Below are 57,671 nucleotides of genomic sequence, written 5' to 3'. Positions count from 1 at the left end.
CATGAAAAATTGCAGGAGTTGTCCGCAACCTTCAGCCATCAGGGAACCGGCCATCACCTGATCATCCTTGAAGTGGCAGGGGAAATACCAGTGTTCAGGATCCAGTTCCTTGTCTGCGATCACCAATCCAAGTCCCCAGGCGCCGCCATGGGGTTCAATGGAAACAATCTGTTCGATCATCAGCATTTTTTCAGCGGCAAACCGCAACGATGGATTGTTCCCCTGCTGTTGATAATTGCCACCAAAACAGGCAAGCAGGTCACCATGAATGATTTGTAGCAGTTCATCCTTGTTGAAGGATGTTTTGGGGCATTGGATCAACGGTTCAAAATATTGTTTTTGAATCCGGCTTTTTTCATCCAGTTCTTTTTGGGTCAGAATCACGCCTTTGCCCCGTTCCAGTTCCTGATCATCGAAAAATCCAGCACATCCGCCATCCATTTTCAGCACCAGTCTGTTTTCCACGAAACACTCATAACTGAAGAAAAACAGCAGGTTTCCACCATTCCGGGCAAAAGAATTGATTTTAATGTCATATCGCAGGGTTTCGCCATCTTTGGGCAATTCATCAGTAAAAGTCAGGGTGCAGTCCAGCAGACGATAAACCCGTTCGCCCTTGCACTCAAAGTCGATGCCAAGATAGCTGATCAGCAACAGGTCGCACTGGCCCGACTCCACGCAAACTGCCCAGGGAATCTGATGATCAATGGAGTACCAAGCATCGTGGGGAATGTCATATTCGGTTGTCAATGAAGATGGTTCAAACACATGGGGTTTGGCATCCAGTTTGGTCACACGGGTTACCAGCAGATAATCAGTGGTAGGCAGTCGGACTCGGCGGTGGTAGGAATCAATGATGTCAAATTCCGGACCAAACACATTCCCGATCCTGCCTTCAGCAAATTCCACCAGATCTTCCTGATCCCAGATCACGTCTGTTCTGGTGAGTTTTTCTCTTGTTGGTGCGGGTGCCTGTTGGAAAATTTTTTGCGCAGGAACTGACGGGACCGGAGTCACCGGCAATATCGCAGCATGTGGAACATGATACGTAATAGCTGAACCTGTCTGATGCAGAGTCTGATAAACAGCCTGAAGTTTGATCATTTCTGCCAGTTGCAGCATTCCCAGTTGTCGGGTTTCCAGAAATGCGGTGTGCATCGAACTTACTGTGGATAAATTGCTTTCGTAGACACTGGAATGTTCATGAACATGAGCGGAATTCACAGTTTCTGCCGGGCGTTGAACCGTGGATACTGAACGAATTGCTGTTACAGAAGGAACAGGTGCATTAGGCATGGTTACCGATGGGGTCACAGGTTTTGAAATTTGAGATTGAACAGAAATCGGTTTGGACGCAGGCGCCGGAGACGGAATCGGTTTCTGACGTGTCATTTCGGGTTTGGGTGTGGCATTTGCTGTTTGAAGAACACTCGCAGGTGTTGCTGTCTGGTCCGACTTTACGGTTGTAATGGCGACAGGAGGAACCTCTTTCGGTTTTTTGCCAAACAATGCCAGATTGGCGTCGTTAAAAACTACTGACTGCATCAACCTTCCCCCCAAAGGGATCTGTCGGATCAATGATTTTTGATTGGCCACAGCTTGAGGTTCCGGATACAGTCTGGACAGATCCATCGGCACTCGATGGCTGAACAGTCGTGCCAGCAGACGCACAATACTGACAGCCTCCTTCACTCCCCGGCGATCAATTTCTATCGCCAGATGTTCCTGGTCTTTCAGCGTTTCGCCAATCCATTTGGTGCAACTTCCCCGTGGACCAAGTTCAATGAAAATGCGGGCACCATCCTGCCATGTCTGTTGCACAAGACGAGGGAAGTCCACTTGCGTGCAATACAAATCAGCGATGTTTTGGGCAATGGCCCCGGTGGTGAGTGAAAGGGGTTTGAAGCCGACAGCGGAATAACAGGCTACATCCGGAGTGTGAACGACAGCGCAGTCGTGCAGAGTTCTCAACGCTTCATGATCCGCATTCACCAGTTCACAATGCATCACATCACTCATTGGCACCAGCATCGCGTCACAGCCCAGTTTCTGTATAACCCGGGCACAGGCCTTGTCTTCTCCTGCAATCACGATTTCTTCAGCGGTGTTGATGATGATCGGAAACACTTTCGGTTCATCTTTCAAGGCGTCCCTGACCCGTTCAATCCGGGTTTTCAGGGTATAGCATTTCCAGAATGAATGATCATTTCCGGGATAATCGTTTGGTGAAATACCCCACGCTTCACGCACGGTGTCCATTGGTCCGGCCAATCGTGTCTGAAATACGGGCGAGGTCTTGAGCGTCTGACTCATCTGATCGGTCCGTCCCCAAACCCCGAAAGCATACATCATGGTCACTTCGCCCATGCTGTAACCCAAGGTCATGTCAGGCTTCACCTTAAAAATTTCACGGATAATGTCGGTATACATCACGGCATAGGTGATGCCGCTTTCAAACATCATGATGGCTTCATCCACCATGGCCATGGAATACTGCTTGAGTTCAGCATCGCTCATACGGGCAATGGTTCGCGGGTTCAACCAGCGTTCGCCAACCATCTGCCTGAGTTGGGTGGTGTGCGAGGAAACCTGATCATGCAGTTCAGGAAACAATTGAAAAATATCTTTCCCAACTCCCGGATAAGAATTGAAGCCGCCGGGAAAGACAAACGCGACTTTGCCCGTGTTTCCCAAGGGCTTGAAAGTGACGGTGCTGCCTTTCAGTGAAGTCCAGCTTTTCCGTTTGCTGGCGGTTTCATCCAGTGCGCCGATCATCATTTCAATTTCCCGGATCAATTCTTCGCGGCTTTCCCCCACCACGGCCGCGGCAAATGCTGCTGTAGGAGTTTGCTGTGAAATAAGAAATCGTTCCCAGGCGATTTCCGGGACAGGTTTTTCAGAGGCCAGTTCCTGCCGCAGAGTTTGTAACGCCTGTTTCAAATGTCCGGCATCTTCAGCGCACAAGGGCAACAGGGTCACGGCGCATGATTCCAGGTAACGTCCGGCATGAGCTACGGATTTTGGACCTTCCGACAGTACCAGATGGGAACAGGTTCCATCGAGACCAAGGCCACTGATGGCGGCAAACCGGGTTTCATCCTCGTTATCCACAAACCATGTTTTGGACTCTACCGGGACATAAAATGGACCATTCTGCCACAATTCCGGCTTTTTGGGTGCGTTCCATCCCGGTGTTTGGGGAATGAAACGATGATGCAGACACAAGGCGGTTTTGATCAAACTGGCAATTCCTGATGCCGCGAAAGTATGCCCAATGCTGGATTTCACACTGCCGACAGCGCAGTTCAGAGTCGGTTGTGATTCATAGGCTTTCAGCAAACCTTGAATTTCATGATGATTCTCTTCGCCAAAGCCACTGGCATACAGTTCAAGATATTCAATATTTCCGGATTTCACTCCGGCATCATGCATTGCCATTTGAGCCGCTTTGAGGACAGAGTCCGCGGTTTGGCCATGACTCACACCAATGGAGCGGATTTCAGCATAAATCCTGTCGTTATTTTTTCTGGCCGCGTCCGCACGTTTCAGCACCACGGCGCCCGCGCCCTCGCCGACACTCCAGCCACTGGATTGCCGGTCAAAACTCATGGTCACACTGCCCTGATTCACGGGTGAAATCCGGTTGCGTATCAGCACGTTTTCAATGCTTCCCGCCAGATCCACAGCACCAACCACCGCGGCGTCAATTTCACCGAGATCCAGTAGCATCTGTGCGACTTCCAGTGCTTTGAATACTGAATTTTCTTCTGCGGAAATCGTGAAAGACGGACCCGTGAAATCCCAGCGTGAGGAAATGCGGGAGGCCATGATATTGCCGATAAAACTGGTGTATTGGTTGATCTGGGCGGTGTCGTGGATGCTGTCCTTGGACAGACCAAGAAGTTGTTGTTTCTGTTCTTCAGACAAACCGGGATAGTTTTTTAATGTTCGAGGAATCTGATCATCCAGGTTCACCCGTCCCCGGAATTGATGCAATTCCAGTTCAGTGCCCATGGCAATCAGCACAGCCACATTCCCACCTTCCTTCATCCCTGCGTTTTTAAGGGCTTCATCCGCCACATGGATCATCAGCAATTGCTGGGGAATGAGTGGATCATTGGCCACAGGCGGAATTTTATGACGTAAAAAATCAATTCCAAATTCGTCAATATATGCGCCAATCGGGGGTTTTCCTTCTGGCAGTCCATACGATTTCAGGAGATCCCCCAACTGGTCGATCCCTTTCCAGCGTTTTTCTGGAAGGTTAATGAAATGCTGAATGCCGTCATACAATGTTTTGTGAAAGGCCGCCAGCCCATGGCATGAACCAAAGAATGCCTCCATGCCGATAATTGCCATCGGTGCGAGCGGCTTGCGTTCACGAACCGGGAGCGGATCTGACAACAGGAGTTGTCTTGAATTGCCTGAGGATTCTTCTGTTTCCTGTTCAAAAATCAGGTGTGCGTTGCATCCGCCAAAACCAAACACACTCACCCCGGCATGTTTGATCGAATCCTTTTCCTTGCCAGGCCATGCGATCGGTTGAGTCGGAATATTTTTGGAAGGAATGACCTGATTGGGTGAACTCAAGGGATCAGTCAAGTTGATGGTGGGGGGAATTTCCCCGGCAGACATGCTCAGAATCACCTTCAACATGCCGGGCATTCCCGCGGCTGTCAGCAAATGTCCCAGATTGGATTTGACGGAGCCAATGAGCGGCGAAACTCCATAGCGTCCGAAAAAAGTATCCATGGAAGCCATTTCCACCTTGTCACCCAGAGGGGTTCCAGTGGCGTGGCATTCCACATAATCAATCACTGTAGGCTCCACTTTGGCGTCGGCATACGCCCGTTCAAAGGCCAGAATCTGCCCCCGGGGATTCGGGCTCAGCACAAACTGTCCCTTGCCATCGTTGGAAACACCTTCTCCGAGAATGGTGGCATAGATCCGGTCGCCATCTTTCAAGGCATCGTTGTAGCGTTTTAGCACCAGCATTCCCGCACCTTCTCCGGCAAACAATCCCTGGGAGTTTTTATCAAGAGGGCGACTCTGGTGATTTTGTGGATAAGCCTGAAAAATTGAAAAACCCATATTGACAAAAAACGGATCCGCGGCACTGACTGCGCCAGCCAGCATCATATCCGCCTTGTGTGTGAGCAGATAATCACAGGCCAGTTTGACGGAATACAACGACGAAGCACAGGCGGCATCCAGTCCAAAATTGATGCCTCCCAAATCCAGTGCCTGAGCCGCGACAGCGGCGGGATAGCCTGAAATCATGGCATTGTAGGGGGAAACCGGGCTTTCCGGCAGGTAGCGTTCCAGTTTGAAATTCTGGTCATTCAACAATTGTTTGAGGTGATGTTCCAACGCGGAATGATAAATGGGAAAAAACAGGTGATTGGACCATTTGGTTGGAAAGGACAGGTTGGCCAGAATGATTCCTGTTTTGGCCAGTTCGGTTCGTTTTCCCAGATATCCGCTGTCTTTCAATGCTTCTCTGGACACATACAACGACCATTTGAACACATCATCCAGTGCGGCAATTTGCTCAGAGGGCAGATTCAAATCTTCATAATCCAGACTGAAATCATTGATATATCCACCCTTGAGACAGTAATATCGGTCGGGAACACTTTTTTTGTCATTATAAAAAACTGTCGGATCCGTTCCCATCTGTCTTTCTGTGGCAACCGTCCGGGAATCCTTCTGTCCAATCAGATTGCTCCAGAATTCCTCAGGAGTTTTCGCTTCAGGAAACAGATTTGACAAACCAATCACTGCGATTTTTTCCATATTTTTTATCCTTATTTGAAACAGAATAGTGCCGTTATGCGGGGCTGAATTGTTAAAAAGGTTTTATAAATATTTTAAGCATTCTACCCCAAAAATCATCTCCTCACAGAAAACACAGGATTCGCCTTTGATCATTATGCGACAAAATCAAGAAGACTCAATAACTCATGGTGAGCAAATGACCGATTGGCTTGTTCCAACAATAAGTGGTTTGTTTCGGAAGATAGATATTCTTCTCCACAATTATCACAAACTTGAGCAGGTACATTTTGAAACACCAGAATGGTATTGTCTCTTTTCAATGTCACATGAATTTTATCAGGTTCGGTCTGTCCATGATGGCAAATTGCGCATTTCATAAAATCCTTTTCGTAAAAGAAATATCCCATTTGACAGGATCAGGCTCATAAACAGTTATAATCACAAGTATTTTTGCTATATGATTCATTCCAACTACCACATGCAACCTTCTTCCTTTTGGGGTTACAGCATTCATAAGAACACTTGGAAATGGAAAATCAGACAGATATTCTTCAATGACGTCACCATTCAGTAACGATGATTCCACATCCTCAACAGTAACATTCCGTTGAGCCATTCGTTGAGTTGAATGCACCCGATATTCAATTTGATATTCATGCAACTGAAATTGAAGATACTGTGTTAATTTTCCAAGCATATCAAAACCCTAGTTCTTACTTCCTGCCGGCACAAACAATCGATTCAACTGTTTACTCAGAGTCACTTCCGCATTGATGACACGTGTGTAGATCAGTCCGTTTTCATCATGGACGGTGATGTCCGCGACCAGATTGGACGCTGAATGCTTGCGGATGTCCAGTGACACATAAAAGGTCGCGCCTGCCGGGACAGACAGGTAGTGTTCACCGATACCTGCCCGTGAAGGCAGACTGGCCGCATCATAAAAATGTCTGGCCCAGATCAGCATGGCCTGAAATTGTACATCAGCGGAAAATGGATCAAAGGTTCTGACCGGAAACTGTCCCTGAACCGCTTCATTCACGGCGACCGCTTTGCAACGCATGGTCAGTTTTTCAGCCTGAAGGTTCAAAACCTCTTCTATCGACTGAAACAGCGGTCCATGAAACAGGGTGCCGTTTTGATAAAAAATATTGCCATCAACAGGTTCACGCCGGGTTAGATCCAACGACTGGTACACGGCTCGTTCAGGCATGACTCGCACCAGTTTGATTTTTGCGCCGTAATTAACTCTGTTGTTCCCTTTGGAATCCAGACTCTGAATTTTCACTTCAAAATCTATCTCATCGGGCGTTTTCAGCGTTTCCCGCAAATCAACAAAATATTCATCAGCCAGGGTTTCATCAAACACCACACCTTTGAACATGGTGTAATCATCACAGCGAAAAAACGTGAATCCGGGATAGATCTGTTCACAGGCATCAGCCATCCACGCAATCACTGAAACGGTGGGCAACACCTGATTCCCCCCAATCACATGATCTTTGGTGAACGCGTTGGCTTCTACCCGGAGTTTTCTGGAAAAATGCCATGAACGCAGTTCCGGATAACGCACTTCGCCTTCGCTCTGCATGGAACTACCGACAATGATCTGAACTGGAGCATTGGCGGAAGTCAGGCATTGTGCGAACAGTTGCGAACCATGATCCAGCGGAATGATGTATACCTGTTTCTGGGTAAACATTCGCTTGAGTTCGGGAGTGACCATGCCCCCATCCCATGGTCCCCAGTTGAAGGTAATCACATGGCATTTCGGATATTGTTGCTTCATGCGCCATGCGGTTTTATTCAAAATTTCATTGGCCACAGAATAATCCACCTGTCCCGGATTTCCATAAAAACCTGCCGCGGAAGAAAACATGACCAGATGCTGAAGTTGATTGGGTTCAACAAGACTCAGAAGTGCTTTCAGTCCATCAATTTTAGTTGAATAAACCGCTTCGAAATCTTTGATCGTTTTCTTTTCCAGCCATTTGTCGGCGAGAACTCCCGCACCATGAATGAGACCTGTGATCGCACCACATTTTTTGACGATGGGGTCAATTTTCTGTTTCAGATCTACGGCGTTTGTCACATCCCCGCTGATGTATTCCGCCTGACCGCCTGCCTGCTGAATGCGAGTCAAGGCCATTCTGATTTCCCTGCCGGACAACACGGGTGACAGATGTTGCTGAATTTTTGCGGGAGTCGGTTTGTCCCCTGTGGATTTAAGATGTTCCATCACTCTCCGTTTGAGTTCGGTGACATCGTCACAGCCTTTGGCCCATTCCGGTTCATTGGCGGAATAGTTGGAACGTCCGATTAAAATCAGTTTGCACTTGCTGTTCTGTGCCAGTTGAATCGCGCATTCTGCGGTGACGCCTTTAGCGCCGCCACTCACCAGAAATACCGAAGACGCAGTAACAAGCCCAGGGGTTGGTTCCAACTGAATTTCTGAGACAACTTCATCCAGAATGGTGGCTCTTCCTTTCGACGTATAGCCGGTTTCCATCAGCCTCAAATCAGGATCATGCATTTCGGCCATGATAAAAGACGCGGCTTGCTGAACTGAAAGCTCCGGGTGCAAATCCACTGTGCGACAGAAAACATCAGGCCACTCTCGCATGGCTGTTTTGGAAATACCGGCAATTCCACCCTCAATGATGGATGTGTGAGGTCCGGCAAGTCCCAAACGTCCATCCAGTCTGACCACCGTCATGAAAAAATTTCTGGAGGTGCTTCGGGTATGGTTCAGATCGTCTTTGATGTGCTTTGCCAGAAGAAATACGTGCAACAGCAACGCTCTGGAGGTATCTGAAAATTCAATGGTGGCAACAGATTTTTGAATGGGGTTAAGATGAATCATCCCCTGGATCGTGCCCGTTTTTGCCCGGATCAACTGTAGGGTATTGATGATAGCGGTTTCACCCGTTTCAGACATGACCACCTGTGGAATTTCCCGTGGAATGACAACTGGTGAGGCAACTATGGATTCCGGGAAAATCAGCACGCAAACATCCCAGCCCTGTTCCTGAAGGAGTCGGGCCAGTTCGGCAGTCAACGGGGTGCCATCATGAGTGAGCAGACAGGTCTGCCCTTCTCCAGTGAAGGGCAGATAGTCCGGATTGGGGATGTTTTGAAGTCTAGCGACCCTGCAGGGTACCAGATTGGTCAGGGCTTTTTTTTTTACCGGAGCTTCGTGAGAAGGTCCTGCGGAACTTGTTTGCTGTTTCATGTATTCCACAATTTGACCAAGGGTTCGCAGTTCTGCCAGGCTTTCCTGATTGAATTCCGGAAGACCGGGGAGACGATCCTGCACAGTCCCGAGAATTTCCACACGTTTGATGGAGTCAATGCCGAGATCGGCTTCCATATCCATTCCGAGTTCCAGCATTTCTACGGGATAGCCCGTTTTTGCGCTCACAACCTTGAGCATGGTCTGGGTGATTTGTTCCACATTCAGTCCAGTTCCGACTGTTTGTGCCGGGACTGTGGTCGCCGGGGCGGAGGGCACCGGAGTTGACGGAACCGCTGGTGCTTGAACAGGAGCAGGTGCGGCACTTCCAAGGCTGGATTTCATTTTGTCAACAATTTGACCCAAAGTTCGTAACTCCGTCATTTCTTCGGGGTTGATCTGTGGCAAGCCCGGCAATTGATCCTGCACGGTTCCAAGGATTTCCACCCGTTTGATGGAGTCAATGCCGAGATCGGCTTCCATGTCCATACCGAGTTCCAGCATTTCTACAGGATAGCCCGTTTTTGCGCTCACGACCTTGAGCATGATGTCTGTCACCTGATTCAGGTTGACTGCCCCCGTGGTTGATGCCGGGGATGCAGGGATACTTGCGGTTCGGGCAACTGGAGCCGCTACCGAAACGGAGCTTCCACCGGCAGGAATAAAGGATTTCATTTTATCCACAATCTGACCCAGCGTGCGTAATTCAGCCAGTTCCTCCGGATTGATCTGTGGCAATTGAGGAAATTGATCCTGGACAGTGCCAAGGATTTCCACCCGCTTGATAGAGTCGATACCCAGATCGGCTTCCATATCCATCCCGAGTTCCAGCATTTCAGTGGGATATCCAGTTTTCTGGCTTACTACAGAAAGCATGGTTTTTGTCAGTTGCTCTGCATCCACACCGGGTTTTGATGGTGCGGCAGGTGCTGGCGCTACCACTGGTTTTATCGGCGTTGGAGGTTGCTGCACTCTTTGAGCGGACTGGGGAATTGCTGCTTTGGGTGCTGGTGCTGGTGCCTGTACTGGTTTGGGCGCTGTGACCACTGGTGCCGGCGATGCCACTGGAGGAACAGGCGCAGGTCTTGAGGGGACTGGTGTTCGAACTGGAATCTGTGGCTGTGCCGCAGCTCGTTGTTCCAGACGCGGTGCTGGTGTGGAAACAAGGGTTGTCCCGGATTGTGGCATGCCAATGCTGTGGGCTACGGCGTTGTATTGTTCTCTCATCAGTTCCAGAGCGCTTCGTGAATGATCGGCCTGGGTGTGCAGGTATTGCTCATGAACCCGCAGGGTTTCTCCCTGATGATTATGAAACATATCCATGCCATGTTCCATGTTTGAAATCACCTGCATATCAGCGTTGTTCTGCACAAGCGTTGTCTGAAGTTTCATCAGTTCCAGGAAAGTTCTGGAATATTCCCGTGGGCTTTCCAGATACTTTTCATGCACTCTCAAGGTTTCCGATTGCAACGTATAGAAGTGAGACAGACTGTGCTCAATGCTGTCAATGACTCTTTCCAGTTGAGGACTGCCGTTGGAAACAGTCTGGGGTGATGATAACTCGGAAGAGGATGTATGTTTCATAGCCGGTTGACTCCCTGATGGAATGGATACGGATGGTGACGAAATAACCTGGGTTGAAGGCTTCGCAACTACAGCTTGCGGTGGTTGAACCGGTGCGGCGACCGGAGCTTTGACCACAGGACTTGAGGGGGTTTTTATAACCTGGGGCGTGGCTTCTGTGGTACCGGCGGTTTGCTGGATTTTTCCCAATCCCTGCAATCGATAACCATCCTTCAACGCGTCTTCAAAGGCTTTGGACGTCGCGGGACTGACATAGTTGTTTCCTGACAATTTCACACTGACCGGACTTGTCTTTTTGGGTGGTTCCAGCGTGGGTTGGAAGGGGTCAAAATCATGCAGTGGGAAACCAGCCACACTCAACTGGACAACGGCTTCACGCAGTTGGCTGTCACTGTCTTTTTTGGGATTTGGATTGAGGGCAATCGCCAGAAAATCCTTACCCTTGAGAATGGTTTCCACCAGTTTGGTCAATACGTTTTTAGGGCCGATTTCCACAAAAATGGTCCCGCCATCCTGATAAATATTTTCGATTTCATTCTGAAATCTGACAGAGTGCAGAATATGCTCCTGGAGTTGTTTCTGAATGGTTTTCGGCGTTTTGGGATAGGCCTGGCCGGTTGCGTTGGAATAAACAGGAATGACTGGAGCCTTGAAGGTCACTTTGTCGATGGCGTCGGCAAACGGTTTCTGTGCGTGTCCCACCAACGGCGTATGGAAGGCCGCGGAAACCGGAAGCAGCACTGCGGACAAGCCTTGTTTTTTCAAAGCTTTCTGAGCTTCGATGACCTCTTGTTTGGGACCGGCAATCACGTTTTGTTTTTGTGAGTTGAAATTGGCGATTTTGATATTGGGAAAATCATTGATCACAGCCTGAATCGCTTCGGTCGAACCCATGACAGCCGCCATGGTGCCCGCGTCAAAATTCGGATCCTCCGGAGCGGCCATCGCTTTTCCACGAGCCCGGGCCAGCGCAAAATAATCAGGATCATTGAGCACACCCGCCGCCCACAGCGCGGTGAGTTCACCAAAACTGTGACCAGCGGTAAAATCAGCCTTGAAGCCACATTTTTCCAGAATTTTGAATAAGCCTACACTGAAGGTCCCGATGGAAGGCTGGGCATGTTGGGTCAATTGCAGAATATCCTGATTGACAGCAGTCTCTTCTGAACTGAAAACAGGAATCGGAAATACTCTTTTGGACAACGGCTCAGCGCCATCTTTGACAAACAAGGCGTCAATCTGTTCATAGGCTTTCTGAATATCAGGGAATGAGTTAGCCAGTTCACGTCCCATATTGAGATACTGGGAACCTTGTCCGGGAAAAAGCGCAACCACTTTGCCGGATGTTTTAAGTCCCTGTTTGCGGAAATGTATGCCGGAAGACTCCCATGCGTCCTGATCCGGTTTTTCACTCAACAGCCGAAGAGCGTCTTCCAGATTGCTGATGGCGTCTTCACGTTTGTCACACACAAAACCCAACCGCACATCATTCGTGGGGATTTCCCGAATTCCATGGTTTTCCAGCCATCCCGGAAATTGTTGTGGACCATCGGGCCCCTGTAATTGGTCCAGACTGTTTTTGAGGGTTAGTTTCAAAGCCTCCAGGGTTTCCGCATGAATCAACACCGGTGACGCCATCCGGTTGAATCGTTTGCCGGTGAGTTCGTGATGATATTCTTCAAGGACAATATGAAAATTGGTGCCCCCAAAGCCAAAGGCACTGATTCCTGCACGGCGGGATTCACCATTTTGCGTAATCCATGGTCGGGATTCGGTATTGATGTAAAACGGAGAATCCTGGACATTGAGTTTGGGATTAGGTTGTTTGACATTGATGGTTGGCGGCAGAACCTTGTGATGCAGGGCCAGAACAGCCTTGATGAATCCGGCGGCTCCTGCGGCGGCTTTGGCGTGTCCGATCTGGGATTTGACACTGCCGAGGGCAATGTGCTGTTTTTGGGGATTATCCACACTGAACACTTTGTTCAACGCCTGAAATTCAGACACGTCCCCGGCTCCGGTTCCTGTTCCATGCGCTTCGATCAAGCCGATACTCTGGTGGTTGATTCCCGCATCTTCATAGGCACGAATCAGTGCTTTTTCCTGACCGGCCGGACGAGGTGCGTAAATGCTTTTGAATTTACCATCGCTGGACGCGCCAATTCCGCGGAGTACCGCAAAAATCTGGTCTTTATCCCGTTCCGCGTCTTCCAGTCGTTTGAGCAGAACCATTCCGATGCCTTCGCCCACCATCATTCCTTTGGAGTCCGCATCGAAGGTTTGTACCCGGTCTGCGGTAGTGAATGCGGGGGTTTTACTGAAACTCAGATACATGAAAATCGAATTGTCTGTATCCACGCCTCCGGTAATCATCATTTCACTGCGGTGTTCCAGCAATTCACTGACTGCCAGCCGAACAGCCGCCAGGGAACTGGCACAGGCCGCATCGGTCGCGCAGTTGATACCACCCAGATCAAGGCGGTTGGCGATGCGTCCCGCAACCACGTTCCCCAGCATTCCGGGAAAGGAGTTTTCTTCCCAGCGGATGTAGGCTTTTTTGAATTTTTCCACCACATTTTCTATGTCAGCGTCACTGGCGCCCACACTTTTCAGAACTTTGGCCAATACCGGATATTGAAGTCTTGAAATCAGGGGGCCAATCAATTTTTGTCCGACACCCAATCCGAGTACGATTCCCATTTTGTTCCGGTCGTAATTTCTGGACTCACCATAACCTGAAGAATCCAGCAGATCACGGGCAATCACCAGCGCCAGCAATTGTGAAACATCGGTGACTTCCAGAATATTGGGAGGCAATCCAAATTCCATGGGATTGAAATCCAGTTCCGGCAGAAAACCGCCACGTTTGCAGTATGTTTTGTCCGGGGTGTTCTGATCAGGGTCATAATAGTCATCCAGACTCCAACGGGATGGAGGAACATCACGAATACAGTCCACACCTTTCAGGATATTATCCCAATACTCGCCAAGATTATGCGCCTCAGGAAATACACCTGTCATGCCGACAACGGCAATGGGAGTGCGCTGAAGAGCTGAGTTCAACGGGTCAGTATTCTGTTTGCTGCGTGCCATGTGTATCTCTCAAAAATTCCGGTTTATATAAGGGGATAGATGTCCTGATATTATTTATGCGGAGAGAACCGGGTAATTACCGCTCTGAAAAACTGAGGACATTCGGAGTCGTTGTCACGAAAGTAAATGTTCGTAAAATCATAGAATCCAGTAGGGTTCCTGCTTCAAAAGAAGGGAGATATAATCTCTAAAATATCCCAGACTCAAGTTCAACTTCATTTTTAGGTCAAAAGGTGGAAATTTTGATACCAACGCACCCGGTATTCAATCTTTTGATTCCGGATATCGTTGGTTTAGTGTGAGGCCGTGTCGTTTAATTATTGGTTTGGCATGGTGGGTAGGTTGGGTAGAACGAAGTGAAACCCAACAAAACTCGATGGGTATCGCTAAGGCTCTACCCATCCTACGCATCCTTTTTTAGAAAATTAAACAGCACTGAGTGTGAGGTTTGTTCTATTTTGTGCTCAAAGAACTGTCCATCTCAGAATAGAAACTGGGAACAATCATGAGTCAGAGGAAACAATGGGGGAACCCGGGATCCGGCTCAATCCGTCGCATGGTGATGACATCGTGGCGGACCAGAGGATTTCATCACCAAATGATTTAAGGCAGGAAAGACTGTGGCTTACATTCGGGAGGATTTATATTTTTCAATCAATTGTGTCTGAAAGGAATCATCTTTGGGGTCTACTTCAAAGACAACGGTTTCTCCATTCGGTCCCATTCCCAGAAAAGTTTTGGTATAGGGCAGGTGTCCGGTTTCCTTGAAAGATTCATTCGTTTTTTGATTACCCACCACAAACAATCTGGATCCCTTTTGCCATACCTTCAGATCATCCGCAGACGACACAAGCCAGGGTTTGCCTGCATAAAGCGCTTCAAGTCTTTCGGTGACTTCAGGTTTTTTAGTGTCTACCTCAAACACCACTGTTTCACCTTCCGGCCCCAATCCAAGGATGGTCTTTGTGAAAGGCATGTGAGGAAACTCCTCAAATTTGGCGTTGACGTTCTCATTGTGGATGACATAAATCCGGCCCTCATAACTCCAGACATAATAATTGGTGGAACTCTCCAATTGTGCTGGCTTCATGGAGACTTCCTCTGTACCGGATTCCATGTTTTGATGTTCCTCACTCATAGGTTTATTACTGGACGCTGAACATCCCAGTACCAGTGTCAGCATTATCATTATGGCAAATATACGCATAGATCTCTCCATCAATCGGTTAAAAATAGTTACAGGTGCCTGTTACCCAAAGCAAAACCTCACTCAGATGATGTTGGGGAACGACCGGCTAACCCTAAACGGAAAATGTTAGCAACGTGTTACGGTAGTATTAGCATTTATTGAGTTGGGGTTGATCCTATTTTCGGCCACAAATTGTAGGGGTGTGTATTCCTCCAACTCCAGATCAGACACAGGGGCTGCCCCAAAAGCATAAAACCCAAACAGTGGATCAAATCAAAGGCCTATTTTTTGACCGATTGCCGGAAATGTGATCAATCATTTTTTATTAAAAGAGTGTTGATCTCTTATTAAACCATTATTTTCACTAACTTATTCCAACTTATTCAGAACTTTTCCGAACTTTTCCGAATAATATATTTGTCTGAGAACTTTCAATTTGATATAGCACATAAATATGAATAGTAGCCAACCACCTAAAAAAACCACATTTTTTAATCAAGGGGGAACAATGAACGACCAAACATCTAAAAATATAATTGAGCAACTGGAAAAACGTCTTCAACGCATCGAACAGGATGAAAAAAAGAAAAGATGGTTTCATCTGCCTTCTACCATTCTGGGGATTACTATCTGCTCTGTCTTTCTGGCAATCCTGAGTTATGCTGATACTCCGTCCAGCATCAGTCGCACAGATTTCAAATCGGGTACAGTCATCAGTTCTTCCGCTATCAACTCTCAATTCAATACGGTTTATAGTGCTGTCAATGAATTGCTTGGTAAAATTCAAGCCGTCGGAAATAGCCTCAACATTACAGGAAATCCTGCAGTCACAGGAAATATGAGTGTCAGTGGGACACTGTCGGGAGGAACTATTTCCTCAGATTCCTATAAAATTCCTCAAAGGGATTACAAAATCATCATCAAAACCAATACCACTAACCCCACCTATCAGGTCGATATAACCGCAGATTTTCTGACGGTCTATGACAGCAATAATATTACAAAGGTGCTCTCAAACGTTAGCAGTACGGTGGACATTACGGTTTCAGGTGCAAATGGATTGGATACAGGCTCTGAAGCGGCTAATAGTTGGTATTATATCTGGGTGATTTGGAATGGAACAACTACAGCAAGTCTGCTTTCTGCTTCATCTACTGTCCCCACAATGCCATCTGGATATACCCATAACAGGCTAGTGGGGGTTGTTCATAATACTGGAACTGATTTTCTGCCATTTATTCAGCAGGACAATCATGTGATTGTTCCTAAAGATGAGGCTGGTAATACACCTGGAATGTACGTGTTAAGAGCTTTTTCTTCTGATACCACTTTAACTGGAACGGATATATCAACATATGTTCCCCCGATAGTGATTGCTTTATCCCTTGTGATTGATGTTGTCGGTAATACATCTGTCTCAGGCTGCTTTTTAAGTTTTAACAACAATCAGGCTAATGAATACATGGCCGCATATTCTGGATCTTCAGATAATTATTCTGCTGTATTGCATGACATTGAATATGGGTCTACTAATTTATATAGTAGAAGCCATGGTGGAGGTTCCGGGGGGATTAATATCCATTTACGAGGCTATGTTTATAGATTGTTTTGATCTGAGATAATACCTGCACTTACGTGAATGGAAATTGCAAGGGACTGCTTCAGTTTCCAGATTTTCATACTCCAGACGTTCGTAGCATGCAGAAGTTTTTTTATTTGAAACCAACTGATCCAACGAAGATTAAATTATGCGAAGGCGACTTCAACAGTTCTTGACTCGAACGCTTATTTTGATACTATCGCCCCATCTTTTCACAATCCCTGAAAATTAAGTATCAGGATTCCTGATCTGTAACGCACAGGAATCATTCTTAGTGACCTGTTCCCCCAAGGAGTTTATGGGAAAGACAATGTTTGAAAAAATATGGGATGCCCATGTGGTGCATCAACAGGAAGGCAATACCATCTTATACATTGACCGGCATCTGGTGCATGAGGTGACTTCACCTCAAGCCTTTGAAGGACTGCGATTAGCAGGACGCAAAGTTCGAAATATCGCATCGACTTATGCGGTACCCGATCACAATATCCCAACCATCGACCGTGACAAACCTATTTCTGATCCGATTTCGGCCAGACAGGTGGAAGCACTCCGCCAAAACTGCAAGGATTTTGGTGTGACCCTGTTTGATATTGATGATGAACGACAGGGTATTGTGCATGTTGTTGGACCTGAGCAAGGCTTGACCCTGCCCGGAATGACCATCGTCTGTGGAGATTCTCACACTGCGACACACGGTGCTTTCGGCTCGCTGGCATTTGGAATTGGAACCTCTGAAGTGGAGCATGTGCTGGCAACCCAGACACTTCAGCAGAAAAAGCCCAAAACAATGCTGGTCAAAATTGAAGGAAAATTACCCAAAGGCTCAACGCCTAAAGATGTGATTCTGGCCATTATCGGTAAAATCGGCACCGCCGGGGGTACCGGATATGTGATGGAATACGCCGGTAAAGTGATTGAGGAAATGTCTGTTGAGGGGCGCATGACGCTGTGCAATATGAGCATTGAAGCAGGCGCACGAGCTGGATTGGTCGCACCGGATGAAAAAACCTTTGCTTACCTCAACGGTCGCCCGTTCGCACCCAAAGGAGACGTTTTTGACAAAGCTGTTGCCGCATGGAAACAACTGCCTTCCGACAAAGACGCACAGTTTGATACCATTGTGACGTTACAGGCGGAAGATATTCTGCCACAGGTAACCTGGGGAACAAGTCCGGGAATGGTGAGCGCGGTGACGGAAAATGTGCCGGACCCTGCCGCTGTGAAAGATGCCAACCTCAGAAAATCATTGGAACGCGCGCTGGAATATATGGGATTGAAACCCAACATGCCGATTCAGGATATTCATGTGGATACCGTATTTATCGGTTCCTGCACCAACTCCCGCATTGAAGATTTGCGGGCTGTGGCAACCTTTGTCAAAGGCCGGCAGGTGGATAAAAAAGTAAAAGCCATGATTGTTCCCGGTAGTGGCTTGATCAAGCAACAGGCAGAAAAGGAAGGTTTGGATAAAATTTTCAAAGAAGCGGGTTTTGAATGGCGTGAAGCCGGATGTTCCATGTGCCTTGCCATGAATGGGGACATGCTACAACCCGAAGAACGGTGTGCTTCCACCAGTAACAGAAATTTTGAAGGTCGGCAGGGACGCGGAGGCAGAACTCATCTTGTCAGTCCTGTAATGGCCGCCGCCGCCGCAGTATTTGGTCACTTTGTCGATATCCGCACGATTTCCTGATTTTCGAGAGGGATGTGTCATGCATCCCTGATGAATAATTTTTTCCGGATGAAAATCTATGCAACCGTTTCACACACTCAAAGCTCTTGCCGCGCCACTGAACCGCATGAATGTGGACACTGACGCGATCATTCCCAAACAATTTCTTAAAAAAATCGAACGTACCGGTTTCGGCGTTCACCTGTTTCATGAATGGCGATACCTGGATCAGGAGGGAACTCAGATCAATCCTGATTTTGTACTGAATACTTCCCGTTATCAAGGAGCGCAGATTCTGGTGGCCGGAGACAATTTCGGCTGTGGCTCCAGTCGCGAACATGCGCCATGGGCCTTGCTGGACTATGGATTCCGTTGCATCATTGCCCCGAGTTTTGCGGATATTTTTTATAACAATTGTTTTAAAAATGGTATTTTGCCCGTAGTGCTGGGACCCCGCGAAGTTCAATCCCTGATGGATGAAATTGAGACGACACCAGGTTATCAACTGACGGTGAATCTGGAAACACAACAAGTCACATCCCCAGCAGGCAAAAACTTTTCATTTAAGGTGGATGCCTTTTCCAAAGATTGCCTGATTAAAGGCTTGGATGATATTGGCTGGACCCTTCAGTTTCAGGAAAAAATCATGGCCTTTGAACAACAGTACCGTCAATCGGCCCCCTGGATGTTCGTGGGTTAATTCAAATATCTGATTCAGGGGAAAACTTTGGGGCAATTTCTGGTTCGTCGATTACTGTTGCTGATTCCGGTGATGCTCGGCGTGGTGACATTGGTTTTTTTGCTGATTCATTTCATTCCGGGTGATCCTGTTGATCTGATGCTGGGTGATTCCGCACTGGCGACTGACAAAGAAGCCTTGTCTCGTCAATTAGGACTCGATCAGCCGATTCATCTGCAATACTGGAACTACATGACCCAGTTGGCACAGGGAAATCTGGGGGTTTCCATTCACAGCAAACGTCCCGTGCTGGATGAAATTCTCGATCGTCTTCCCGCAACGGTCGAATTGATGGGTGGTGCCATGGTGGTTACGCTGTTCATCGCCCTTCCCCTCGGTCTGATTTCGGCAGTGAACCGTGGCAAAGGGGTAGATCATCTGGCCATGTTTTTTTCTCTGCTTGGTGTCTCCATTCCCAATTTCTGGCTGGGTCCTGTGCTCATTCTCATATTTTCCATCCAACTGGACTGGTTGCCGGTCAATGAACGGGGAACTTTCCTGCATCTCATCCTCCCGGCCATCACACTGGGCACCTCCCTGGCCGCCATTCTGTCACGCATCACCCGTTCTTCTGTTCTTGAAACATTGTCCAAAGATTACATCCGGACGGCACGGGCCAAAGGCATTTCAGAAATGCGGATTTTGTTTCAGCATGCCTTGCGCAACGCGTCGATTCCCATTGTGACCGTGATTGGACTGCAAGTCGGAATTCTGCTTTCGGGAGCCATTATTACCGAACGGATTTTTGATTGGCCGGGCGTCGGCAGTTTGCTGATTGATGCCATTCAGACCAGAAATTATCCATTGGTTCAGGGCTGTGTGATTTTTATCGCATGCAGTTATGTGCTGATCAATCTGCTGACAGATATTTCCTACACTTTTCTGGATCCACGGGTGCGACTGCAATGATACTTCGCGATAAAAAACTCACGGGTCTGACCCTTTTTATCCTAATCTGTTTTTTATTACCGGCTGTGTTTGCGCCATGGCTTGCGCCGTTCTCACCTGAAGAAATGGATCTCGTGGCACAACTGGAAGGCCCCACAGCCAGACACTGGTTGGGAATGGACCAGAATGGATCTGATATTTTGAGCCGTATGCTGTATGGCGCCAGAATTTCCCTGTATGTCGGTTTCTGGGTCGTTGGCATTTCGTCGTTGGTCGGCATCAGCATCGGGCTGATTTCCGGCTACTACGGTGGTTGGCTGGATAGCATCATCATGCGGATTGTGGATATCCTCATGGCGTTTCCCGGCCTGTTGTTGGCCATAGCGTTGGTCGCGGTGATGGGGCCTGATATCAATAATGTGGTCTTTGCCCTGACGGTTTTAGGCTGGGTCAGTTATACCCGTCTGGTGAGAGGTCAAGTGTTATCCGTGAAAGAGGAGGAATATATTCTTGCCGCCAAAACCTCAGGAATCTCGGATTTCCGGGTCATGTTCCGTCATATTTTACCCAATATCCTGCATCCTGTCATCGTTCAGACCACCTTCAGTCTGGCAGGAACCATCATTTCTGAATCAAGTCTCAGTTTTCTTGGCCTGGGAGTTCCACCCGGCACACCCAGTTGGGGTTCCATGCTGGCGGATGGCAAGGATTATCTGCTGGAAGCGCCGCATGTCTCCATTTTCCCGGGAATCGCGATCATGCTGGTGGTGCTGGCCTTCAATCTGCTGGGGGATGCCTTGCGTGATTATTATGATCCCCAACTTCATAAATGATAACCATGACTGACTCTGTACTCCTTCAAGTGCGTGATTATTCGCTGTATCTGACAACAATCAAAAAACAACTGTGTGTGCTGGATCATATCAATGTTGAACTGCATTCTGGTGAAACACTGGGAATTGTCGGGGAGTCAGGATGTGGAAAATCCATGCTGGCACTTTCCCTTATGCGTCTGATTTTATCCCCCCCACTGGAGCGAACGGAAGGATCCATTTCCTGGCAGGGAAGAGAATTATTAACGGCGACCAATGAAACGATGCGTGGCATCCGCGGTAATGAAATCAGCATGATTTTTCAGGAACCGATGACGGCGTTGAATCCTGTCCATACTGTTGGCCGGCAGATTGATGAGGTCCTGAAAGAACACACCTCACTGGGAAAACAGAAGCGCGCCAAACGTGTCATTGAACTGTTTGAAAAAGTAGGCATTCCTGATCCTGAACAACGAACTTCCAGCTACCCGCATCAGTTTTCAGGCGGAATGCGACAACGGGTGATGATTGCCATGGCGTTGGCTTGCTCCCCCCAATTGTTGATTGCGGATGAACCCACCACAGCTCTGGATGTGACAACCCAGGCCCAGATTCTGGAACAAATCAGAAAACTCCGGGAAGAATCGGGCATGAGTATGATTTTTATCAGTCACGATCTGGATATTGTGGGCTATCTGTCAGATCGTGTGGCCGTGATGTATGCTGGCGAAATTGTGGAAATTTCCTCTGTCAAAACATTGTTTCAAAACCCCTCCCATCCCTATACCCGCGCCTTGCAGGAGGCCCGACCTTCAGAAGAACGAAACTCCTTTGTTTCCATTCCGGGCAATGTCCCACCTCTCAGTGCTCTGCCCCCGGGTTGCCGGTTTTATGATCGTTGCTCCCGAAAAATGCCCCGATGCCAGCAGGAACATCCTGACCTGACCAGCATAAACGACCAGCATCAGGTTCGTTGTTTTTTATATTCTTAGTGATTGCATCAATGCAACATTGCGAGAAACAATTGCACTGGTGCAATCTATTTTGCATTTGATAAAATGGTGCACGCAGGGATAAGACTCCACTGGCTCTATTTCATAAAAAGGGATGCTTCTGCAATGAATTATGATTGCGTATTTGCAATACCGCCTAAATTAATATCCATATATGTTGTTAAATTTCAATAATTTACAATATTCATGAAACGGCACATCTTTTGTAGATAGATGACTTATACCCTTGGAGTTTCTGGTCATCCAGAATCTAATCAGGGTGAATCAACCAACCATTTTTCTACAATTGGAGTTCACCATGAAAAAAATATTGCTGTTAATGATGATATTTGTTTGCGGAAATGCAGTTCTCCATGCAATGCCACTCATGGAAATCCAGAAACTGGCAGAAAACGGCGATCCCTATTACCAGGCAACACTGGGAGGGGAATATCGTCGAGGAGAAGCAATCAAAAAGGATTACAACCTGGCCCTCGAATGGCTGAAAAAAGCAGAAAAACAACAGCATCCCTTTGCGTATTATCATCTGGCGGCAATGTATCGACTGGGAACCGGAGTGCCACAGGATAAAAGCAAGGCCGTTGAGTATTATCAAAAAGCTTACACAGGAATGTTGGCGTTGGCCAAAAAAGGCGATCTGGAAGCTCAAACAAATTTGGGATGGATGTATGCTCATTGTTCCTGTGTGGGACGTCATTTTCAGCAAGCTCACAAATGGTATCATCAGGCTGCTGATCAGGGCTATCGACGTGCTCAAAGTAATCTTGGAGACATGTATTTCCAGGGGGATGGCGTGAGCCTGGATTATGCGGAAGCGTTCAAGTGGTATCTAAAAGCCGCGGAGCAGGGTTATTCTTCAGCACAGGTCAAAGTTGGAATGATGTATGAAAAAGGATTGGGTGTCAAAACACAGGAAAGTGAAGCTGTACGATGGTATCGCAGGGCCGCTGAAAATGGCAATCCCCAGGCGCAAACCAACCTGGCATTGATGTATCAGGCCGGATGCGGCGTGGAGAAAGATGAGCGTGAAGCCTTCAAGTGGAATGAAAAGGCGGCGGAACAAGGACATTCACAGGCTCAAACAAACTTGGGCATCATGTATCAATATGGCTGTGGAACTGAAGCAGACCCTAAAAAAGCGATTCAATGGTACACCGCGGCGGCTGAAGCAGGGTATGTGGAAGCTCAGGTCAAACTTGCACTCATCTATGAAAATGGATATGGCCTCTTGAAGAATGAGGCAAAAGCCATTGAATGGTATCGACGGGCAGTATCTCCCTTTCTGGAAACAAAACTGGAACACCCCCTCGCCAAAGCATCATCTCCTGAAGATTTCAAACAGGAAATTCCTATTGACATCACTGAGGATGAAGGATTTTTTTAACATCAACGCTGGTCCTGTCAGGGCAATTATGAACGACCTCATTTATACTGTGAAATGTGCACGGAGAAAACCATGGATACGTTAGATACACTCGTGTCAACAACGCCTTTGACAACGGGATTACTCGTGATTGACTCCAATTTGCAGATTATCGCCATGAATGACGCAGTCCGCCAAATCACAGGTTTTCCGGAAGATTCCCTGTTATTCCGGCAGTATGATCAGTTGCTGACCCAAAATTCCGCAGAATCCTGTTTGATGGCTTCAATCCGGAACAATCAGTCTTTCTCAAAACTGGAACTGGAATGCCAAACCGTTGCCGAGGGAATCATTTCTGTTCAGGCATCGATCCTTCCTCTCAAATCCAAAGATGCTTCCAGTTCTGGAGTCGTTATTACATTTTACCAAAGTTCTTTGCCTGAAACCTGTTCTCTGGAGGATCAAATTTCCGGTGAAAAAGGGTTTGATGAGAAAAGCCGACTTCAGGCTATTTTTGACAGTCTGTTGGATGGAACATTCACCATTGATAATAAATGGGTGATTACAGCTTTCAACCCTTCTGCTGAAAGAATTACCGGCTATTCCGCTCAGGAAGTACTTGGAAAACCCTGTTGGGAAATTTTCAGGTCACAGCTTTGCCGCAATGGTTGTCATATGGAATGCTCGATCATCAAACAGGAGCCTATCATGGGAAATGAATTATTGATCACCAGGAAAAACGGTCAACTCATTCCCATTCGGGTCAGTTCCGCACCGCTCTTCAGTCGTTCAGGAGAGCATATTGGCGGTGTAGAATCTTTTCAGGATATCAGTGATATCAAAAATCTTACCAATCATCTGGAAGAGCGGTTCAGATTTGAAAACATCATCGGACACAGCAAATCACTGCAGAAAATATATGTTCTCATGGATAGCGTGGTTCAGACAGACAGCACGGTACTGATCACAGGTGAAAGCGGAACAGGCAAAGAACTCGTCGCGCGCGCCATTCATTTGAAAAGCAAACGAAAATTAGGACCTTTTATGCCAGTCAATTGCAGTGCCTATGCTGAATCTTTGCTGGAAAGCGAACTTTTTGGTCATGAAAAAGGCTCGTTTACCGGCGCAAGCTATACCAAGCCAGGCAAGTTTGAACAGGCTTATGGCGGAACTCTGTTTCTGGATGAAATCGGTGATATTTCTCCGGCGGTGCAGGTGAAATTGTTAAGAGTGCTCGAAACCAAAGAATTTGAGAGGGTGGGCGCAACCCAGTTCATTCATGTGAATGCCAGAATCATTGCCGCTACCAATAAAAATCTTGTTGAGGAAATTGAGAAAGGACGCTTCAGGGAAGATTTATATTATCGGCTCAATGTCATTGGCATAGAACTGCCTCCTTTACGAAATCGTCTGGAAGACCTCCCGCTGTTGCTGGAAAACATCATGGAAAAATTCAGAATCCGTTTTGATAAAAATATCAAAGGGATTTCAGCCAGTGTCATGCGAATATTCCAAAATTATTCCTGGCCGGGAAATATTCGTGAACTGGAAAATATCCTGGAACACGCATTTGTATTGTGCCGGCATGAAGTGATCCAACTGGAGTGTCTTCCTGAGCATCTATGGTATGATCTGGACACCCCGGCCCCCATCTTCACTGCCGGTGAAAATCCGGTTGGTTTTGCGGAAAAACAGCATATTCAAAATACACTTAAAAAATTTAAGGGACACCGGGGAAAAACGGCGATGGCATTAGGCATGGATAAAAGTACCCTCTGGCGAAAGATGAAGCGCTTTCAGATCAATTGACACAAATATAAACGCGCGGTTGTGCTGATTCTCTCAAGAGTTGTAAGTTTTCAGTTATCAGCCTTCAGCTTTTAGCAGTGATTCTGAACTCAGTCTTTTTGAAAGGTGCCCATATTACTAATACGGTAAACGAATGATGAGGGCACATCAGAACAACCATCAGTGGTGAGCCTCACCTTCCTTGCCTCATGTCTTCTTCAATAATCTTTGATGAATGCTGAAACAAAAAACACAGTGCTGTGATATCAATCAGGAGATGCTATGACTCAGAACAAAACCAAATGGGTGATTGCGACAGGAATCCTTCTAACAAGTGTGATCCTGTTGATTCCAATCTTCATATTTTATCCAATTCAGGGGACGCAGAAAGCAACTTCTTCATTCATACGTCCGGTCCGGACTCATCTGGATCATTCTGCGTATTTCACCGAACCGTTTCAGACTCCGCAATCTGTCACAAAAAAATGTCTGGAGTGTCATCCTGAATCGGCACGTCAATTCATGAAAACGTCACATTGGACATGGGTTGGAACCCACGAAGAAGTCATTGGTAATCACAAACCCATGAAAGTGGGCAAGAAGAATCTGCTGAATAACTTTTGTCTGAGCATTACCGACAACTGGGCATCCTGTACCAAATGTCATGCGGGATACGGCTGGAAAGACGAATCTTTTGATTTCTCCAGTGAAGAAAATGTGGACTGTCTGAGTTGTCACGACTGGACCGGAAGCTATGTCAAGGCCGGTGCGGGGCTTCCCGATGCCAGCGTTGATCTTCAGGCTGTCGCCAAGGGGGTTGGATATCCCCGGCGTGACAATTGCGGCACTTGCCATTTTTACGGCGGAGGCGGACTGGCCGTCAAACATGGCGACATGGATGACACATTGATTTACGGCAGTGAGCGGGATGATGTTCACATGGGAAAATATGATTTGTTATGTGTGGATTGCCATCGCACACAAAATCATAATATTCCCGGAACCGCCTATTCTGTGTCGGTTACAAGCAGAAACGGTGTGGATTGTATCGCTTGCCACGAGGGCACGCATCAGGACAAGCGGATCAATACCCATATCGCGTCTCTGGCTTGCCAGACCTGTCATATCCCCAAGTATGCCAAAAAAATTCCCACAAAAACAGATTGGGACTGGTCAAAGGCTGGAGATGTCTCTCGTAAGGATGACCCCCACGTTTATCTGCGCATCAAGGGCGAATTTATCTATGGGCAGGATCTGACGCCTGAATACTACTGGTTCAATATGAACGTGGACCGTTATCTTCTGGGCGATCTTATCAATCCTGAAACAGTGACAGATATCAACAAACCGCTGGGAGGGATTGATGATCCCAATGCCAAAATCTGGCCGTTCAAGGTTCATCGAGCCATCCAACCCTACGACAAAAAATTCAATTATTTTCTTCCGCCTACCACCTCGGGGAAAGGCGGCTATTGGTCAGACTTTGACTGGCAGAAAGCACTGACGCTGGGTGCCAAAGCCTCTGGCATTCCGTTCAGTGGTGAATTTGGTTTTACCCAGTCTGCCATGTACTGGCCGTTATCTCACATGGTCGGTCCCAAAGAAAACGCTCTCAACTGTGATGACTGTCATGGTGAAAATTCCAGAATGGACTGGAATGCGCTAGGTTATGAACAGGATCCGATTGATGTCGGTGGACGAAATTTTCAATTGAAGGCTTCTGTTGAAAGGAGGGCACAATGAACATCAACCTGTTCAGACACCTCTGCGTCCTTCTTGGCCTGACCATTGTTCTATTCACGGGAATAGCTCAGGCTCAAACCAACCCCATCCATCCGCTATTCAGGGTTCTTGACCTGAAGGGCGTAGCTGTTACGGAATCGAAGGCGGAATTTTCAGCCAACAAGACCTGTGGGCAATGCCACGATACAACCTATATCAACCAGCATAATTCCCATTTCAATACAGACGTGCAACTGGAGTGTGTGAACTGTCATTTGAAAGACGGAAAACTTGATCTTGCGACCGTGCGAATGGAAGTGGATGGGACACTGGTTCGGGAGGATATCACCATACAATCGCCCACGAACAACCATTGTGGTCAATGTCATGGGATTTATCATTCAGGAACAACGCCGTTGATACTTCCAGATGATTTTGAACAGTCACCTGCCGGCGCCTTGACTTCATTGACCGGAGAAATCCTGTCCTCCCAGAAAATCGCGGATTCCTATTTGAATATCAGGGGAAAAGCAGCACGGCATTATCCCTGGGACATACACCTCCAGCGCCAGGTTGCTTGTGTGGATTGTCACACGAACCCTGTCCAGGCGAGAAACATTAAGGCCGCAACCGCCAGTGGGCCAAACCATTTGCGGAATGATCCGCGACAAATCTCAACCACCGAACGTCTGCAGCATCCCAACCATGAGCTGGTGACCATTCAATGTAAAACCTGTCATGATCCTATGGTGGTGCATGATCAGTTTCCCTACAAACAGCGGCATTTGGAAAGATTGGCTTGCCAGGCCTGTCATGTTCCCCAATTGCTGGGACCTGCTTATCAATCTGTGGATCAAACAGTTCTGACTGAAACAGGAACCGCGATGATTGAATACCGTTCCATGGAAAATAGCCGGGGCACCTCCCTCAATGCCCGATTTATTGAAGGCTATACCCCCTATCTGTTTGTTCAGTCAGATGCGATTGGTGATGAAAAATTCTGATTATAACGGATTTAGGGGAGGGCTCCGATAACCTCCCAATGAAGCTGAAATCAAGAGATTTTGGAGCCAACTATCATGATAACGGAATTGGTTGAGCCGCTCAGCCGGGCTTTGTGCACCTTTATGATGTTTAACGGTGTTTGGATTGGATGGAGTAAAGTTATGGAGAAGAGCCCATCCTCGGATACTGAGTTCCGCTGAAGAGAGATTCCCATGGAAATACTGAGTGGAGAACAAGTGACGATCCATCCTCTGCATGAGGCGATCGAGCATATTGCTGGTACGATGAGCTCCCGGCAAATCATAAGCGTTACTGAATTTGTCAAGGTTTTTGTGTAATTTTTCGAGTGGTTTGAGGATCACTTGGGGAAGATCATTTTTTTTAGCCCACTCACACAAACGTCGAATTCTTTGAGAGAAGGATCGTTTGTTGGGAGCCTGGTAACATTCCCATAGTTGATCGGCTGTTTCGTTAAATTGGCTCTTGAACTTCTTTTTGGCCCGATCTCGAATTTTGATGAACACATGTAAAAAGCAAAGAATAATAGAAATGAAGGGAAACAGGGTTTTCCAGGCGTTCTGCGTGGATTGCCAGCCATCGATATTGACACTTCGAGGGGAATATTCAGGCTTGATCCGTTGAGCTTCTTCTTTGAACGTTTGATAGGCTTCGGTCAAAGCCTTTTCATCCGCGTTTGAGGCCACAGAAGCCCCAAGGATACAATGATTTCCTACGGTAGTCGCTATATAGACTTTTTCTCCGAGAATCCAGGTGTGCTTTTCGTCGGCACTGATGTCTTGCGGTAGTTTTTCAGCGTTCTGAACCGTGGTACCCACAAGGCTATTGCGTCCAAGAGTTTGCTCTATCCGGTACCAATACATGGCATTTTTACCAAAAACATAACTCAACCCCCAGAACGGAACTTCAAATTTACGCAAAAAAAGCGCGTTTTCAATATCCTTCACATAGCCTGTCAGATAGGGCATTACAAAAGAAGGACGGAGAGTGTAATGGGTCCCATGGATTTCTATGCGTCGGATGGTAATAGAAAGTTTCCTGGAGTGATACATATCTTTCATACGGTAGCCTGAAACAATTTCAGGGGGAAACAGTTCACAAAATTGGGCAATTTGTTGATCCAAATAGCCTCTAAACAAGGATGCGTCCTTGATAATGACTTGGTATATTTCTAAAGTAATGGCCAAGCAGATTACACGATTCGGGCGGGGTAATACTTTCAGATTCGAGATATCCATAAATACCTTTATAAGAATAGTGAGTTAGCAAGACACACATATTCTCATAAAAATTTGAATATTTCAGTTTGAAAATACCCCTCCCCTAAATCCGGTATAATCAGGAAAAATTTTCACCGTTCAATGTATTCACGCGTTGGTTTTGGGTTTCTGGTTCAATGAAGGAACCCGTGTCCCCGGAACAACTAAAACCTGTTTTTCTGGAAAATGGCACATATCGCCCCAGTATTCTTTCCGCCTTTGATCAAAACAAGGACGGAGAATTGACATTGAAAGAACTACGGCTGGATTCGGATGAAAAAATGCTTTTCATGAAACGTCAACTTCAGGCTTCAGGATTTGAAAATCCCGAAATTACCGGAAAACTTGAAGTCGGAAAAGTTCACCACGGCATTGTTCGTGGAGCAGGAGTCGCACGGGATTGCAGGTTCTGCCATGGGGAAGATTCCCGCCTGAACCGGGAAATCAAGCTGGCAAGCTATCTGCCAGGCAATGTCATGCCCCCTATGGCAGAATCCCTCACCTCACAGGCGGAACTGACCGTGAAGACCGATGGCAGTCTGAGTCTGCAAAGAAATTTGAGTGGTTCGGGTTTTTATGTGTTGGGTACAACAAAATCACGTCTGGTTGACAGGGCTGGATTACTGTTTCTGTTTTTAACCTGTCTGGTGTTATTGGGACATGGCGGGTACCGTTTCTATTCCCGGAAGCGTTATCCTCCGCACCACACAAACACTTCCACCGTATACATGTACACTTTTTACGAACGTCTCTGGCACTGGACATCCGCGTTGAGTATCTTGTTGCTGATGTTCACCGGTTTTGAAATTCATTACAGTTGGAATTTTTCAGTTTTGGGGATCGACAGAGCGGTATATGTCCACAATATTCTGGCATTTATCATGATTGCCAATGCGTTCCTTTCACTGTTTTATCATCTGGCCAGTGCGGAAATCCGTCAATATTTTCCACGAATGAAGAGTTTCGTAACGGATACCATGGCGCAGATTCGTTATTACACGTCAGGCATCTTCAAAGGTGAACCTCATCCGCTACAAAAGACACCGGACCGGAAACTGAACCCGTTGCAGCAGATCACCTATCTGGTCATCTTGAATATTCTGCTCCCCACCCAGGTACTCACGGGACTGCTCATGTGGGGCGTTGAACGCTGGCCTGAACTTTCTCTGGCTATTGGCGGACTCACCTGGGTCGCTCCGATTCACACCCTTTGTTCCTGGCTGTTCTTCTCTTTTGTCATACTCCATGTGTATTTGACAACCACTGGACACACTGTTACTTCCAATATCAAGGCCATGATCGGCGGCTTTGATAAGGTGGATGTGGATTAATAACTTTCAATGGGAGATCTTATGAATGCTGTGACTGTCATTAAAAAACCTTATATCAATCCCTATCTGGGAGGAACTCTGCTGGGGGTCGTTTTATTCCTCGCTTTCTACATTACCGGCAATGGACTGGGTGCTTCAGGTGCGATCAACCAACTACAGGTGGCCATGCTTGATCTGGTGGCCAGCAATCATGTGGATCGTGTCGCCTATATGGCCCAATGGGCTGGTGGAGACAGAAACCCGTTAGCCAATACAGGCGTATTCATGCTTGCCGGGACTTTTCTGGGCGGATTGCTCTCTGGTTGGGTGCATCGACGACTGAAGGTGGAAATTCAGAAAGGGCCGCAAATCACGAATCGTACCCGTCTGATCATGGCTTTTACCGGTGGCACCATCATGGGCTTTGGCGCACGGTTTGCCCGTGGCTGTACCTCAGGACAGGCTCTTAGCGGAGGTGCGGTTTTGTCTGTTGGGAGTTGGGTTTTTATGCTGTGTGTCTTTGCCGGCGGATATGTGGTTGCCTGGTTTGTCAGAAAACTTTGGACCTGAGGAGTCCATGAATGAAAGGAGTTTGTTATGGCACCGTTTGATCTTGTTGAACTTTGGGGCGTATCCGGTTCCTATGTTGTCGCACTGCTGATCGGCCTGGGGTTCGGGGCTGTTCTGGAAATGTCCGGGTTTGGCGATTCCCGAAAACTTGCCGGGCAATTCTATCTTAAAGACATGACTGTGCTGAAAGTCATGTTCACCGGAATCATTGTGACCGCAACCCTGATTTTTACGGCCACCTCCCTCGGATTTCTGGATTTCGACCGGGTTTGGGTCAATCCGACCTACATGGTTCCCGGAATTGTAGGTGGTCTGGTCATGGGTGTGGGCTTTGTCATTGGCGGTTTCTGTCCGGGCACCTCTGTGGTGGCCATGTCTACCCTGAAAATTGACGGACTGTTTTTTGTCCTCGGAGTACTCTTCGGCGTCTTTCTGTTTAGTGAAAGTGTGGGTTTTTTTGACACTTTCTGGCGCTCCACCGACATGGGACGCTTCACCCTTGCGGACTTGTTCGGGATTGATGCTGGAATCGTACTGCTGGGACTGATTCTGATTGCGTTGGCCGCCTTTTATGGAGCTGAAATCAGTGAAAAGTTTTTTGGCGGAAAGATCCCCTTGGCTAAAATATCACTGATGCCCCGAAACCGGGTAAAATTGATATTATCCGCAGGACTGATCGCTGTCGCTGTGTTGATCTCAGTCAAAGGACAACCCACGCTACAAGATAAATGGAGCCTGATTCAGGAACAGGAAATACTGAAATTATCCAATCGTGAGGTGTACGTTCCGCCTGCTGAAGTGCTGAATCTCATGCATGAAACATCCATCTATCTGAAACTGCTGGATGTTCGCAATGAAAGTGATTTCAATCTGTTTCATCTGTCAGAATCCAGGCTGGTATCGCTTGCTCAGTTGGAAAATTCATCCTTTGCCAAATCTCTGGCGCCTCATCCCGGAAACACTGTCATTATTTTAATTTCCAATGAAGAACAACGCGCGACACAAGCCTGGAAACTGCTTAAAGCCCATGGGCTATTGAATCTGTATATTCTGGAAGGCGGAATCAATCATTGGCTTGACGTGTATCAGGTCGAGACAACGATTGCCCGTCGTGTGGCCATCCATGATAAGGGGAATGAACCGTTGCGCTATCAATTCACACGTGCCGTAGATGAACGCGTCTCTGCCGCATTTCCTGAACTGCCACACTCAGAACATGCGGACCATTCACCAGTTCACAAGGTAAAGCTTCAAAAGAAGAAAGCGGCAAGCGGCGGCTGTGGATAATGCCTGTGTGACTGTTCCTGAAGAAACTCCGTAACCAATCCGGATAGTAAAAAAACCATCACGCTCAATTAGTCTTGAAAATTTGACGTTCTGGTCTTTTTACTACGCTCACATTGAGATGTTTCCGTTAACAACGCCAAAGAGCAATCTGATGCTACGTATAAACTTAAAAAATAAAATTATTGTTCCTGTATTACTCACCATTCTGATTGTGATTTTGTCGGCTTATTTTTTCTTTACCAACACAATCTCAACCATGCAATCAGGGCGCATGCAAACAGAAGCAATAAAAATGAAAACAGCTATTGAAAACACCTTGCGGAGTTCAGCGCAAAACAGCTTGGCCCAGGCGGCCATGTTCAGTCGCTTCCCGGTAGTGATTGAGGCCTATCAACAAGCGCTTTCCGGAAATATTGACGATCCCCATGATTCACGGACACAACAGGCCAGAGAAAAACTTCGTGAATTTTTTAATCCCTTATTAGACGGCTTCAGATCTCATACAGGAGAGAAAGATTTTTACCTTCATTTTCATCTGCCCAATAATCGCAGTCTGTTGCGGGTGTGGCAAAAAAAGCAAACGAACAATGGTGAAGATATTTCGGATGATCTTTCATCCTTTCGCCATACCGTGGTGAATATTAACCGGCAGACACAACCCAGAATTATCGGAATTGAAGTGGGCCGAGGCGGTTTTGTCATTCGGGGAATCGTTCCTGTAACAAGTCCCAATGGCAAACATTTGGGATCGGTAGAAGTGTTTTCGCAATTTAATCCCATTCTTGAAAAAATCACCAAAACGGAAGGGGATGGATTGGCCGTGTTTATGAACTATGAACTGACAGATATTGCGACAAAGCTTCAGGAAACATTGAACAACCCGGCACTGGAAAACCGATTCGTTTATGTCACCTCAACCGATAAAAAGCTGTTTGAGAATCAGACATCCCTTGCTCTTCTGGAAGAAGGAAGTCAGGGGTTATCACAACCGTTTCAAAGTGATCACCATGTGTACTTTGCCTTTCCTGTTTCCGATTACAGCCAACGTCAAATTGGAGTTATCGTGTTTGCACAGGATGTCCAAAGTTATCAACGTGTTTATAAAAATGTACGGAATATCATGATTATCGCCACAATCGTGGTTGCCTTGATTCTGGCCTTCATTTTATTTCTTGTGGCAGAATCCATCACACGTCCTATCTTTCGCGTGTCACAAGGATTACATAAATTGGGCGAAAACAATCTCAAGTATCATCTTCCGTCAGAGGATCTTTCCCGTCAGGATGAGATTGGTATGATGGCCAGAGACTATGAACTCACCCTGTCGAAAATGTCCAAAGTGCTTGGATATTTACAGAATAATGCAAGGAATGTGTTGAGTACCTCTCAGGAACTGGCCAATTTTACCGCTCAAATGGCGAACAATATCGGGACTATTGAAAATCAGGTGACAATGACCGCATCTGCGTCAGAACAGATTAACTCCAATATGGATACTGTGGCTGCCGCCACCGAACAGGCTGCCGCAAATATCCTGGCCGTGAGTTCTTCGGGAGCCGAACTCAGTATTAATATGCAAACAATTGCCAGTTCTGCCGAGCAATCTTCCACCAATATGTCCAGCGTAACGATTAACATTGATAAAATTGCCAATGATATTAACGCAGTCGCAGCTACAATTGAAAAATTATCCGGAGCCTTGGCTGATATTTCCAATAAAACGAATGACGCCATGAACATTTCCTCGAATGCCAACAAAGGAATTCAGATCACACTCAAGGCCATGCACCAGTTAGGAACAATTTCCAAAAAAATCGGCGGATTTGTTCAACTGATCAATAATATCGCGTCACAGACCAACATGCTGGCGCTCAATGCGACCATCGAGGCCGCAAGTGCAGGTGAATCAGGTAAGGGTTTTGCGGTAGTCGCTGCTGAAGTGAAGGAACTGGCCCATCAAACAGCCGATGCCAGCAACGAAATAGCAAAAGAAATTGAAGAAATTCAAAAATATACGGACGAATCGTTAACCAGCACTCAGACGATTTCCGAGATCATCGCAAAGGTCGCTGACATCAGTCTTGCCATTGCTCAATCCGTTGGAGAACAAAGTACGGCCTCAGAGCAAACCAGATTGAATGTTGAATCCATCGTAGTCACTGCCAATGAAACCGTTCTCAATGTCAAGAATGCGGACACGGCAGTCAAGGAAATCACACGTTCCACCGCTGAAGCTTCTATTGCGTCACGTGACGTATCTCGCAATGTTTCAGAAGGTTCTACGGGAGTCAAAGAAATTGCCCATTCTAACGCGGAGTTGTCTACCAGTATCAAAGCGGTCAATAACAATGTCCAGAAAATTCAAACAGCCATTGTTGAAATCAATAAAGGAATTAACCAGTTAAAACAAAACGCAGAGGCACTCTCCGGAGTTGCCACCACGCTCAACAACGTTTCTACAAGCTTTCAATGGGAGAATACCGTCACCCCATCCAACTGGGATGGTGCCTTCAAACTGGATAAGACGTGAAATTTTTCGAGCTGTGCAGATACTTTTTTAGCCATGAAGTACACGAAGAACACAAAGTAAAAAAGGGAAGCAGACCGCACAGGTCTGCCCCTACCGGACAAAACCCAAACAAGTGGTAAATCAAAGACCGTTTTTTTTACACATGGCCGAAAATGCGACCAAGCCAAATTTCACTTTTGGGATGTTCCTGAATCAGGATCGATGGAAGAAGGCCAGCGACGTATCGAGTTGTTCTGAAATGCGTATGACTTCTGTGGCTTGTTTTCTGGTGCCTTCGGCCATGTCGCTGATTTGCTGAATTGCGGTCACAACCCCTTGAATGGTCTGGCTCACATTGTTGGAAGATTGACGCATCTGACCAGAGGATTGCGCAATTTCAATCAGTCCGCTTGTCGTTTCATCCAGATTAGCTGAAGAATAACGAGCTTCCTCAGCGATATGTCCGATCGAATCGTTGACTGTCAGAAGTTCTTTTCTCACCATTTCCACACTATCCACCATGGCATGGCTGGATTCCATGATATGACGCATTCGGTCAGAAAACTCATGAATGTTCTGATTTTCATGTAGAATTAACTCTGCTACGTCTTTGTTATGTTTCACAAGATCAACCAAACGATCATTCACATTTTTCACGGTTGATTGTGTGGTGATGATGAGTTGGTGAATCTGTCCGATTTCTGCGACAATCTGTTCATTGGATTGACTGGCCTGAGAGGCAAGTTGTCTGATACTTGCGGCCACCACCGAAAATCCCTGCCCGGCATTGCCAGCTTTTGCCGCTTCAATGGATGCATTCAGTGATAACATGCTTGTTTGTGCGGCAATGTCTTCCAGCATTCGGGTAATATTTGAAATGTTGCCTGCCCGTTCCGTCAGCGAATAGGTCACTTCCAAGGCCTGAGTTCCCTCCCTGGCCGCCTGATTGGAAACTTTAACGATGGTGTTTGTGTTTTCGTAAATGTTTTCCATTTTTTCAGACAGTCCTGAAACGGTCCTGGAGCCTTGTTGAAGGTCGCTTGAAATCTGTTGAACATGATGAACACTGTTCTGAATATACTGATCCATGTGTCCGGAAGAGTTTTCCACCTGTTGAATGTTGGCACTCAAGGTCTGAATGGTTCTGTTGAGTTCACGGATATTTTGGGATGCTTGTTCTGTTGCCGCCGCCACACCTCCAATCTGTTGGGTGATTTGTGTGATGGAACCCATGATCGCATCATTTTTTTGGTGAAGGAATTTCGATTCATCAACCAGACTTGAGGAGGCCTCACCCAGATTTCCGGATACCCGGGAGAGTTCCTGAGAGGACTCCATTAACGTTCTGGTGATGCGATGCTGAATCACTTCACGCATTTGTTCGAGCGACTGTGCTAAATCGCCCAGTTCATCGTTTGTCTGATAATCAAACTGAAAATTCAGATTACCGGAGGCCATTTCATGGACTTGTCGTTGTAAGTGCCTGACTGGCAGAATGACCACCCGCACGGTCAACCACCAAATGGACACCAGCAACACAACAAAAACAGAGATTCCTTCAATTGAATACTGCGTGATATTCTGCCAGATATCATGTTGTTTTTCCTCCAGCATTTTTTTCCGGGTTTTAAGGCTTTCCTGTTCAATGATCTTCTTGAGTGCGGTGATTCGATCTCTGGAATAGCGCACAACCACATTTCCTATGGATTCCTCATCATGTTTCAACACTGAGGTTGTGTATGCGTCTCCAGATAATTGTTCCAGGCCTGAAAGTTCTTTCATGGTGCCATCCGTCGAACGTTCCATGCCTGCGAAAAGGGCCTCCTGATCATTCAGCACATACACCATCAATATGTCATCATCCAGAAAGGGCACGATCAGTTTGACAGTTCGTTCTGACGCGTAATCATAAACAGAATCCACCAGAATCGTGGATAGAATATTCACAGTCTGAGTGATTTTGCTCTGAAGTGCTTTTTCTTCCTTGTCCAGTTGCAGACGAGATTGTTGTTCTTGTGCTGTCAACTGGATCATGGATTTTTCATTCACATTGAGAGAGAATAAATAAATCTTCAGGGCGGCGGAAAGTAGCAGGATGATACAAATCAATACGGCCACACCAACCCCGATTTTAACAACCAATCCTCTCATCATTTTCTCCCGGCTTTCATTATTTCCAATCTTTTATGCCATATTTGCTTAAGATTTTTTTCAGTTCTCCTGATTTTCTCAGGCTGTTCATTCCGTCAGACAACAATTTGGCATATTGCGCTGATTTTGGATTTTGGGGACCAAAGGCAATATACAGATTGTCCTTGTCCAGTGAACCAGCTACCTCCAGGGCTCCCTGTTGATTGCTGTTTTCGAGATATTCAGCAATTACGTTTGGATCTTCCAGGATGACCTGAATCCGGCCTCCCAGAATTTTTTTGACGTTGATTTCCAGGGCGTTTTCGCCAGATGCGACCTGCACAGCCTTGGAGTTTTTTGCATTGGCTTCAATGTATTGATCCAGTTCATCGCTGTAGGCATAATCCTTGATGACACCGAGGACCCGATTTTTCAGGGAATCAAGATTGCTGTATGTCCATGAATCGCCTTTTTTGACGAAAAACGACATAGTCTGGCTTCCCTGCTCATTTTCAGGAAAAATAAAGTCTTCAGCATCTCCTCTGGAGGCACCTATAATTCCGTTGAATTTTCCACCGCGAGTGTCTTCAATGGCTCTTGCCCAGGGTTGAATCTGATAATCCAGTTGATGTCCCGCCCCGGTAAAAATGGCTTTGGCAATTTCAATCATGAATCCTGGCTTGGCACTTTCCGGACTACAGTTGTAAGGACACCATTCATCAGCGCGTAGAGAAATGGTATCGGCATAAACCGGGGTTATCCATAAGACAAATACTGCCAAAATGAGGTGCTTGAGTTTCATGATTCTCCTTCTATTTTCAATGTTGTTGAGTAACAGCCTGTTCAGACAGAAACATGCCGGTGAAGAGTTTTCTCCTCATTGTGAATAAACGGGACACAGACAATGAAGATGAGCCTGTTAAAACAGAAAGCTTCTTTTTTGGCAAGCCATAATACAAGGACTATAGTCACTTCAAAGGGTCTGTTGGAGGCGATTGATGTGTAATGGAAATCTTGCTTTACTCTCCCATTTATGTGGAGTAGAACACCTTTTCAATCGAGGCTCCAAGTTGAAACCATATAAAAAAAACATTTGCGACAAGACCTCACTGGAATATCCTGAAACATTATTGTATTACCGACCATAAATCTGTAACCTTTGTTCGGGTACTTATCTGTTCAGTACATTCAATCAAAAATATCCTATGTTCACTTCCAGGATTGTTTATGCAATACACACTTAAAGAACTGTCGGAGTATTTTGAAGTACCTTTCCAGGGAAATGGGGATCTCCTTCTGACTCATGCTTGTGGGGTGGATCAGTTGTCTCCCGGAGGTATCTGTTACATCACCTCGCCGATGGGGATGACCAGTGTGCCGATTCCACGGGGAATGGCGCATCAAACCCATGCGGATTTCAGTGACACACTGTATAATGAAGTTGCCATCATTGTTCCTCCTGATATCAACAGTCCCAATCACCATCTGATATTTTCCGAAGATCCACTCGCCTTACATGTGCAGATAACCGAGTGGTTGCATCCGCAACCCGAACCGGATGGCAACATTCATCCAAACGCTGTGATATATCCCGGAACACAATTGGCAGACGGGGTGACTGTTGGACCTCACGCAGTGATTTATCCGGGGGTGATTGTTGGTGCTAACACCTGGATTCATGCTGGCTGTGTGATTATGGAAAATGTACGCCTTGGCCGGGATTGTATGATCTATCCCAATGTGGTGATCCGTGAAGAATGCAGGATCGGCGACAGGGTGACGATCCACGCCGGTGCAGTGATCGGTTCGGATGGGCATGGATATTTCCAGCGCCAGGGGATCAACATTAAAATCCCACAGGTCGGAATTGTAGTTCTGGAGGATGATGTTGAGATTGGTTCATGCACCACAATTGACCGGGCCAGATTCAATCAGACGTTGATCCGCAAAGGGAGCAAAATTGATAATCAGGTTCAGATTGCTCACAATGTCGATATTGGTGAGCAGGCATTGATTTCTGCCCAAACAGCCGTAGGTGGCAGCACCAAAACCGGCCATCACCTGATTTTGGGCGGACAGTCAGGAATCAGGGATCATATGGAAGTTGGCGATCATGTCACGGTAGCCGCTCGAGCCGTGATTACAGCAAAAACCCCGGATAGAAGCGTAGTGGCTGGAATGCCGGGACGACCTCTTGACGAATGGCGTCAGACCCAGGCACGAATCAATCGTCTGGAAGAACTTTTTGAACGGATCCGTGTGCTGGAAGACTCTATTCAACATTCTTGAGACTGGCTATGAAACTATTACGGTTGCTTATCATTGAGAATGATTATGAACAGGTTCTCGCCTTGAAGGAATTGCTGGACAATACGGATATCATCCCGACGTTCTGCAAGTCTCCGGAAGATGTGACCCTGATCGGTCGGGAATATGAGTGGGATGTGGTCATCACCAGCATGGTTGACAGTGAGGGTGTCAGACTGGTACATAACATCAAACATCACCAACCCTGGGCCAAAGTGATTTTACATGCAGAAGATATTGAAAAAGAATTTTTGAAACGGTTTATCAATTATGGTGTTTTTGCCTATGTAAAAAAACAGTATTCCTATGAGGAACTTCTGGCCCAGATTTCACATGCGTTTCTTCAGGTGCAGGTTGAGCTACAGCAAAAGAGCATTGAAGAAGCTCTGGTGAGCCGTACTGCGGAATTACAAAAACTCAATCAGAAAATGGAATATGAAATCTCACAACGTAAAATTGTAGAAAAAGAACTGCAGAAATTGTCTGATGCAGTCAATCAAACGGCTGATGGCATTGTGATTACTAATTTTCAGGGGAAAATTGAATTTGTGAATCCCGCCTTTGAAAAAATCTCGGGATTTCTACGCCATGAAGTGATGGGGAAAACACCCTCTATTGTAAAATCAGGCATTTATGATGAAAAATTTTACAATTTTTTCTGGAAAGAAATCCACTCCGGCAAGGTGGTCCGATTGTCTTTTAAAAATCGACGCAAAAATGGAGATTTATTTGATGTCGATCAAACCATCACACCCATCAAGGATGAATGGGGAAATATCACCCACTTTGTTTCAATCTGGAAAGAAGTCGGGGCACAGACATGATATTGTTTTAATTTGCGGAATCCAAACCCACCAAAGACAGCACCTCCCAACACTACTTTTAGTGCCCGAATTATTCTATTGCTCTACGATAAGACCAATCTGGAGGGATGAAGATATCTTTTTCCTTTTGAGGATTCACTAAACTTTGGCCTTTTATCGTTGATAGATTCCAGTTGTTCGGAATTTTGACGGGTCATTATTTCCATCACAAAGGTTCGGTTTAGCAAAGAACAATGAATCTGTTTGCTCGTGGACCATGGATTTGTAAACGACAGACAGGCTGAGATGTCCCCGGTCCAGTGTGGACATTCGAGGCAATTGGATTGGTTATGGCTGGAAGTCGTCATTTTGCCTCTGTTGTTTCAGTTTTTTTAAACACGGTATGGCAGCTCACACACATTGTCAGAATTCCTCCGAATTCCCTGATTGCGACAACTCTCAAGGCCGCTGATTCCTGGGGATGCGTTCCAAATCTTCGTTGAATCTGGAGGATGGTGTTGATCAAATGTCCGGCATGTGACTGCATCTGAATCGCATAGGAATAGAACGCTTTGCGATCTGGAAGATTGTTGCCCTGATTGTAATCCAGAAGCTGGGTGGCATGTTCCTGAAGGCCATAGGCCTGAAACAACAGTTGCTGGTAATTTTCATTGTTCAAAATTCCTGTCATCAAAATCACCATACTTTGTATATTCAACTGCATCAGGTGTTTCAACCCGGTTTCGGTCATAGGCTGGTCTGGCTCAATGGCCCAGGATTGACAGGGAATCAGGAACATTCCCCAAAGGAGACACATTGTGATGGATGGAATCAATTGTTGGCGTTGCACTCAACCAAGGGCCTCCCTCCCGAATAAATGATTCATCAAATGAATGGGAGGGGAACCTATCAAAGGTCGACAACACAGTCAAAAGATTTCCCTGACTAATGAAAGGTGCCTATAGTTTGAGTTTTTGGTCCTTCGGACACTCAGGCCTGATTCAATACTTCGGAATTGGCATTAAACACCAGAATCGGATCATTTCCGAGTAACGTTGCGCCCAGATAGACAGGAACAGGCTTGAATTCCTCAGGCAATGCCAGCAAAGGGAGGGTCGCATGATAGATGATGTCATTGATGATCAGTCCCATTTTTTCAAAGCGGGTTTTCAGAATCAGAATCCTGCGGATATGATTTTCCTCAATCACCACATCCTGATCAAAGCATGATCTTGAATCCAGCACAGGGATCGCTTCATTCTGATAATGATAGGCCAGTTTCTGATTGAGGTGGGTGAGATTTTCTGTGCGGTATCCGTGAAAGGCTTCAACACTGTCTTCAGGAATGGCCAGTTTGAAACTGCCGACAGTGACGACAAAGCAGGGAATGGAAACATTGCTTTTGGGGAATATGAAATTCCAACTGGTGCCTTTTCCCGGGCTTGATTGAATGCTACAGGTGCCCTGAAATTTGAGCATAGCTTCATGGACCGCATTCAAACCCACGCCTCTTCCGGCGTTGTCATCCAGTTTTTCCGCTGTGGAAACGCCCTGAATGAAGACAAGAGCAAGGATCTGCTCATCAGTCATTTGATCCAACTGTTCCCTGGTGATGATGCGGTTTTCAAGCGCTTTCTCAATCACTTTGGGCATATTGATTCCCTGACCATCATCCCTGACTGTTATATAAAGATGCAGGGCATCTTCCTGAACTTCGACAGTGATATTTCCAATTTCAGGCTTGTTGATTTGTTCCCTTTCCTTAACAGTTTCAATGCCATGAATGACCGAGTTTTTCAGACTGTGATTGAAAATTTCATGCATGGCATTCCAAAACTCCTTGTCAGCGTGAACACCATGGTCAATGTAGGTAAAGCTGGCCAGTTTGCTATATTGAACCGCGATGCTGGGAATGAGACGTTCATATCGTGACATATCCAGTGGTACTTTTTTGATCCGCTGGTGAGTGTCCAGAAAATCATTGTAGGTGTTAGAAACCTGAATCAATGATTCCTCTGAAATATTCGCGGAAACCATATAAAACATGTTTTTGATTTGTTCAGACAGTTTTTCATAGCCTGACAGTGAAACAGACAGATATTCTTCTTTCCTGATCCGGACTTCTCCGGCATCGCTGGTTCGTTCCTGCAACAGTTTGACAAATATTTTCTCCTGATCCCCAATGAAGGAACGTGATGATTCGAGAGCCTGTTCAATTTTTAAAGGCCAGTCCTCAAGATCAAAATCCGTTTCAGGATCCTGTCCATATTGTTCAAGCATGCTCTGAATCTTGAACAGAAATTGTTTGAGCAACAATGCGACAGGGCGGATCAATATGAGTTTATGGTCAGCAAGCGGTTTCGTGATTTCTTCCATTCGATGACATAATTCCTTGCTGGCAGGAATCAAGAAACCCGAGGTTCCCTTGAGTCCATGCACCTTGTTGCCCAGCATCCTTAATTTTTCAATGTAATCGGCCATGTTTTTTCCGCGAATGAACAGGGTGTATTCTTCGATGTTGAACAGCTTACTCCCTTCAAACCCGAAGGGTTCAAGCGACTTGATCAAACCGAGTATTTCATTGGCCAGATTGTTGCTGTCTGACAGGATACTCTGGCGAGTGTCCTCATCTATCATGATCGAGTTTTCCAGGGCCTTCTCCTGCTCCGCCATTTTTTCATTCATAACGGCCACCTGGTCATTTGCTCCAGAAGGAAGCATTTGTCCCTGCAAACAGTTTTCTTCAGCGTTGAAACCCAGTTTCACTCTGAATATTTTTGATTTTCCGGCATCATCTTTAAGCACAACATCCACAGGAAAAGGGAGATCTTCCTGCTGATCAAAAGCGAATGGAAACAGGGCCCCCAACGAGGGATCCGTGATCATACTGATGAAGTCCAGGGGGGTTGTTTCCAGGTTGAGCGAGGATGGTAAGTACTTTAACACATCAGGATCCGCATAAATCAACCGGCATTGTTCATTGATCTTGATCAGCATGTTCTCTGTCATATTTTCAATGCTTTTTTCCAGTGAAGAAAGTGTGGACGCATCCCGATTGATTCCTGTCATGCCTTTGACATTGCCTTGAACATCTCGTTCCTGATTGGCGGAAATCATCATGGGAAGGATGCTCCCATCCTTGGCTTTGAACCGCAAAGTAAGTTCACGGATTTCCACGCTCAGGGATGAAACATCTTTTTTAAATTTGAAATAAAACTGGGTCACATCCTCGTCAACCAGAAAATCAGAAATACTTTTCCCGATCAGATCCTGTGGTTCATAACCCAGAATACTTTTCACATTTTCACTCACATAACTGAAAACAAGATTGGTGTCACATTCCCAGATCAGATCGGGAAGATTTCTCAGCATGGAAGTCAGTTTACTGGAAAGTTGAACAACCTGATCACTTGCCTCCTTTAAATCAAAAGCCCGCTTTATGATTCCCTTGAGTTCAAACAGATTGACCGGTTTTCTTAAAAACGATTGCACACCGAGACGATAGCATTCTTCAATCTCTTTATCACCCCCATGACCAGTCAGAACAATAATGGCAAATTGGGTCAGAATTTCCGGGTCGAGTTGTTTCAAAAACTCCAGACCGCTCATTTTGGGCATATTCAAATCCAGAATAATGACATACGGCCTATGCTGCCGGAAAATTTCCAACCCCTTTGCGCCATCTTCAGCCGTCATTGTGCTGTAACCTTTTCTATTCAGACTATTCGACAGCATGTCTCGTATCATTACTTCATCATCGATGATCAATATTTGTGACATAATTTTCCTTTAATGATCTCAAGAGTTGTAAGTTTTAAGTTATCAGCCTTCAGCTTTTTGTAAGTCATTGAAATTAAAAATTTCCTAAACATCAAACTTTCAAATAAGCTTTTTGGCTTATATAAAAAATCATAATAATTTCAATAAACTCAAAAAAAATGAGAACTGAAAGCTGAGAACTTACCACTGTCGAGTAATGATGAACTACCAGTCCAGAAAGGCCTTGTTTTGTTTTTTATCCTGTTTTTGTACCATTTTTTTTTCAGAGATTTTTGCGGATTGACTCAGCAGCGGGGGGGTGTGTGACTTTTTGTTCTCTGATAACGACTTTTGCGGTGTTTTTGCGTGGGACATGCGGGGTTGTCCCCTGGAGGGAATCAACTCACGGACCGAGCCAAACAACGATTCAATCGTATGCCGATTGGTACGGACCACCATCGAAATTTTTCGCAGGGAATCGCTGATCTGTTCAGCAAAGGAAACCTGAGACTGGTTGGTTTCTGAAATTGTATCCACCAGCGCCGCCGTTTGTTCGACCTGGGTTACAATCAATCCCAAGGTACTGCCCGCATCACGAGACAGCACCGTGCCTTCATTCACACGCTCCCGACTTTGTTCAATCAACCTTGTGATTTCCAATGCGGACTTTGCACTGCGCTCAGCCAGTTTGCGCACCTCATCAGAAACCACAGCAAAGCCTTTTCCATGTTCACCGGCCCGTGCGGCTTCAAGCGCCGCATTCAATGCCAGAAGATTGGTCTGTTCCGCAAGATCCGTGATGGTGGTAATGATTTCTGCCATCTGCTCCGACGATTCCTGAATCCTTCGCATGGCCTCTTCCGTATGTTGGACGACGTTCCCACCTGATTCTGCCAGGCGTTCTGATTCATGTGCGGCATCCACAATCAGTGTCGCCTGTTCGGAAATGTGCTTAATTGTTACATCCATGTCTTCCAGAATCACCACAATATCATTCACCGTACTTTCCTGGCTTTCCGTATTATTGGACAGGCGGATGGCAACATCACTCAATTCCCGCCCGGTCTGATTCATTTTCGTCTGTGTTTTTTTCTGGTAAGTCATCCAGAAAAAAACAATTCCCGCAATAAAAAATCCCATAGCGGCAGGAACCCCCCATAGAATCCAGCGGACGAACAACCATGGATATTCCTCTTGAGGGGTGAGCACTTCGTTTCTGAGCAATTGCCAGCGAGATTCCAGAAGATCCCATGAAACCTGAAGTTCCTGCCGACTTGTCTGAAATTCTGTTTTGGCCTGGATCATTTCAGCAAAGCGCTGCTGTTCCTGCTGTATGCTTTGAAGCATGGCGTTGGATTTTGCCGAATTCAGCGAATTGTAAAGTGCCACCAGATCTTTGTTCATCAGGTTCTGCTCAGATTGATCCAGAGTCTGAAAGAAGCGTAAACGGGAGTTTTCTAATTGCAGGTAACGGAGTAATACCTGGTTTTGTCCAAGTGAGAGCGATTCCTGCATTTGCTGGATAAATTCCAGAATCCTGAGTTCCTCCACTCCACCTTTGATCCTGTTTTTACTGTAGAGCATCGAAATCTGTTGAACGGAACCGATGTAAGTCAATAAACGGCTTTCCAGTTCATTGAGATCCCCGGAAGATCCGGTCCAGGTTGAATGAAGTTGCTCTCGCAGTAGTAGCCATTCCTGTTTGACTGAGTTGAGCAAATCCTCATGAACGGAGGTGTCTTCAGGAAGGTAACTGTAAGTTTGTCGGGTCCATTCTACCAGACTGACAACCCTGGACAGCAGTTTGTGAATTGCCAATCCCTGTTGTATTTCCTGTTCCTGAACGATTGACAGCGTTTTCCGAGTTGCGGAGTCTGGAGAATAAAGGGGAACGCTTGTGTTTCTGAATTGCCGCAGTGCCTCAATGTATTGCTGAAGGGATTGCTTCATTGAAGCACGGGATTTTTCTGGAAATCCTTGAAAATCAAGCTTTGGAATGATTGCTTCCAGCAAAGCATCGCTGGATTGAGTTTGTTCCGGGACAGACAATTGAAGCAGAGCCAAATGCTTTTTTCCGGCCAGATCCAGATCGGACTGTAATTTATTCAAATATTCATTGAGTTGTTGCCGATATGCGGTTTGTTGATGCAGATCACTAAGGCTGATGGATTCCCAACTTGCAAGGCTCAGTCCGGTCAAAATACCGATCAATCCTGCCAGGATCACAATTTTTGACAAAGTAATTCGCATATTAAGTTATGGCTTATGGTGTCTGAAAATTAAAAATGTTCTGACCGTCATATCCAAAAATCAGACCATACAGGTATATTTTTTCTTGAATTAAAAGTGGGTGATTATGCACAGTTCTCACACACTCAGCAGAAACAACAAAGTGTCATTTAATGCGTTGTCTTTATTGATAACAAAAAATTTCAGATTTATCATGATCTTTTTATCAAATAATTTTCGTAAGCGTTCAGCTTTTAGTATTCAGCTTTCAGTGTTTATGTGCCTCAGAAGCATTCTTGATTCAAGAGCAGAAAATATCGTTTGGCTTCCAGGCCTTGAGAATTCCTGAAAACTGATAGCTGACGGCTGAACGCTTACTAATTTTCTTCGGCTTCTATATAAAAAACTTGCTGACACGTGGCCTGAAGTTTGCTATGTGTCAACTGGGGCGGTAATATGCCGGATTTAAATTAAAAACAGAATTGCTTGGAGACGCGCATGAAAGTAATATTGAAACGAACAATTGGTGTCATGGCCTTGCTGTGGGTTATGGCCGGATATGGTTGGGCATCCGACGACTTGTGTAAAAACGCACCTGTTCCGTGCTTTGTCGTGTTTGGTGAAGTTGAAAATACTATCTATGATCCTGAAGCCTTGAAGCGAGGAGAACTTCAGTTTTCAGTCAATATTAAAATTGGAAATTCATCCCTGTCCTTTGTGCTGAACAAGGTCATTCCTATGGGCGCCAATCTGCTGATGGGCATTACCCTGCAAAAAGACGGAACACTGCTTGTGATTGATACTGTTCCTTATCCGGGCAAGAATCCTTTTGTGACCAATATTGATCTGCCGTTGAAGTGCGAAGGGGTGCAGAAATGTTTTCATACAGAAGGGTTTATTCTCGAAAATGACCCGGTCAAGGCTGAAACAGTGATTGACATCGGTGGAAAACAAAAGAGCATGGCTGGTCCAACTGTGGGACAAAAAGGGGAACGTGTTCTGATGAAAGTCACAATCAATGGTGGAGAAATGGAAGTTGATTATTCAGCGACCCAGAAATATGTCAATGGACTGTACCAGTTCAGAACAAAAACCCAGGCTGATCTGAGAGCATGGCAAGCGATTGGCAAAGCCATTGAAAAAGAACTCGAAAAACTTCCCTGATTTTCCTGTCAAATGATCCCTCAGGGCTTTTTCTTTCATGGAAAAGCCCGCACCCCCGGAGACTGAAAATGAAATGGTTGTATCTTGTCGCTCTGATTGTCTGCTCTTTTCTGGGAGGACTGCTGATGAGTTTCCTGCACACTCGCAGGAAACTGAAAAAAGTAGCAATGAAAAAATTTGAAGACGCGTTCATGCAACAGTTTCAGGAAAAATTTGCCCATGAAATGACTGAACGTCTCCGTGAAAAAATCCAAAATGGAGAAATCCTTCCAGAACAGAAACTTCCTGAGCCTCCAGTCAAACCTGAAGCTGAAAAGCCTGCTGAATAAAGCACTTCCATGCTCCTGGTTTCGATGTTCTAAAGCCCGTAAAATTGGGCGAGTCGCTCAAAACGTTCCAACGAACGTTCGATTTTGTCACGCTCAAAACAATAAGCGATCCTGAAATAGCCTGGGGATCCGAACCCACGTCCGGGAACAAGCAGTAAATTTTCAGTCAGGGCCTGCCTGATAAATTCAATTTCATCGTTCACTGGCGATTCCGGGAACATATAAAAGGCTCCGTGGGGTTTGATGATTTTGAATCCCATCCCTGTAAGCGCGTCATAAAACAGATCACGCAAATCCTGATAGATCGCGGAAGAAATCCGGACGCCTTTGAGTTCAGGCAACAGGTGTTGCATCAATGCCGGCGCATTCACAAAGCCAAGAATACGGGTTGTCAGCACCAGTGCGTTTTGCAGTGCTTTGCGGTCTTCCATGTCCGGGTGGATGGCCACAAAACCGATTCTTTCGCCAGCAAGTCCCAGATCCTTGGAATGAGAAGTTACCATGACAGAATTAGGATGGCTTAAAAAAACATTGCCGGGGTGGATGTCATCAAACACAATATTCCGGTAGGGTTCATCGGAAATCAGAAATATCGGATGTCCCCATTGTTTTTCCTGTTCACGAAGAAACGCGCCCAGTTGATTGATTGTTTCCCGGGAATAGACGACCCCTGTTGGATTATTCGGGGAATTGATGATGACCGCTTTGGTTTTTGATGTCATCACAGCATCCAGATTGTTCAGATCCGGTTGGAAGGTTTTGTCTGTATGCGCAACCACCAGTTTTCCACCATGGTTATCCACATAAAACCCATATTCCACAAAATAGGGTGCCAACGCCACGACTTCATCCTCAGGATCCAGAATCGCCTTGAACAGGGCGTTCAGGCCACCACCAGCGCCAACGGACATGACCACATCAGTTTTATCAAATTTCAAACCACTTTGCAGACTCAGTTCATCGGCCACAAATTGTCGTGTGCCGGGAAGTCCCGCATTCGGCATGTAGCGGTGAAGTCCATGATTGGACTGCAATAACCTGATCAACGACGCATGTACTTCAGGAGGCGGCTCCAACACAGGATTTCCCAGTGAAAAATCAAACACGTTCGCGGCACCATGAATTTGTTTCATACGTTCGCCTTCTTCGAACATTTGACGTATCCATGAAGACCGACTCATGGATTCTTCCATTTTTCGGGAAATAGCCATACAACTCCTGATTGAGGGAAAGTGGGGTAGATTGATGTTGGAGATTAACAGGCATTAATAATATAAACCACAGGGGAATGACAAGAGCAACGTCAGTGTTGATCTCCCCACATTTTTTTTACATAACCGGCCCTGCCGGAGCCCTGTTTATACATTTCATAGTGCAGGGAGTTCTTTTTATAATATTGCTGATGGTAGTTTTCCGCGGGATAAAACCTGGAGGCCTGAGAGATTTCTGTGACGATGGGGCCAGAATATTTTCCGGTTTTCTGCAATCGATCTTTTGAGGCGAGAGCTTGTTGATGCTGGGATTCATTATGATAAAAAATCGCGGTGCGGTATTGGGTGCCCTGATCGGCAAATTGACGGTTGATTGTGGTTGGGTCAATATTTTTCCAGAATATTTCCAGCAGGGTTTCATAGTTTACAATTTCAGCATCAAAGGTCACCTGAATGACTTCCGCATGCCCGGTAGTTCCTGAACAAACCTGTTCATAGGTGGGATCCAGCGTTGTTCCACCCATATACCCTGCTTCTGTGGAAAGAACTCCTGCTTGCTGGTCATAAGGTGGTTGCATGCACCAGAAACAACCGCCTGCGAATGTAGCTTTTTCCATAGTTCCCAATGTTTTTCATTAAATTGTAGGGGCGAACCTGTGTGTTTGCCATGATCCCGGGCAGACACACAGGTCTGCCCCTACGTGAGAAAACACAAATCAGGTGGAACATCAAGGATCAAATTTTATGGAACGGTCACGAACGGGACGTTCGTAACCAGAAAGTTTTCCATGTTGTTTTTTGAAAGTTCCTTAGTTTTTGATTTTATATGTGGAGCCAAACACAGTGCTGGCGGGTTCAACGTACACACGTTGATTAACCGCAAGATGATTGAGGATCTTGAACAGTTCTTCAAGGGATTTTTCAGAATCCAGTTCACGTGCCAGTTCTTCCACAGAAAACGATCTGGATGGATTGTTTCGCAAATGAGCCAAAGCTTTTCGTTGAATGGCGATCATTTCTGTGGCGGCTTTTTTACCGGCTTCAACGCCCGGCTGATGATAGGCATTGATTCCTTTCATAAACGAATATAGACCTACGGCCCGTTCAAACAACGCAATCAGGGCGCCAACCGTTTTTGGTGATACTTCATCTATGGTGATAGTCATGGATTCCCGTGCATTGTCATACAGCGCGTTTCGGGTTCCCATGAAAAAACTGTGCAGATAATCTCCGGAAGTCACATCTTCTTCCACAATGAGACTGGTTCCCGGTTCATCTTTCAACACTTCAATGAAAGTTACCGCAAAATCTGCCGGACCTTCCCGAAGTTGCTGAACATAAGCATGCTGGTCGGTTGAACCCTTGTTACCATAAACAACAATGCCTTCATGCACGATGTCACCCTTGAGATTTTTTTCTTTACCAATGGATTCCATGATCAACTGCTGTAGGTACCGACTCACCAATTCCAGTCGGTCTTTGTAAGGCAGAAACACCAGATCTTTGGTGGTGCCGACTTCTCCCATGTGTACCCACATCAGGGCAATCAACGCCGCGGGGTTTTGGAGCAAATTCACATTTCTGGTTGCTTCATCCATGTCATGGGCTCCCTGGAGCATGCCTTCAATATCAATCCCCTGAAGTGCGGCTGGCAGCAACCCAACGGCTGAAATTTCAGAGGTACGACCGCCCACCCAGTCCCACATGGGAAAACGACTGAGCCAATCTTCTTCTTTGGCCAGGTTGTCCAGTTCACTGCCTTCTCCCGTGATCGCAATGGCATGTCTGGCAAAGTTCAACTCTGCCCTGGCATAGGCCGCCTTGGCGATCAGCATGCCATTCCGTGTTTCCTTGGTTCCGCCAGACTTGGAAATCACCAGTGTCAGGGTTTCATCCAGTCTGGATCCGATTCTGGACAACACCCGATTCATCCCATCAGGGTCGGTGTTGTCAAAAAAATAAAAACTCATCAGATCATCACTGCCTCCCAGCGCGTTGGCCACAAACTGAGGGCCTAACGCCGATCCGCCAATTCCGATCAGGAGCACCTGACTGAAATTTTTACCACGTTGGGATTTGATATGACCATGATGGATGGAACTGGAGAATTCAATGATCTTTTCCACGGTATCACGAATGACTTTGGCAATTTCCGCTGTGGGGGCAAGGTCTGCATTCCGTAGCCAATAATGGCCAACCATCCGGTTTTCATCAGGATTGGCGATGGCACCCTTTTCCAATTGATTCATGGATGTCAGTGCCTGCTGAATGGAGGACTGGTGCTTTTCAAAAAAGTCCGCAGAAAAATTCATTCTGGAAATATCCAGTGCCATTCCCAAAGATTTGTAGTTTTGATAGAAAGTTTGAAATCGGGTCCAGCGAGATGATGTGTCCATAATACTCCTTTTTTATTGATGAATAACAATTCTGATCAAATCACACCTTTTTCGACAAGAAACGCTGAATATTTCATGTCACTGCCTTGAATATGATTGATCAGCCAGTTTTTTAAAAACTCAAGAATCTCTACTCCCAGCATGAAACTTTCTTCAGTACTGAGTCGTTTTTGCAAAGCCACTACCTGATTGACCAGAGCCTGATGCTCCCTGATGTGTTGTTCTGATTGTGGATAGCCATATTTCCTGAATAATTCCTCTTCATAACCAAAATGTTTTACCGTATAAACAGCCAGTCCTTCCAGTATTTTTTCAATGACTTTTTTTGAATCGCCCAACTGCATCGCGTCATGCAGTCCATTGATCATGTTGATCAGTTTTTTATGCTGCTCATCAATAGAATTAATTTTCACACTAAACGCTTCCGACCATGTGAGTAATGACATACGGTAATCCTTGCTGGAGGTTAAACAAAAAAATCATATTCTTCTTCAGTGTCAGAAGAATCTGAGGATGGTTTTTCACGGTTATTTTCCAACCCGGAAGTCATCGTTGCCTGAGTTTCCTGGTTGTCTGTTTTTTCATCAGTTGTCTCACTGACCTCTTTTGGATTCGGGGCTGTCGAGAGAATGTCCGAGTCTTTGATTTCCTGTGAGGGAACTGGAGTTGGGTTACCCGCAATCACAGGTGTATGTGACATTTCCTGTGTTTTGGGATGAGGTAATAACGTTTCAGGTTCAAGCTCCAAATCCGGATCAACCTCTTTTTTTTCATGGTGTTGTAAACCCTCAACAAGATTGTCAATCACTTGACGACTTTGTGCGTCCAGTTCCTGGATTGCGGAGATAACATGTTGTACTTCATGAATTTCCTGGATGGATGATTTAACCGTACCTGTAAAGTTACCACTGATTTTCGCGACACTCAGGAGTTCGCGGGAAGCCTCTGAAAAACGATGAGCGATTTGACGGCCGGTATTGGAAACCTGATTGATGGAATTGGTGATTTCATCCAGTCCTGTCGAAGCTTCTTTGGTATGCAGAGCGGATTCCATGGCTGACTGTGAAATTTCGTCAATGGCCTGTTTGATTTCAAGCGCGGCTTGATTGCTTCGGGACATGGATTGATCAACAGTCTGACTGACTTCGACCATTTGCTGAACCAGTTGATAAACCTTGTCTGTGTGCCCGAGAGTGCTGGTTGCATACCGCTGGATCTGGGTGATATACTCTTCAATCTCATGATCCGCTTCCAGTGTTTGACGTGCGAGATTTTTGACTTCTGAAGCAACTACCCCGAAACCTTTTCCGGCTTCTCCCGCGCTGGCGGCTTCTATGGCGGCATTGAGTGCCAGCATGTTGGTTTTGTGCGAAATGGCTTCGATTATTTTTATTATTTTTCCAATCTGTTTACTTCTGTCTTCCAGAGTTTTCATTTCATTCAGCGAGGTGTTGGCATGCTGTTGTACTTCTCCGGTAACCTGGATAGCCTGTTTGGTGTTTTTATGGATCAATTGCAGCGAGGATGAAAAATTATCCAGAAACTGGGAGATTTTTCTGATATCCAGGCTGATGGTGGAAATATGGTTGTTGATATCCTTGATACTGATGGCAATCTGTGTTTCTGACGCGGCGACCGTATCAATGTTTGAACTCAGTTGATCCATGGCAAACGAAACAGAAACGATATTGGAATAGGCTTTTTCTGTGCCTGAAGCGACAGTCTGCAATAATTTCAGCAATGACTCCAGGTTTTGCTGTCCATTAAACAACTTGTTGTCTGCCAACTGGGCCTGTTGTCCGATTTTATCCTGTAAATCCGTTAAATCTTCAGCACCATTCGCTAATTGGGAATAGCTTGACTGGAATTGTTCCATACGTTCATTCAGCCGTTCCAAGGAGGCACCCAGGTTCTCAGAAAGCGATCCAAATGACGGAAATTCAGGAACAGACTGTTCCTCCAGATTGAAATAAATATGCTCAAGGGTTGACTGATATCTGGCTGAAGTGTCATGGTTTTCCTTACGCCAATACCACCAGATTGCTGTCGTAAGTCCCGCGTCCAAAATCATGAACAATACTAAATCCACTAAAAGAGTGATGACGTTCTCATAATGCCAGAGAGCTTTTGCCACACTGATCCCAACAAGACATCCCCAAAGCAAAAACAGCTTTTTCAGCTCATATTTGTTCATGATACTCTCCAAAATGCCAACTGTTGTTATCTCGATACTGATAACACGTCTTCCCATTCATGCGTTGAAAGTTTTCCACCTGTGCAGGTGGTTTGAAAATGAGCCACCAAGAACGCCAAGAACACGAAAAAAAGGTTTTTTATATAAATGAAGTCCTCCGTGAAACCCTGATTTTCAAGTTTTCTGGTACATATTCCCTTTTTTACTTTGTGTTCTTCGTGTACTTCGTGGCTAAAAAAGTACCTGCACAGCTCGAAAGTTTTCAGCCGTCAATGTCTGGTTCATTATCTGGACTTGTCAAAGACATTTTGTAAAGTCAAAGGTAAAAATACAATTTTTGACCTTGCTCTTCAAGCATTGACTATGACATAAATCAGAAATACCTGAAGTGGCAAAAGTTGTCTAACTGTAGACCTGAACCGGGTTGGTCCAGAAGGCGTTTTATGAAATCCCGGAAAATCATTCTCACTGACAGGACTTTTATGGCCAATGTGGAACATCTGACCAAAGAAACATTTAAGGAAAAAGTTTTTGATTTTGAAAAATCAAAAGAGTGGAGTTTCAAGGGAGAAAATCCCTGTATTATTGATTTTTATGCCAACTGGTGTGGCCCCTGTAGAATGGTAGCCCCTGTTCTTGAGGAACTTGCCAAGGAATATTGTTGCAAAGTGGATATCTATAAAATCAACACAGAAGAACAACAGGAACTGGCCGCTATGTTCGGGGTTCGCAGCATTCCGGCATTGCTGTTTGTTCCAAAGAACGAAAAACCACAAATGGCGATGGGAGCATTGCCCAAAGCAACCTTCAAGCAATTGATCCAGGAAATTTTCAAGATCGAGAGCTGAGTTTTCAATGTTCGTGGTTAAATATCACGAACATTTCCTTCCGTTATTATTCAAAGAGACCCTGCCATGCTGCAAAAACTCAAACCTGTTCATAAAATTCTGGCTGGGATGGTCCTCTCCGTTCTGCTAAGCGGATTCATTTTTCTGGATTTTTCAAGAGTGTTCATGGAACCGATGGAACTTCGGTCTCAGGATTACCGGTTTTTGCTCAGAGGACCTCAGGATTATGACAATTCACCAGTGATTCTGGCTCTGGTGGATGAACTCACCACTGATCAGTATGGCGTAATATTGCCCACTCCCCGCAAACTTCTGGCGGAACTCATACAGAATCTCCATGAAAAACAGGTGGCAGGTATTGGCATTGATTTTATTCTGGATCGCCCCGCTACAGGACCTGACACTCAAGAAACCTGGGGAACATTGCTTCAGGAAGGAGATAACGCCCTTGAGCAGGCCTTGGCTGTTGCCGGTAAGCAGGTAGTGCTGGCCCAGATCCCGGTGCATGATGACCAGTCTACCGAATTTGGCAGGGCAGGAATGAGCAATATTCTGCCTGTTTTTGCTCAACATGCTCAGGCAGGCATTACAGAAGTGCGGCAAAGCGCAGATGGCGTCGTCCGCTGGATCAATCTGGGTGGTTCCGGAGAGACCCCCGCGTTCTCAGACCAGTTATACCGCCTTTACACCGGACATCCTGTTCCACAAACGTTTCTGCGTCAGGGAATGCTGACGCTCAATTTTGCGGGTAGCCCCAGTCGTCTGGATCAGGAACAAAATCCATTTCCAGTTTTCTCAGCAATTGATATTTTTGATCTTCCTGCCGATTACCTTCAGGGTAAAATAGTAATCATTGGTTCCGGTATTGAATATCTGGGAGATACGTTTCAAACTCCGTTCAGCACAAGATTCAATGGTTATCTTTCAACGTTTGGTGCAGAATTGCATGTTCTGGCTATCAACATGATTCTGAATGACAGGTATCTGTATGAATTTTCCACAAATACTTTTTTCTGGATCATGACGGTTTTTTTGTTTTTTTCATCAGTCCTGTTTTTACTGGCGTCCCCGGTACTGGAAGTCATAGCGTTGCTTGTCCTGTCTGGCGGATGGCTCTGGTTATCCGTGCTGCTGTTCAATCAGCGGCAGGTCATTCTTCCCGTTGCGTTTCCAGTATTGAATCTGGGGGTGTTGTTTGTTGCCTGTCAATTGATCCGCTATTTCAGTGAAATTCAGCAGACGCGTTTTCTACAATCCACCTTCAAAAGATATCTGTCACCGTCGGTCGTTGACCAATTGATGGCATCGCCTGAACAAATTCAACTTTCCGGAGAAACTCGTGAACTGAGTGCGTTGTTTTCTGATTTGCAGGGATTCACCTCCTTTTCCGAAAAAATGACGCCGTTGGAACTGGTGGAAAAACTCAATGAATATCTTGGTGAAATGACCCGCATCGTTTTTGCGCAAAAAGGAACTCTGGATAAATATATGGGCGATGCGGTCATGGCCATTTATGGTGCACCACTGCATTTTGAAGATCATGCGGTCAAGGCCTGCAGAACCGCGCTGATGATGCAGGCTCAAGCCAAAAAGCTAAGAGACCGCTGGCAATTGTCACAAGGCTTTGAACTCAGGGTACGGATCGGCATCAATACTGGTGACATGGTGGTTGGCAATATTGGTTCCATGGAACATTATGATTACACGGTCATTGGGGATGCGGTGAATCTTGCTTCCCGTCTGGAGGGAGTAAACAAGATGTTTGGAACGGATGTGATCATGAGTGATGCTACTTTCAAACAAACCGCAGGTCAGTTTGTCACTCGTGAACTGGGACGGATTGTGGTCAAGGGCAAAACTCTTCCGGTTACGATCTATGAGTTGATCGGGGAATCTTCAAATGCGACGGAACTGACAGAACGGATTGAAATGGCAACATTGTATGAAAAGTCGCTCCAACAATTTTATCTACGTCAGTTTGAACAGGCCCGTGCTGGGTTTCAGCAATTACTCGACACCAATCATGATCTGGCCTCAAAATTGCTGTTGCAACAGATTGAAAAACTGATCGAAACACCACCGGCTGATTCATGGCAGGGTGAGATTGTGTTTTCTACGAAGTGAAGAACATTCTCTATGGGGAGGAATTATGGGAGATGAAGAATTAATGAAATATTGCAAAGAAAAGATCATTGAATATGCACGGGAAGCGCTGGCATATTTCAAGGAAGTTAAAATTTTCAGCCCGAGCAATGCCATTGAAATGATGATTATCAGTGATGAAATGCAGAAAGATTCCAGTCTGAGCTGGAAAATTGGTTCGGTTGATGCCAATAAGGATGGGAGTTTTTTCATTATTTCCAGATAATCTTTAAGAAACAGGAACCCATGCTTAAATCAGGAGATACTGCGCCTCTCCATATTCAGGTCACCGACCAGAATGGAACGCCGGTTACATTACAGCAGTTTGCGGGAAACAAGGTCATTGTTTATTTCTATCCAAAAGATGACACACCGGGGTGCACCAAAGAAGCCTGTGGAATACGGGATGACTGGACTGAATTCAGTAAACTGGGTGTCACTGTTTTAGGAGTGAGTCCTGACAGGGAAGCCGCCCATCAAAAGTTCATTGAAAAATATCAATTGCCGTTCACGTTGTTATGTGATCCGGATCATCAACTGGCTGAAGCGTTCGGGGCATGGGGGGAGAAAAAAAATTATGGAAAGACCTATATGGGTCTTATCCGATCGACGTTTATTCTGAACGCTCAAGGACTCGTTTCAAAAGTATTTCCCCGGGTCAAAGCTGAAGGCCACGCCCAGCAACTGCTGAAAGCGCTGACATCTTCAGGGTGAAACCTGTTTTATTCGTAAGCGTTCAGCCGTCAGCTATCAGTTTTCAGAAATTCTCAAGGCCTGGAAGCCAAACGATATTTTCTGCTATTGAGTCATAATGCTTCTGAGGCACATAAACACTGAAAGCTGAATACTAAAAGCTGAACGCTTACTTTTATTCTAATGTTTGTCAAACAGCCTTGAAATCAGCGGTTTAAATATTTTGGCCGGTAAGAATCGTGAGGCCTTGTAATGTGTCTGATTGAAGGTGCCTGCCACAGAAAATGGCTGATGCTCCAGGTAGGCGGACCAGACTGTGTCCGCTACCTGTGCCGGTTCCATCGCGATTTTATCAGCAATCCAGGAGATGGTGCCAATCCGGGCATTGTCCGCGATGATTCCTGCTTCATTTAAAAAAGCGGTTCGAGTTGTTCCGGGACATACGCAGGAAACAAAAACTCCAGCAGGTTTCAATTCTTCTGCCAGCGCGGCTGAAAAACTCACCACAAAGGCTTTCGTTGCCGCATAAGCTGCCATTCTGGGCAAAGGCTGGAAAGAGGCGGTTGAGCCGATATTGATGATGTTGCCATTTCCACGTTGTTCCATGTCCTTTCCAAATAAATGACATAACACCGCCAACGTATTCATGTTCAGATTCAGCATGGATTTCAAGCGAGGCAACGAAAGTTCCACATGATTCTCAAAAATACCAAAACCCGCGTTGTTAATCAGCACATCAATTTTAGGTTGTTCTGCATGGCACTTTGCATAAAGTTGCTCTGCTGAGTCAGGTTGTCCGAGATCAAAACACCAGCAAAGGATCGGATAGGCTTTGAATTCTTTTTCAAATTGCTCCAGTTCCTGTTCACTGTGACTGACCACAATGACACTGTCACCCTGTTCCAGAAATTTTCCGAGCTGTGCAGGTGATTTGAATATGTTGTAGAACAGGAATACACTGGATTTTGCGTTATTTTCCCCCAAAAAGAACCTTTTGATGCGAGAATCCTATGTCCAATTATGAAATCAAGA

Annotated in this window: 39 protein-coding genes (1 of these 39 running past the window's edge); 22 read left to right on the top strand and 17 right to left on the bottom strand. The window is 46.0% G+C overall.

The annotated features are described in order from the left end of the window. From HQM11_10760 to HQM11_10740, 5 genes are all read right to left on the bottom strand, one after another. Positions 1 to 5,796, bottom strand: the 5' portion of a protein-coding gene (locus HQM11_10760; GenBank protein ID MBF0351503.1) for a hypothetical protein. Its footprint begins 1,458 nt before the window's first position; the window shows 5,796 of its 7,254 coding nt (coding positions 1-5,796); the start codon lies at positions 5,794 to 5,796; its stop codon lies off the left edge, out of view. Between the two features lie 134 nt (positions 5,797 to 5,930). Next, complete coding sequence (locus HQM11_10755; protein MBF0351502.1) at positions 5,931 to 6,155, bottom strand: type II toxin-antitoxin system MqsA family antitoxin; 225 nt, start codon at positions 6,153 to 6,155, stop codon at positions 5,931 to 5,933. After that, on the bottom strand, positions 6,152 to 6,475 hold the full coding sequence (locus tag HQM11_10750) for a DUF4258 domain-containing protein (protein ID MBF0351501.1): 324 nt from the start codon (positions 6,473 to 6,475) through the stop codon (positions 6,152 to 6,154). Before HQM11_10750 ends, HQM11_10755 begins: the two co-directional genes overlap by 4 nt. A gap of 9 nt (positions 6,476 to 6,484) precedes the next feature. Beyond that, positions 6,485 to 13,687: an SDR family NAD(P)-dependent oxidoreductase gene (locus HQM11_10745; protein ID MBF0351500.1), complete on the bottom strand. Its 7,203-nt coding sequence runs from the start codon at positions 13,685 to 13,687 to the stop codon at positions 6,485 to 6,487. 625 nt (positions 13,688 to 14,312) lie between these two features. Further along, positions 14,313 to 14,894 carry a hypothetical protein gene (locus tag HQM11_10740; protein MBF0351499.1) on the bottom strand — a complete coding sequence of 194 codons (582 nt, stop codon included), beginning with the start codon at positions 14,892 to 14,894 and terminating at the stop codon, positions 14,313 to 14,315. Positions 14,895 to 15,330: 436 nt separating this feature from the next. Between HQM11_10740 and HQM11_10735 the strand changes: the two genes are divergently transcribed. The 10 genes from HQM11_10735 to HQM11_10690 all read left to right on the top strand — a co-directional run bounded on the left by HQM11_10735 (position 15,331) and on the right by HQM11_10690 (position 27,480). Continuing rightward, complete coding sequence (locus tag HQM11_10735) at positions 15,331 to 16,488, top strand: hypothetical protein (protein ID MBF0351498.1); 1,158 nt, start codon at positions 15,331 to 15,333, stop codon at positions 16,486 to 16,488. A gap of 286 nt (positions 16,489 to 16,774) precedes the next feature. Next, positions 16,775 to 18,172: a 3-isopropylmalate dehydratase large subunit gene (gene leuC, locus HQM11_10730; protein ID MBF0351497.1), complete on the top strand. Its 1,398-nt coding sequence runs from the start codon at positions 16,775 to 16,777 to the stop codon at positions 18,170 to 18,172. Positions 18,173 to 18,230: 58 nt separating this feature from the next. After that, entirely contained in the window at positions 18,231 to 18,851 is a 621-nt protein-coding gene (gene leuD, locus HQM11_10725) for a 3-isopropylmalate dehydratase small subunit (protein MBF0351496.1), read from the top strand. Between the two features lie 27 nt (positions 18,852 to 18,878). Continuing rightward, the gene (locus HQM11_10720; GenBank protein MBF0351495.1) at positions 18,879 to 19,799 is read left to right on the top strand and encodes an ABC transporter permease; all 921 of its coding nucleotides are present in this window, start codon (positions 18,879 to 18,881) and stop codon (positions 19,797 to 19,799) included. Continuing rightward, positions 19,796 to 20,611, top strand: a complete 816-nt coding sequence (locus HQM11_10715; protein ID MBF0351494.1) for an ABC transporter permease — start codon at positions 19,796 to 19,798, stop codon at positions 20,609 to 20,611. The genes HQM11_10720 and HQM11_10715 overlap by 4 nt, the downstream gene beginning before the upstream one ends. A gap of 5 nt (positions 20,612 to 20,616) precedes the next feature. Continuing rightward, positions 20,617 to 21,582, top strand: coding sequence for an ABC transporter ATP-binding protein (locus HQM11_10710; GenBank protein ID MBF0351493.1), 966 nt, complete (start codon positions 20,617 to 20,619; stop codon positions 21,580 to 21,582). 319 nt (positions 21,583 to 21,901) lie between these two features. Continuing rightward, a complete protein-coding gene (locus HQM11_10705; GenBank protein ID MBF0351492.1) occupies positions 21,902 to 22,987 on the top strand; it encodes an SEL1-like repeat protein in 1,086 nt (361 codons plus the stop codon). A gap of 72 nt (positions 22,988 to 23,059) precedes the next feature. Further along, positions 23,060 to 24,775 carry a sigma 54-interacting transcriptional regulator gene (locus tag HQM11_10700; protein ID MBF0351491.1) on the top strand — a complete coding sequence of 572 codons (1,716 nt, stop codon included), beginning with the start codon at positions 23,060 to 23,062 and terminating at the stop codon, positions 24,773 to 24,775. 261 nt (positions 24,776 to 25,036) lie between these two features. Further along, the gene (locus HQM11_10695) at positions 25,037 to 26,497 is read left to right on the top strand and encodes a tetrathionate reductase family octaheme c-type cytochrome (protein MBF0351490.1); all 1,461 of its coding nucleotides are present in this window, start codon (positions 25,037 to 25,039) and stop codon (positions 26,495 to 26,497) included. Further along, positions 26,494 to 27,480, top strand: coding sequence for a hypothetical protein (locus HQM11_10690; protein ID MBF0351489.1), 987 nt, complete (start codon positions 26,494 to 26,496; stop codon positions 27,478 to 27,480). Before HQM11_10695 ends, HQM11_10690 begins: the two co-directional genes overlap by 4 nt. Here the strand turns inward: HQM11_10690 and HQM11_10685 are convergent, their stop codons facing one another. Further along, positions 27,481 to 27,753: a hypothetical protein gene (locus HQM11_10685; protein MBF0351488.1), complete on the bottom strand. Its 273-nt coding sequence runs from the start codon at positions 27,751 to 27,753 to the stop codon at positions 27,481 to 27,483. It abuts the gene before it with no gap. Positions 27,754 to 28,907: 1,154 nt separating this feature from the next. On the opposite strand from HQM11_10685, the gene HQM11_10680 reads away from it, so the two are divergent. From HQM11_10680 to HQM11_10665, 4 genes are all read left to right on the top strand, one after another. After that, positions 28,908 to 30,089, top strand: a complete 1,182-nt coding sequence (locus HQM11_10680; protein ID MBF0351487.1) for a cytochrome b/b6 domain-containing protein — start codon at positions 28,908 to 28,910, stop codon at positions 30,087 to 30,089. Positions 30,090 to 30,098: 9 nt separating this feature from the next. Next, complete coding sequence (locus HQM11_10675) at positions 30,099 to 30,638, top strand: YeeE/YedE family protein (GenBank protein ID MBF0351486.1); 540 nt, start codon at positions 30,099 to 30,101, stop codon at positions 30,636 to 30,638. A 27-nt stretch (positions 30,639 to 30,665) separates the two neighbouring features. Further along, complete coding sequence (locus HQM11_10670; protein MBF0351485.1) at positions 30,666 to 31,925, top strand: YeeE/YedE family protein; 1,260 nt, start codon at positions 30,666 to 30,668, stop codon at positions 31,923 to 31,925. Between the two features lie 151 nt (positions 31,926 to 32,076). Then, on the top strand, positions 32,077 to 34,455 hold the full coding sequence (locus HQM11_10665; protein ID MBF0351484.1) for a HAMP domain-containing protein: 2,379 nt from the start codon (positions 32,077 to 32,079) through the stop codon (positions 34,453 to 34,455). 192 nt (positions 34,456 to 34,647) lie between these two features. On the opposite strand, the gene HQM11_10660 is transcribed toward HQM11_10665, so the two are convergent. Together HQM11_10660 and HQM11_10655 are read right to left on the bottom strand one after the other, a co-directional pair. Beyond that, a complete protein-coding gene (locus HQM11_10660) occupies positions 34,648 to 36,588 on the bottom strand; it encodes a methyl-accepting chemotaxis protein (GenBank protein ID MBF0351483.1) in 1,941 nt (646 codons plus the stop codon). A gap of 16 nt (positions 36,589 to 36,604) precedes the next feature. After that, positions 36,605 to 37,366, bottom strand: coding sequence for a transporter substrate-binding domain-containing protein (locus HQM11_10655; protein MBF0351482.1), 762 nt, complete (start codon positions 37,364 to 37,366; stop codon positions 36,605 to 36,607). Between the two features lie 425 nt (positions 37,367 to 37,791). Here HQM11_10655 and lpxD point away from each other — a divergent pair, with 425 nt between their 5' ends. Then, complete coding sequence (gene lpxD, locus HQM11_10650) at positions 37,792 to 38,853, top strand: UDP-3-O-(3-hydroxymyristoyl)glucosamine N-acyltransferase (GenBank protein ID MBF0351481.1); 1,062 nt, start codon at positions 37,792 to 37,794, stop codon at positions 38,851 to 38,853. Positions 38,854 to 38,861: 8 nt separating this feature from the next. Next, positions 38,862 to 39,695, top strand: coding sequence for a PAS domain S-box protein (locus HQM11_10645; GenBank protein ID MBF0351480.1), 834 nt, complete (start codon positions 38,862 to 38,864; stop codon positions 39,693 to 39,695). Between the two features lie 343 nt (positions 39,696 to 40,038). Here HQM11_10645 and HQM11_10640 read toward each other — a convergent pair whose 3' ends face one another. The 3 genes from HQM11_10640 to HQM11_10630 all read right to left on the bottom strand — a co-directional run bounded on the left by HQM11_10640 (position 40,039) and on the right by HQM11_10630 (position 45,683). Further along, complete coding sequence (locus tag HQM11_10640) at positions 40,039 to 40,524, bottom strand: hypothetical protein (protein ID MBF0351479.1); 486 nt, start codon at positions 40,522 to 40,524, stop codon at positions 40,039 to 40,041. Positions 40,525 to 40,664: 140 nt separating this feature from the next. Next, complete coding sequence (locus HQM11_10635; protein MBF0351478.1) at positions 40,665 to 43,454, bottom strand: response regulator; 2,790 nt, start codon at positions 43,452 to 43,454, stop codon at positions 40,665 to 40,667. A 204-nt stretch (positions 43,455 to 43,658) separates the two neighbouring features. Further along, positions 43,659 to 45,683, bottom strand: a complete 2,025-nt coding sequence (locus HQM11_10630) for a hypothetical protein (GenBank protein MBF0351477.1) — start codon at positions 45,681 to 45,683, stop codon at positions 43,659 to 43,661. A 477-nt stretch (positions 45,684 to 46,160) separates the two neighbouring features. Between HQM11_10630 and HQM11_10625 the strand changes: the two genes are divergently transcribed. Both HQM11_10625 and HQM11_10620 read left to right on the top strand, forming a co-directional pair. Next, positions 46,161 to 46,826, top strand: a complete 666-nt coding sequence (locus HQM11_10625) for a hypothetical protein (protein MBF0351476.1) — start codon at positions 46,161 to 46,163, stop codon at positions 46,824 to 46,826. A 68-nt stretch (positions 46,827 to 46,894) separates the two neighbouring features. Beyond that, positions 46,895 to 47,155: a hypothetical protein gene (locus HQM11_10620; protein MBF0351475.1), complete on the top strand. Its 261-nt coding sequence runs from the start codon at positions 46,895 to 46,897 to the stop codon at positions 47,153 to 47,155. A 29-nt stretch (positions 47,156 to 47,184) separates the two neighbouring features. Here HQM11_10620 and HQM11_10615 read toward each other — a convergent pair whose 3' ends face one another. The 5 genes from HQM11_10615 to HQM11_10595 all read right to left on the bottom strand — a co-directional run bounded on the left by HQM11_10615 (position 47,185) and on the right by HQM11_10595 (position 52,638). Further along, positions 47,185 to 48,366, bottom strand: a complete 1,182-nt coding sequence (locus HQM11_10615; GenBank protein ID MBF0351474.1) for a pyridoxal phosphate-dependent aminotransferase — start codon at positions 48,364 to 48,366, stop codon at positions 47,185 to 47,187. 92 nt (positions 48,367 to 48,458) lie between these two features. After that, positions 48,459 to 48,983, bottom strand: coding sequence for a peptide-methionine (S)-S-oxide reductase MsrA (gene msrA, locus HQM11_10610; protein ID MBF0351473.1), 525 nt, complete (start codon positions 48,981 to 48,983; stop codon positions 48,459 to 48,461). A gap of 192 nt (positions 48,984 to 49,175) precedes the next feature. Next, positions 49,176 to 50,762 (bottom strand): glucose-6-phosphate isomerase, encoded by a 1,587-nt coding sequence (locus tag HQM11_10605; GenBank protein MBF0351472.1) that lies wholly within the window; start codon positions 50,760 to 50,762, stop codon positions 49,176 to 49,178. A 35-nt stretch (positions 50,763 to 50,797) separates the two neighbouring features. Beyond that, a complete protein-coding gene (locus HQM11_10600) occupies positions 50,798 to 51,208 on the bottom strand; it encodes a hemerythrin family protein (GenBank protein MBF0351471.1) in 411 nt (136 codons plus the stop codon). Positions 51,209 to 51,228: 20 nt separating this feature from the next. Next, positions 51,229 to 52,638 (bottom strand): hypothetical protein, encoded by a 1,410-nt coding sequence (locus HQM11_10595; GenBank protein MBF0351470.1) that lies wholly within the window; start codon positions 52,636 to 52,638, stop codon positions 51,229 to 51,231. Between the two features lie 800 nt (positions 52,639 to 53,438). On the opposite strand from HQM11_10595, the gene trxA reads away from it, so the two are divergent. From trxA to bcp, 4 genes are all read left to right on the top strand, one after another. Continuing rightward, complete coding sequence (gene trxA, locus HQM11_10590; protein MBF0351469.1) at positions 53,439 to 53,804, top strand: thioredoxin; 366 nt, start codon at positions 53,439 to 53,441, stop codon at positions 53,802 to 53,804. A 66-nt stretch (positions 53,805 to 53,870) separates the two neighbouring features. Next, positions 53,871 to 55,928, top strand: a complete 2,058-nt coding sequence (locus HQM11_10585) for an adenylate/guanylate cyclase domain-containing protein (GenBank protein ID MBF0351468.1) — start codon at positions 53,871 to 53,873, stop codon at positions 55,926 to 55,928. A 25-nt stretch (positions 55,929 to 55,953) separates the two neighbouring features. After that, the gene (locus HQM11_10580) at positions 55,954 to 56,172 is read left to right on the top strand and encodes a hypothetical protein (GenBank protein MBF0351467.1); all 219 of its coding nucleotides are present in this window, start codon (positions 55,954 to 55,956) and stop codon (positions 56,170 to 56,172) included. 20 nt (positions 56,173 to 56,192) lie between these two features. Next, the gene (gene bcp, locus HQM11_10575; protein ID MBF0351466.1) at positions 56,193 to 56,660 is read left to right on the top strand and encodes a thioredoxin-dependent thiol peroxidase; all 468 of its coding nucleotides are present in this window, start codon (positions 56,193 to 56,195) and stop codon (positions 56,658 to 56,660) included. A gap of 159 nt (positions 56,661 to 56,819) precedes the next feature. Here bcp and HQM11_10570 read toward each other — a convergent pair whose 3' ends face one another. Beyond that, positions 56,820 to 57,623: an SDR family NAD(P)-dependent oxidoreductase gene (locus HQM11_10570; GenBank protein ID MBF0351465.1), complete on the bottom strand. Its 804-nt coding sequence runs from the start codon at positions 57,621 to 57,623 to the stop codon at positions 56,820 to 56,822. Positions 57,624 to 57,671 lie beyond the last annotated feature (48 nt).

The organism is SAR324 cluster bacterium, from assembly GCA_015232315.1.
Lineage (GTDB): Bacteria > SAR324 > SAR324 > SAR324 > NAC60-12 > JADFZZ01.
Note: the sequence above shows the minus strand (reverse complement) of the source record. Positions and strands in the feature narration are given on the sequence as shown.

Bases quoted from the DNA above. Each gene is read 5' to 3' on its own strand.
- HQM11_10675 (MBF0351486.1), top strand. From the start codon at position 30,099: ATGGGAGATCTTATGAATGCTGTGACTGTCATTAAAAAACCTTATATC.
- HQM11_10655 (MBF0351482.1), bottom strand. From the start codon at position 37,366: ATGAAACTCAAGCACCTCATTTTGGCAGTATTTGTCTTATGGATAACC.
- HQM11_10690 (MBF0351489.1), top strand. From the start codon at position 26,494: ATGAACATCAACCTGTTCAGACACCTCTGCGTCCTTCTTGGCCTGACC.
- HQM11_10595 (MBF0351470.1), bottom strand. From the start codon at position 52,638: ATGGAACAATTCCAGTCAAGCTATTCCCAATTAGCGAATGGTGCTGAA.
- HQM11_10685 (MBF0351488.1), bottom strand. From the start codon at position 27,753: ATGCTCGATCGCCTCATGCAGAGGATGGATCGTCACTTGTTCTCCACT.
- HQM11_10740 (MBF0351499.1), bottom strand. From the start codon at position 14,894: ATGCGTATATTTGCCATAATGATAATGCTGACACTGGTACTGGGATGT.
- HQM11_10645 (MBF0351480.1), top strand. From the start codon at position 38,862: ATGAAACTATTACGGTTGCTTATCATTGAGAATGATTATGAACAGGTT.
- HQM11_10710 (MBF0351493.1), top strand. From the start codon at position 20,617: ATGACTGACTCTGTACTCCTTCAAGTGCGTGATTATTCGCTGTATCTG.
- HQM11_10625 (MBF0351476.1), top strand. From the start codon at position 46,161: ATGAAAGTAATATTGAAACGAACAATTGGTGTCATGGCCTTGCTGTGG.
- HQM11_10745 (MBF0351500.1), bottom strand. From the start codon at position 13,687: ATGGCACGCAGCAAACAGAATACTGACCCGTTGAACTCAGCTCTTCAG.
- msrA (MBF0351473.1), bottom strand. From the start codon at position 48,983: ATGGAAAAAGCTACATTCGCAGGCGGTTGTTTCTGGTGCATGCAACCA.
- HQM11_10580 (MBF0351467.1), top strand. From the start codon at position 55,954: ATGGGAGATGAAGAATTAATGAAATATTGCAAAGAAAAGATCATTGAA.
- leuC (MBF0351497.1), top strand. From the start codon at position 16,775: ATGGGAAAGACAATGTTTGAAAAAATATGGGATGCCCATGTGGTGCAT.
- HQM11_10620 (MBF0351475.1), top strand. From the start codon at position 46,895: ATGAAATGGTTGTATCTTGTCGCTCTGATTGTCTGCTCTTTTCTGGGA.
- HQM11_10700 (MBF0351491.1), top strand. From the start codon at position 23,060: ATGGATACGTTAGATACACTCGTGTCAACAACGCCTTTGACAACGGGA.
- HQM11_10705 (MBF0351492.1), top strand. From the start codon at position 21,902: ATGAAAAAAATATTGCTGTTAATGATGATATTTGTTTGCGGAAATGCA.
- trxA (MBF0351469.1), top strand. From the start codon at position 53,439: ATGGCCAATGTGGAACATCTGACCAAAGAAACATTTAAGGAAAAAGTT.
- HQM11_10605 (MBF0351472.1), bottom strand. From the start codon at position 50,762: ATGGACACATCATCTCGCTGGACCCGATTTCAAACTTTCTATCAAAAC.
- HQM11_10635 (MBF0351478.1), bottom strand. From the start codon at position 43,454: ATGTCACAAATATTGATCATCGATGATGAAGTAATGATACGAGACATG.
- HQM11_10585 (MBF0351468.1), top strand. From the start codon at position 53,871: ATGCTGCAAAAACTCAAACCTGTTCATAAAATTCTGGCTGGGATGGTC.
- HQM11_10715 (MBF0351494.1), top strand. From the start codon at position 19,796: ATGATACTTCGCGATAAAAAACTCACGGGTCTGACCCTTTTTATCCTA.
- HQM11_10600 (MBF0351471.1), bottom strand. From the start codon at position 51,208: ATGTCATTACTCACATGGTCGGAAGCGTTTAGTGTGAAAATTAATTCT.
- HQM11_10735 (MBF0351498.1), top strand. From the start codon at position 15,331: ATGAATAGTAGCCAACCACCTAAAAAAACCACATTTTTTAATCAAGGG.
- leuD (MBF0351496.1), top strand. From the start codon at position 18,231: ATGCAACCGTTTCACACACTCAAAGCTCTTGCCGCGCCACTGAACCGC.
- HQM11_10630 (MBF0351477.1), bottom strand. From the start codon at position 45,683: ATGCGAATTACTTTGTCAAAAATTGTGATCCTGGCAGGATTGATCGGT.
- HQM11_10670 (MBF0351485.1), top strand. From the start codon at position 30,666: ATGGCACCGTTTGATCTTGTTGAACTTTGGGGCGTATCCGGTTCCTAT.
- bcp (MBF0351466.1), top strand. From the start codon at position 56,193: ATGCTTAAATCAGGAGATACTGCGCCTCTCCATATTCAGGTCACCGAC.
- lpxD (MBF0351481.1), top strand. From the start codon at position 37,792: ATGCAATACACACTTAAAGAACTGTCGGAGTATTTTGAAGTACCTTTC.
- HQM11_10755 (MBF0351502.1), bottom strand. From the start codon at position 6,155: ATGAAATGCGCAATTTGCCATCATGGACAGACCGAACCTGATAAAATT.
- HQM11_10660 (MBF0351483.1), bottom strand. From the start codon at position 36,588: ATGATGAGAGGATTGGTTGTTAAAATCGGGGTTGGTGTGGCCGTATTG.
- HQM11_10750 (MBF0351501.1), bottom strand. From the start codon at position 6,475: ATGCTTGGAAAATTAACACAGTATCTTCAATTTCAGTTGCATGAATAT.
- HQM11_10665 (MBF0351484.1), top strand. From the start codon at position 32,077: ATGCTACGTATAAACTTAAAAAATAAAATTATTGTTCCTGTATTACTC.
- HQM11_10615 (MBF0351474.1), bottom strand. From the start codon at position 48,366: ATGGCTATTTCCCGAAAAATGGAAGAATCCATGAGTCGGTCTTCATGG.
- HQM11_10695 (MBF0351490.1), top strand. From the start codon at position 25,037: ATGACTCAGAACAAAACCAAATGGGTGATTGCGACAGGAATCCTTCTA.